Source organism: Neisseria benedictiae (genome assembly GCF_958267435.1).
In the GTDB taxonomy this organism is placed as follows: domain Bacteria; phylum Pseudomonadota; class Gammaproteobacteria; order Burkholderiales; family Neisseriaceae; genus Neisseria; species Neisseria bergeri.
On the sequence record NZ_CATQFV010000049.1, the window covers coordinates 57,672 to 115,342 of the forward strand.

Here is a 57,671-nt window from a genome sequence, read left to right on the forward strand (position 1 = left end):
GCAAAGGCAAAGACTTTGAACACCAATGCCTGCACGGTATGGGCGAAACCCTGTACGACCAAGTCGTCGGCCCGCAAAACTTAGGCCGCCGCGTGCGCGTGTACGCCCCGGTCGGCACACACGAAACCCTGCTCGCCTACTTGGTGCGCCGCCTGTTGGAAAACGGTGCGAACTCTTCTTTCGTCAACCAAATCGTCGATGAAAACATCAGCATCGACACGCTCATCCGCAGCCCGTTCGACACCATCGCCGAACAAGGCATCCACCTGCACAACGCCCTGCCGCTGCCGCGCGATTTGTACGGCAAATGCCGTCTGAACTCGCAAGGCGTGGACTTGAGCAACGAAAACGTATTGCAGCAGCTTCAAGAACAGATGAACAAAGCCGCCGCGCAAGACTTCCACGCCGCATCCATCGTCAACGGCAAAGCCCGCGATGTCGGCGAAGCGCAACCGATTAAAAACCCTGCCGACCACGGCGATGTTGTCGGCACAGTCAGCTTTGCCGATGCCGCGCTTGCCCAAGAAGCAGTTGGCGCAGCCGTTGCCGCGTTCCCCGAATGGAGTGCGACACCTGCCGCCGAGCGCGCCGCCTACCTGCGCCGTTTCGCCGACCTGCTCGAACAGCACACCCCCGCGCTGATGATGCTTGCCGTGCGCGAAGCAGGCAAAACGCTGAACAACGCCATTGCCGAAGTGCGCGAAGCCGTCGATTTCTGCCGCTACTACACAAACGAAGCCGAACACACCCTGCCCAAAGATGCCAAAGCCGTCGGCGCGATTGTCGCCATCAGCCCGTGGAACTTCCCGCTCGCCATCTTTACCGGCGAAGTCGTGTCCGCATTGGCGGCAGGCAACACCGTTATCGCCAAACCCGCCGAACAAACCAGCCTGATTGCCGGTTATGCCGTTTCCCTCATGCACGAAGCCGGCATCCCGACTTCCGCCCTGCAACTCGTCCTCGGCGCAGGCGACGTGGGTGCGGCATTGACCAACGATGCCCGCATCGGCGGCGTAATTTTCACCGGCTCGACCGAAGTGGCGCGCCTGATCAACAAAGCCCTTGCCAAACGCGGCGACAATCCCGTCCTGATTGCCGAAACCGGCGGACAAAACGCCATGATTGTCGATTCCACCGCACTTGCCGAACAAGTCTGCGCCGACGTATTGAACTCCGCCTTCGACAGCGCGGGACAACGCTGCTCCGCCCTGCGTATCTTGTGCGTCCAAGAAGACGTTGCCGACCGTATGCTCGACATGATCAAAGGCGCGATGGACGAACTCGTCGTCGGCAAACCGATTCAGCTCACCACCGATGTCGGCCCCGTCATCGATGCCGAAGCGCAGCAAAACCTGTTGAACCACATCAACAAAATGAAAGGCGTTGCCAAGTCTTACCACGAAGTCAAAACCGCTGCCGATGTCGATTCCGAAAAATCCACGTTCGTTCGCCCCATCCTGTTTGAATTGAACAACCTCAACGAACTGCAACGCGAAGTCTTCGGCCCCGTCCTGCACGTCGTCCGCTACCGCGCCGACGAACTCGACAGCGTCATCGACCAAATCAACAGCAAAGGCTACGCCCTGACCCACGGCGTACACAGCCGCATCGAAGGCACGGTACGCCACATCCGCAGCCGCATCGAAGCCGGCAACGTTTACGTCAACCGCAACATCGTCGGCGCAGTCGTCGGCGTACAGCCCTTCGGCGGACACGGTCTGTCCGGCACAGGTCCCAAAGCAGGCGGTTCGTTCTACCTGCAAAAACTGACCCGCGCCGACGAATGGGTTGCCCCGACCCTGAGCCAAATCGGACATGCGGACGAAGCCGCGCTCAAACGCCTCGAAGCACTGGTTCACAAACTGCCGTTCAATGCCGAAGAGAAAAAAGCCGCAGCGGCCGCTTTGGGACACGCCCGCATCCGCACCCTGCGCCGTGCCGAAACCGTCCTTACCGGCCCGACCGGCGAGCGCAACAGCATCTCATGGCACGCGCCAAAACGCGTTTGGATACACGGCGGCAGCACGGTTCAAGCCTTTGCCGCACTGACCGAACTTGCCGCCTCCGGCGTACAGGCAGTGGTCGAACCCGACAGCCCGCTGGCTTCCTACACCGCCGACTTGGAAGGTCTGCTGCTGGTCAACGGCAAACCCGAAACCACCGGCATCAGCCACGTTGCCGCCCTGTCGCCTTTGGACAGCGCGCGCAAACAGGAACTTGCCGCCCACGACGGCGCACTCATCCGCATCCTCCCTTCGGAAAACGGACTCGACATCCTGCAAGTGTTTGAAGAAATCTCTTGCAGCGTCAACACCACAGCCGCCGGCGGCAACGCCAGCCTGATGGCGGTTGCCGACTGATTTTGCCAATCGGAAATGCCGTCTGAAAACCTTTCAGACGGCATTTTTGATGCACTTACCGTTTACAGGCGCAGGGCGGGCGTAAGAAAATACCTGAACCGTCATTCCCGATAACACCGTCATCTTGAAACCCGTCATTCCCGCGCAGGCGGGAATCTAGGTCTGTCGGTGCGGAAACTTATCGGGTAAAACGGTTTCTTCAACCCTGCGTCCTGGATTCCCACTTTCGTGGGAATGACGGAATGCAGGTTCGTGGGAATGACGGGATCAGGTTTCCGTGCGGACAAATACCTGCGCGGGAATGACGGCATATTTTTGCATTTTATAAAAAAGACTAAAAATAGAAAAAAGCCTGTCTGACGACAGGCTTTTTGTTGATACCAATCTTTGCAGATTAGAATTTGTGGCGCAGACCGACGGTGCTGGCAGTCGATACGGTTTTGTTTGCGCCTTTGCCTTCTTGCAACCAGCCGGCAGAAACCAAGGCAGAAGTGCGTTTGGAGAAGTCGTATTCCGCACCGACGATAACTTGGTCGTAACGGTTGTCGCCGTCTGCTTTAGCAACAGTGCCTTTGAAGCCGTGGGCGTAAGAAACGCGGGGCGTTACGTTGCCGAAGCGGTATGCCACGGTAGCGGCAACTTCGGTTTGAGAGTTGTGCGAATTGTTGGAAGTATCAGCCAATTTCGCATCTTGTTGCTGTACGGCTACGGAAGCGTACAGGGCATCGTTGTCGTAACCGCCGACCAAACGGTGAACTTGCAGTTTTTCAACAGGCTCGCCGACTGTGGCTTTAGTGCCTTCGCCGTGTCTTTGGAACAAGCCGGCGTATTGTGCGAAGAAGCCGCTGTTTTGGTAGTTCAAACCGACGTGGTAAGATTCGCCGTTTGCACCTGAATTGTCTTTAGGCGCGTATTGGACGCTGCCGCTGAAGCCGGCAAATTCGGGAGAATCGTAACGTACGGATGCGTAGCGGTGTTCCGGAGCGGAGATTTTGCTGACTTGCAGTACATTTTCGGTGTTAGAACCGGAATCCCAAGCGTTGACGTTGTCGCCGGCGTCTTTCAGGACGCTGTTCAGGTGACCGGCTCGGACGGTACCGAAGCCGCCTTTCAAACCGATGAAGGATTGGCGGTTGCCCCAGCCGCTGTCAGTACCGGCGATGGAGGCTTTTTGTTCCAACTGCCAAATGGCTTTCAGTCCGTTGCCGAAATCTTCTTGACCTTTGAAGCCGATTTTTGAACCGAAGTCGGCGATTTCGCTGCCGGTTTTCACTTCAGTTACTTTGCCTTCTGCATGTTTTACAGTGCGGTAAGTTTCTACGCCGGCTTTGATGGTGCCGTACAGGGTAACATCAGCCATTGCTGCAACAGGCAGGGCAGCCAGTGTCAGGGCAATCAGGGATTTTTTCATTGCTGTATTCCTTTTCATAGTTAAGAAATTTAAGCAGACCAAACTTTCCAATCCGCTTAGGCTTTACTTCTACCGCCGATGTCGGCGATTCCATGTCTGAAACTATAAATGTTCCTGCCTGAAAAAACAAACTTCTGCCTGTTTTTGTGTGGAATCCGATGTGTATTTTGAAGGGCGGATAGCGATATTATGGGTATTTTTTGTTTTATAACATATAGTTATTTTAAATTTTTAAGATTTGCATTTTTACAACACTTGCTCGGGAGGGTATTGGAGGGCATTGCAAACCGGGGGTTATAAAAACAGCAAAAACCGCACACGCGGTTTCTTTCGGAACGAGCGGATGTGAAATCCGACCCTGCGGCAGGATAATGAACACAATCAATTCAGACTATTCAATCAGGCAAACATTTCCTGCAATACTGCAAACAGTTTTTCAGCCGTACTGTTGTCTAAATTTCCAAGATGCTTGACCAATCCGGCTTTATCCACAGCCCTAATCTGTTCGGGCAAAAGCAAACCGTCTTTATCCTGAAAGCGGACATTGACGCGGAACGGGGCAGGACGGCTTCCGCTCGCCATAGGAACAATCAGCACAGTCTTGAGATAGTTGTGTATTTCAGGAGGAGATACTACGACACAAGGACGTGTCTTTTTGATTTCGCTTCCTACGGTCGGGTCTAAGGAGACCAGATAGATTCCGCCGCGTACTACCATATCCATTCTTTATCCGCTTCGTTTTCAATTTCGGAAAAAAAATGCTCCTGCTCGGTTTCGACAAGCATTGCGGCAGCTTCTGCCCATCCCCTGCGAACGGTAGGACAGCTTAAAATAATATTGCCCTTTTCAACTGTAACAGCCAAGCTGTCCACTGCCCCTATTTGACCCAATAATGATTTGGACAGAATCACTCCTTGCGAGTTTCCCATTTTGCGTATGTTGAGAATCATATACGTACCATATTTACCAGTTTATGTAATAACAATGTCATTACTTTGATGAGGTAGTGTCAACATTGAAAAAGATTGCCTGACAGTTTGTCCGATTTCAAAATCTCCGTGACAAGAATGTTTTAAAGCCATTCGGGGATTTGGGGGCGGATGATGCCGTATGCCTCGGGATAATCGACGCCGGTCAGGTAGAGTCCGTCGGGCATGAAGGTCGGTGGGGCTTTGAGGCGGCTGCGTTCTTGAATCAGTGCGGCGAAGCCTTCGACGCTGAGTCTGCCGCTGCCGACATAAACGAGCGCGCCCATGATGTTGCGTACCATATGGTGCAAAAAGGCGTTGCCGTGCAAATCGAGGCGGACGAGTCCTGCGCTTTGGGTAAGGTCGGCGCGGTAGATGGTTTTGACGGGGGATTTTGCCTGACACTCGGCGGCGCGGAAACTGGAAAAGTCTTGTTCGCCGATCAATAAGGCGGCAGCCCGGCGCATCGGTTCGATATCAAGTTTGAGATGCGTCCAACCTACCCTGTGCTTCAACAGCGGCGAACGGACGGGGGAAGATTCAAGCAGATAGCGGTAGTGCCGTCCGTATGCGTCAAATCGTGCATGAAATTCGGGGTTGGTCTGTTGAGCGTGCAAAACGGCTATGCCTTCGGGCAGATGGGCATTTACGCCGCGCACCCATGCCTGTTGGGGACGGACGGCAGTTGTGTCAAAGTGGACGACTTGGGCGGTGGCGTGCACGCCGGTGTCGGTTCTGCCGGCAACGGTGGTGGCAACAGATTCTCCTGCGATTTGGGCGAGCGCGGTTTCCAATGCCGTCTGAACGGTCGGTACGCCGTCAGCCTGTTTCTGCCAGCCGTAAAAACGGCTGCCGTCGTAGGATAGTGTCAGTGCCCAGCGTTGTTTTTGTACGGTATCCATCGGGTTGGGGATTCGGATAAATGTTCAGACGGCATTGTATCGCAGATTTTGCAGGGAAACGGCAAATGCCCGGGGCGCGCGGCGTTGTTTGGGGAGATGTTCGGGTGGGAGGGATACAGGGTGTTGCGTAGCAACTGTATTTTTCACCCCGTCGGGCAAAAATACAGTTGCTACGGTTTACCGAATCATCAGAAATACCCGCATCGTCATTCCCGCGCAGGCGGGAATCTAGACCTGTCGGCGCAGAAACTTATCGGGTGCAACGGTTTCTTGAGATTTTACGTCCTAGATTCCCGCCTGCGCGGGAATGACGGCATATCGGCAGGCGCAGGGTGTTTTGCATTTGATAAAAATGCCGTCTGAAGGCTTCAGACGGCATTTCTGCGGCAACCGGATTATCTCCAGACCAAGAGCGCGTGGTTGCGTTTGCCGCGCCGAAGGATGGTGTATTTGCCGAAACGTTTGTGTTCTTCGGTCAGCAGGCAGGCATCGTCGGGGCGTTCGGCGGCGTGGTCGGGGTTGTTGGCTTCGGCCGGTTTGCCGTTGAGCAGAACCGCTTTGGCGTTGACAAAGCCGCGCGCTTCTTTGTTGGACGCTGCCAAACCGGTTTTGACCAAGGCTTCGACGGCATTGATGCCGTCTGAAACTTCAAAAGTCGGCAGGCCGTCGAGGGCGAGCTGCTCGAAGTCGCTTTCGGTGAGATGGCTTTGGTCTTCTGCAAACAGGCTTTCGGAAATGCGCTGCGCGGCTTGCAGGGCGGCTTCGCCGTGAATCAGGCGGGTCATTTCTTCGGCAAGGATGCGTTGCGCTTCGGGCTTGCTGCCGCTTGCCTTGTCTTTCGCTTCGATAGCATCGATTTCTTCAACCGACAGGAAGGTAAAGTATTTCAGGAATTTATACACATCGGCATCGGCGACTTTCAGCCAGAATTGGTAGAACTGGTACGGCGAGGTTTTTTTCGCGTTCAGCCATACCGCGCCGCCTTCGGTTTTGCCGAATTTGGTGCCGTCTGATTTGGTAACCAAAGGCAGGGTCAGACCGAACACTTGTTTTTGGTGCAGACGGCGGGTCAAGTCGATACCGGCAGTGATGTTGCCCCATTGGTCGGAGCCGCCGATTTCCAAAACCGCGCCGTGGCGTTTGTTCAGTTCGGCAAAGTCGTAGCCTTGCAGCAGGGAATAAGCGAACTCGGTGAAGGAAATGCCTGCGCCGTCGCGGTCGATGCGCTGTTTGACGGATTCTTTGTTCAGCATGGCGTTGACGGAGAAATGTTTGCCGATGTCGCGCAGGAAGTCGAGACAGTTCATGCTGCCGAACCAGTCGGCGTTGTTCGCCATAATGGCGGCGTTTTCGCCTTCAAAGCTCAAAAACGGTTTCAGTTGGTTGCGGATGCTTTCTACCCAACCGGCAACGGTTTCGGCGGAATTGAGGCTGCGTTCGGCGGCTTTGAAGCTGGGGTCGCCGATCATGCCGGTCGCGCCGCCCACCAGTGCAATCGGCGTATGCCCCGCCTGTTGGAAGCGGCGCAATGCCAATACGGGCAGCAGGTGTCCGATGTGCAGGCTGTCGGCGGTCGGGTCGAAGCCGCAATAAAGGGAAATTTTTTGTTCGTTCAGCAAAGCGTCTAAGGCTTCGATGTCGGTCGTTTGCGCGATAAGGCCGCGCGATTGCAGGTCTTGGATGACGCTCATCGGTCTCTTTCAAAAAAATTAGCGGTTTTGCAAACTGCCGATTGTAACAAATTTAAGCGAATCAATGGTTATGGCGCGTATCGAGAAACCGTTGTTTTTCGGAAAAACGCTTCGCCAGTTCCGTACCGCCGTAAGGGTTGATGTGGTCTGTGTCCGAGTAAACCGGCAATCCGCCGATTTGAAAATCTGCGGGGATATAGGCGGCGGCATCAATGATATAGACGTTGGGGTATTTGGCCGCCAATGCTTTGATGCGGGCATTGGCTTTCAGGGTGCTTTCGTCGTCCGGGTGCAGGGTCTGGCGGTAGCCCGGTATGCGTGAAGACAAGATATAGGCGCGCTGGACGTTGTAAGACGAGGCCAAGTTGTCCGCCATCAGGTAAACGGCTTGTTTTTCGGACGAGAGTTTGTGCAGCATACGGTCGAATTTTGTGAAGAAACCGGCATCGTAGGCAAGGGAGCGGCTGTTTTCGGGCATTTGGCTGCCCCAGCGCATCGCCAAAACCACTTTTGAATACCGGGGCAGGTGTTCTTCGGCATAGCGGTAAACGGCGCGGCAGGCCGCCCAGTTTTGAAACACCCGGGACGCGTAGCCTTCCACATAGGCGCAAGCGTCGGCGGAAACCATCGTGGCGGACCATTTTTCTTTTTTGCCCACGGCATCGAAGAATGTTTTGTAATGGTCGGCGTGGGAGTCGCCCAAAACCAGCAGTTCCGGCTGTTTTTCCGTATCCCCCCACAGGCATTGTCTGACGGTATTGTTGTGGCAGGAGGTGTTGGAACGCGTCAGCCCCAAGCGGTCGTATTGCGCCATAAACGGCAGCCTCATCGCGAAAAACGAGCCCGCGCCCAAAATGAGCACAGGCAGGGCATAAATCCATAAAACGGATTGCGCGAACGAACCCTGCCATTTTTTAAACGGTTTTTCTATGCAGTGATAAGAAATCAGGGAAAGCAGCAATATCAGGACAAACGCCGCCGCCGGCGAATAAGGCGGCAGGTTGTCCGGGCCGATATAGCGCATAAAGGCCAATATAGGCCAATGCCACAGATAAAGCGAGTAGGAAATCAAACCGGCGGCAACGGTGATTTTCGATTGGAACAATTTTTTCAGCGGGTGTTCGTAATGGTTGAAATAAATCAACGCCGCCGCAGCCAGGCAGGGAATCAGGGCGGCGGGTCCCGGGAAATAGGCGGTTTGTTCCGAATAGGAAAACAGGCAGCTTGCCAATATGCACACGGCAAACAATACGCCGGCGGCGGCACAGCGTCTGCCGACGGCAAGCTGCCGCTGTTGCAGGTACTGCATCCATACGGCGGTCAGCGATCCTATCAGTAATTCGCAGGCGCGCAGGTGGGGCAGGTAATATTTATCGAGAGCGGAAGGTATAAAGGAAGCGGCAAGGCTCAAGGCGCACAGTGCGGCGAGGAAGGAGAACCGGACGCGCGGGCTTTTGCGGACGACAAGCAGCAGCAATATCGGAAAGACAAAGTAAAATTGTTCTTCGACCGACAAAGACCAGATGTGCAGCAAGGGCTTTTCTTCCTGCGCGGGGGCGAAATAGTCTTTCCCCCTTGCAAAATACAGGTTGGATGCGAAACCCAAGGCGGTCAGCGCGGATTTCCATAAAAGAAAGAAATCATCTTTGGTGAATAAAAAGAAGCCGCCTATCAGCGTTGCCGCCAATACGGCGAAAAATGCGGGCAAAATCCGTTTGATGCGGCGGATATAAAATGCCTTCAGGGAAAACCTCCCCCCCCCCGACATTTCGCGGTGAAGAATCATCGTCATCAAAAAGCCTGAAATCACGAAAAATATATCGACACCGAGAAACCCGCCCGGCAGCCAATTTTTTTCGATATGGAACACGATGACGGACAAGACGGCGGCGGCGCGCAATGTGTCGATATCCGGGCGGTAGGGTAAGGCTTGGCTCATAATGTTTTTGCTTTCATCGCGGCGGCGCAAATGCCGTCTGAAAGGTCATTTTGTACGGGATATTCGGAATGCCGGACGGCTTTTTGCAACAGCGGGGCAGGCGGTTTGTTTTGCAGGAATCGGGGAGGGCAAATCGGAAATGCGGGCGGGATTTTATTTTGATGCGGCTGCATTCCGGCGGTATGGAAACGCCGAAAACCACCAAAACCGGCTTCAGACGGCATTTCCGGCAAAGCCGTCTGAAAACCTGCAGCATTTGGGTTACACATTAAACAAGAAGTGCATCACGTCGCCGTCCTGCACGACGTATTCTTTGCCTTCCACGCGCATTTTGCCGGCTTCTTTGGCTTTGGCTTCGCCGCCGAGCGAGACAAAGTCGTCGTAAGAAATGACTTGGGCGCGGATGAAGCCGCGTTCGAAGTCGGTGTGAATCACGCCGGCGGCTTGTGGGGCTGTGTCGCCTTTGTGGATGGTCCAGGCGCGGACTTCTTTCACGCCGGCGGTGAAGTAGGTTTGCAGACCCAAAAGGTCGTAGCCCGCGCGGATCAGGCGGTTCAAGCCGGGTTCCTCCAAGCCCATTTCGGCGAGGAACTCGGCTTTTTCGTCGTCTTCCAATTCGGTGATTTCGCTCTCCATCGCGGCGCACACGGCGACGACGGGGGCGTTTTCTTTTGCCGCCAATTCTTTCAGGCGGTCGAGGTGCGGATTGTTTTCAAAACCGTCTTCGGCGACGTTGCCCACATACATCGCCGGTTTGGCGGTCAGCAGGAACAGTGGTTTGAGCATCGCGCGTTCTTCCGCGTCCAACCCAAAGGAACGCACGGGTTTGCCTTCGTCCAGATGGGGCAGCAGTTTTTTGCACAAATCGACCAGCTTTTGCGCGTCTTTGTCGCCGGAACGGGCGCGTTTTTCTTCGCGGACGATGGCTTTTTCCACACTTGCCAAGTCGGCAAGGGCCAACTCCGTACCGATGGTTTCGATGTCGGCAATCGGATCGACTTTGCCGGAAACGTGGACGATGTTGTCGTCGTCAAAGCAGCGCACGACGTTGACGATGGCATCGGTTTCGCGGATGTTGGCGAGGAACTGGTTGCCCAGACCTTCGCCTTTGCTCGCACCCGCAACCAAGCCGGCAATATCGACAAACTCGACGATGGCGGGCTGCATTTTTTGCGGATTGACGATTTTCGCCAGCTCCGCCATACGCGGGTCGGGTACTTCAACGATACCGACGTTGGGTTCGATGGTACAGAAAGGATAGTTCGCCGCTTCGATACCTGATTGGGTCAGCGCATTAAAGAGGGTGGATTTACCGACGTTGGGCAAACCGACGATGCCGCATTTCAAGCTCATGTTTTTTCCTGAAAATAGAGAAATTTAACGGCGGATTATAGCATACCGCCGCCTTCCTTCCGAAAAAATGCCGTCTGAAACGGCTTCAGACGGCATCCGGTTTCAAAAACCGCTCAGAACAAGCCGTGAATCACGCCTTCTGCGTCCACATCGATTTTCTCGGCGGCCGGAACTTTCGGCAGGCCCGGCATCTTCATCATATTGCCGCACAGTGCGACGATAAAGCCCGCACCGGAAGAAACGGTAATGCCGCGCACGGTAATGCGGAAGCCTTCAGGGCAGCCCAAAAGTTTGGCGTTGTCGCTCAAAGAATATTGGGTTTTCGCCATACAGATCGGCATTTTGTCCAAGCCCAGTTTTTCCAGCGAAGCGATTTCGGCGGATGCTTCCGCGCTGAAATCGACGTCTTCCGCGCCGTACACTTTTTGGGCAATCGCACGGATTTTGTCTTTAATGCCCAACTCGACATCGTAGGCGAAGCCGAAGTTATTCGGTTGATTTTCGATGGCGTTGACGACTTTGCGCGCCAAATCCGCACCGCCCGCGCCGCCTTTGCCCCACACTTCGGTCAGGGAAACTTCAACGCCGTGTTCGGCACAGGCTTTTTCAATCATCGCCAACTCGGAATCGGAGTCGGACACGAAGCGGTTGAGCGCAACGACGACGGGCAGTCCGAATACGTTTTTCAGGTTGGAAATGTGTTTCAGCAGATTAGGCAGACCTTTTGCCAAAGCGTCGAGGTTTTCTTCGCCGAGGTTGGCACGCTCCACGCCGCCGTTGTATTTCAGGGCGCGGACAGTCGCCACGACGACCGCCGCATCAGGTTTCAAATCCGCCAGACGGCATTTGATGTCGCAGAATTTTTCCGCACCCAAATCCGCGCCGAAGCCTGCTTCGGTTACGGCGTAATCGGCAAGGTGTTTCGCCAGACGGGTTGCGGTTACGGAGTTGCAGCCGTGGGCGATGTTGGCGAACGGGCCGCCGTGTACAAAGGCCGGAGTACCTTCGATGGTTTGTACCAAGTTAGGCTTAATCGCATCTTTGAGCAATGCCGCCATCGCGCCATTTGCTTTCAAATCTTTGGCGTAAACGGGGCTGCCGTCTTTGGCATAAGCGACAAGGATATTGCCCAAACGCTCTTTCAAATCGCTGATGTCTTTGGCAAGACAGAATACCGCCATCACTTCGGAGGCAACGGTAATATCAAAACCGTCAGGACGCATCACGCCGTCAACGGGTTTACCCATGCCGTCGATGATGTTGCGCAACTGACGGTCGTTCATATCGACCACGCGACGCCACAGCACGCGTTTCGGATCGATGTTCAACTCATTGCCTTGGTAGATGTGGTTGTCGAGCATGGCGGCGAGCAAGTTATTCGCCGCGCCGATGGCGTGAAAGTCGCCGGTAAAGTGCAGGTTGATGTCTTCCATCGGCAAAACTTGGGCATAGCCGCCCCCTGCCGCGCCGCCTTTGACGCCGAACACCGGACCCAAAGAAGGCTCGCGCAAAGCAATCACAGAATCTTTGCCGATATGGCACAAAGCATCCGCCAAACCGATGGTTACGGTGGTTTTACCCTCACCCGCAGGAGTCGGATTAATGGCAGTAACCAAAATCAGACGGCCTTGTTTTTGCGGCAGTTTAAACGCTTCGGCAGGATTGATTTTGGCTTTGTAATGACCATAGGGCTCGATGTTGTCAACGTTCAAACCCAGCTTGGCGGCAATTTCACCAATCGGGCGCATGGTGGAGGATTGGGCGATTTCGGCATCGGTTTTGAAGCTCATGATTTTCCTTTAGAAATGAGGAGGGACATGCCGTCTGAAAGCATCAGGCGACAAACAGGTGGATTGAAAATAATATCAGGCATATTATAACGTTTTCCAAAGACAAACCGCAGTGAAAATTTCGATATTTCATCAACAAGCGGATTCATATTGTCAACAATTCAAAACAAAAGGAAAAAACATGAGCAGCAACGCATGGCTGTTTTGGGCATTGGCATCGGCAGGCTTCGCCTCATTGACCGCTATTTTCGCCAAAATGGGTTTACAGGGCATAGATTCAGATTTCGCCACCTTCATCCGCACCTTGGTCATTCTCGCCGCTTTGGTATTGTTTTTAACCTACACCGGCAAATGGCAGGGCGTGAACGGCTTTACCGGCCGCAACTGGACATTCCTCATCCTATCCGGCCTTGCTACTGGCGCATCCTGGCTCGCCTACTTCAAAGCCCTGCAACTGGGCAACGCCTCGCAAGTCGCCCCCGTCGACAAATTCAGCCTGGTCTTGGTCGCCCTGATGGCCGTCGTTTTCTTAGACGAACGCCCAAGCACGCAGGAGTGGATAGGCTTAGGTTTGGTAACCGCAGGTGTGTTGACTCTGGCTCTGAAACGGTAAACCCACAAGAAATAAATGAAATGCCGTCTGAAAAACTGTTTTCAGACGGCATTTCCGTTTCCGTCCATCCTCAGCACTCAACCACGCGCACGGATACGGGGATGGCTTTTTTCTGGAGTGTGGCGGCGAGTCCGGCGAGGGAGGTTTCTTTGTAGGTCGCCTTCATATCCCGGCCGGTCTGCAACATGGTTTGGATGACTTCGTCGAGCGAGACTTTCTTGTCCGTGCCGTCTTCCAATAATGCAAGGGTGGCAAGCTTAAGAGCTTTTTCGGCGGCTATGCCGTTGCGTTCGATGCAGGGGATTTGCACCAGTCCGCCGACGGGGTCGCAAGTTAACCCCAAATGGTGTTCCATCGCCATTTCGGCGGCGTTTTCCACTTGTTTGGGCGTACCGCCGATAACTTCGGCGTATGCGCCCGCCGCCATCGAACACGCTACGCCGACTTCGCCTTGGCAGCCGACATCCGCGCCGGAAATGGAGGCGTTAGTTTTGTAGAGGATGCCGATTGCGCCTGCGGTGAGCAGGAAGTTTTCGACGCGTTCCTGTGTGGCGTGGGGGTTGAACTTGCGGAAATAGTGCAATACGGCGGGAATGATGCCTGCCGCGCCGTTGGTCGGTGCGGTAACGACGCGTCCGCCGGCGGCGTTTTCTTCGTTGACCGCCATGGCGTACACCATCGGCCAGAGCTGGGTGTTGACGATTTCGGTTTCGCGCAGGACTTTAAGCTTGGCGGCAAGCTGCGGGGCGCGGCGGCGGACGTTCAAGCCGCCGGGCAGTTCGCCGTCTGCCGCCAGCCCGCGTTTGATGCAGCCTTCCATCACGTCGGCAACGGCAGCAACACGGCGGCGGATTTCGGCTTCGCTGCATCCGGCAAGCGCAGCCTCGTTTGCCAAAACGGCTTCGGAAATATCCAGCCGGTTCAGACGGCATTCGGCAAGCAGTTCGGCGCAACTGTTGTAAGGATAGGGAACGGCTTTTTCCGTTTCCGCCTGCCGCTCGAAGTCTTCTTCGGTAACGACAAACCCGCCGCCGACCGAATAATAAACCTGCTCCTTCAAGACTGCCCCGTCTGAAGCATAGGCGGTAAAATGCAGGCCGTTGGGGTGTTTGGGCAGCACTTGATTGCCGAGTATGTTCAGGTCGCGGTCGGGGATGAAGCAGATTTCTTGCCCGTTGAGCCGGAGGATGTGCTGCGTGCGGATGCGTCCGAGGCGTTCGGGAATGCCGGCAAGCGGGATGTCGTGCGGCAGGCTGCCTTCCAAACCGAGCATCAGCGCGTCGAACGTTCCGTGTCCGTATCCGGTCAGTGCAAGCGAGCCGTAAATGTCGATGGCGATGCGGGCGGTTTGCGCGCCCAAGCCTGCGGCAAAGGCGGCGGCCTTCATCGGGCCGACCGTATGCGAACTGGAAGGCCCGATACCGATTTTGAAAATGTCGAAAATGCTGATCATGGTTTTGCTCCGAAAGGCGGTTTCAGACAGCATGGCTTCCGTTTGACAAACCAAAAGGAGACGCGGCAAGCTGCCCGTCTCCTTTTTTAAAATGGCACTTATGCGTCGATATTTTGGGCAATCAGCGCGTTGTTTTCGATAAAGGCGCGGCGCGGTTCGACCTCGTCGCCCATCAGCGTAACGAACACTTCGTCGGCGGCGATGGCATCTTCGATGCGCACTTTCAACAGGCGGCGCACGGCGGGATCCATCGTGGTTTCCCAAAGCTGCTCGGGGTTCATCTCGCCCAAGCCTTTGTATCGTTGGATGGACATACCTTTTTGGGCAACGCTCATCAAGATGTCCAAAGCGGTTTCAAAGCTGTCCACGTCGTACTCGTTCTCGCCTTTGTAGAGCTTGGCACCCTCGCCGACCAGGCCTTTCAGCGCGGCGGCGGTTTGGGTAAGGGTTTGGTAGGCTTTGCTGTTGAGGAACTTGGGTTCGATGTAGCTGACCATGACGTTGCCGTGCAGCTTGCGGGTGATTTTAATGAAACGGTTGCCTTCGTGTCCTTCGATGCGTTCGAGGGCGACTTCTTTTTCGTCGAGCAAGCCGGAAAGTTCGGCAACGGCTTTATCGGCGTTTTCAGACGACGTCAAATCAATGGGCGACGCGTGCAGCATGGCGCGCAGGACGAGTTCGTCCACGAAGCGGCTTTCCTGTTCGATAACGGTTTTCGCCAACAGGAATTGTTTGGCGGTGTCGGCAAGTTCTGCGCCTTCGATGGTGCGGCCGTCTGAAACGATTTTGGCTTTTTCCAAGGCAAGGCCGAGCAGCCATTGGTCTTTTTCCAGTTCGTCTTTGAGGTAACGCTCCTGCTTGCCGTATTTGGCTTTGTAGAGCGGCGGCTGGGCGATGTAGATGTAGCCGCGCTCGACCAGCTCGGGCATTTGGCGGTAGAAGAAGGTCAGGAGCAGGGTGCGGATGTGCGCGCCGTCCACGTCGGCATCGGTCATGATGATGATGCGGTGGTAACGCAGTTTTTCGGGGTTGAACTCTTCTTTGCCGATGCCTGCGCCCAGCGCGGTAATCAGGGTGGCGACCTCTTGGCTGGCGAGCATTTTTTCAAAACGGGCTTTTTCGACGTTCAGGATTTTGCCTTTGAGCGGCAAAATGGCTTGGAATTTGCGGTCGCGGCCTTGTTTGGCAGAACCGCCTGCGGAATCGCCCTCGACCAGATAAAGTTCTGACAAGGCAGGGTCTTTTTCTTGGCAGTCGGCGAGTTTGCCGGGCAACCCCAAGCCGTCCATCACGCCTTTGCGGCGGGTGATTTCGCGGGCTTTGCGGGCGGCTTCGCGCGCGCGCGCGGCATCGACGATTTTGCCGGTGATGATTTTGGCTTCGTTCGGATTTTCTTCGAGGAAGTCGGTCAAGGCTTGGTTGATGACTTCGTTGACGACGGGGCCGATTTCGCCGGAAACCAGTTTGTCTTTGGTTTGAGACGAGAATTTGGGGTCGGGCAGTTTGACGGACAACACGCAGGTCAAACCTTCGCGCATATCGTCGCCGGCGGTTTCCACTTTGGCTTTTTTGGCGACTTCGTTGGCTTCGATGTAGCTGTTGATGGTGCGCGTCATCACTTGGCGCAGCGCGGTCAGGTGCGTACCGCCGTCGCGTTGCGGGATGTTGTTGGTGAAGCACTGCACGCTTTCCTGATAGCTGTCGTTCCACTGCATCGCGCATTCGACGCTCATGCCGTCTTTCTCGCCGAACGCGTAGAAGATTTTTTCGTGCAACGGCGTTTTTTTGCGGTTCATGTATTGCACGAAACCTGCCACGCCGCCGGAAAGGGCGAAGCTTTCGTGCTTGCCGTCGCGCTCGTCGGTCAATTCGATGTCCACGCCGTTGTTCAGGAAGGAAAGTTCGCGGATGCGTTTGGCAAGGATGTCGAAGCTGTATTCGACGTTGCCGAAGGTTTCGCTGCTGGCGAGGAAGCGTACGGTTGTACCTTTTTTGTCGGAATCGCCGACAACCTTCAACGGCTCTTCGGTTTCGCCGCGCACGAAGCGGACGAAGTGTTCTTTGCCGTCGCGGTAGATGGTCAGCGTTACCCAGTCGGACAGCGCGTTGACGACGGATACGCCCACGCCGTGCAGGCCGCCGGAGATTTTGTAGCTGTTGTTGTCGAACTTGCCACCCGCGTGCAACACGGTCATGATGACTTCGGCGGCGGAACGCCCTTCTTTCGGGTGGATGCCGGTGGGCATACCGCGCCCGTTGTCGGCGACGCTGACGGAATGGTCGGCGTGTATCGTTACCGTGATTTTGTCGCAATGTCCGGCGAGTGCTTCGTCGATGGCGTTATCCAATACTTCAAACACCATATGGTGCAGGCCGCTGCCGTCCTGCGTGTCGCCGATGTACATGCCGGGGCGTTTGCGTACCGCTTCCAAGCCTTCGAGCACCTGGATGCTGTCGGCGCCGTATTCTTCGTGTTTTTGTTCAGTCATATTTTTTGCCGGATTTTGAAAAGATTTTGCGATGCCGCCAAAACAGTCCGCGCCTTGTGGAAAAAGCGGGCGGGACGGCGTATATAATTGTGTATTATAGCCGATTTTGCCGCCTGATTCAGCGTTATCCGCATCCGGATGCCGTCTGAAAGGGCGGGCGGCGCATTGGCGGCCGGTATGGGCGCGTGATTTGCCGGCGAAGTGGCAAAAGCGTTTTTTTGCCACTAAAATCTACGCCCTAAACTTTTCGGACAGGGTGCAGAAATGGAAATATGGAATCTTCTGAACACTTGGCTCGATGCCGTCCCGATACGTGCGGAGGCGGCCGAATCCGTGGCGGCGGTTGCGGCTTTGCTGCTGGCGCGCGCCCTTCTGTTGAATATCCACTTCAGACGGCATCCGGATTTCGGCATCGAAAGCAAGCGGCGGTTTCTGGTGGCCAGCCGCAATATAACGCTGCTTTTGGTGCTGTTTTCGCTGGCATTTATCTGGTCGGCGCAAATTCAAACGCTGGCTTTGTCGATGTTTGCGGTGGCGGCGGCGGTCGTCGTGGCGACAAAAGAACTGATTATGTGCCTGTCGGGCAGTATTTTAAGGTCTGCCACCCAGCAATACTCGGTCGGCGACTATATCGAAATCAACGGCCTGCGCGGGCGTGTGGTCGATATCAACCTTTTGAACACGCTGATGATGCAGGTCGGCCCGAACCCCTTGGTCGGACAGCTTGCGGGAACCACCGTTTCTTTCCCCAACAGCCTGTTGTTGAGCCACCCCGTGCGCCGCGACAATATTTTGGGCGACTACGTCATCCATACGGTCGAAATCCCCGTTCCCATCCATTTGGATTCGGATGAAGCCGTATGCCGTCTGAAAGCCGTACTCGAGCCCTTGTGCGCGCCCTACATCCCCGCCATTCAGCGGCATTTGGAAAACGTGCAGGCGGAAAAACTGTTTATCACGCCCGCCGCCAAACCGCGCGTTACCCGCGTGCCGCACGATGACAAGGCATACCGCATCATCGTCCGCTTCGCCTCCCCCGTTTCAAAGCGGCTGGAAATCCAACAGGCGGTTATGGACGAATTTTTGCGCGTACAATACCGCCTGTTAAATCATCCCGCCGGCTCCGAAACACTTTAACTTTCCCCATCCGGCACCATTTCCGGCTTCAGACGGCATATTGCCGATATGCCGTCTGAAGCACAACACACAAAGGAAACCCATCTTATGACTGACAACGCACTGCTCCACTTGGGCAAAGAACCTCGTTTCGACCAAATCAAAACCGAAGACATCAAACCCGCCCTGCAAACCGCCATCGCCGAAGCACGCGAACAAATCGCCGCCATCAAAGCGCAAACGCACACCGACTGGGCAAACACCGTCGAACCCCTGACCGGCATCACCGAACGCGTCGGCAGGATTTGGGGCGTTGTGTCGCACCTCAACTCCGTCGCCGACACGCCCGAACTGCGCGCCGCCTACAATGAATTAATGCCCGAAATCACCGCCTTCTTTACCGAAATCGGACAAGATATTGCCTTATACAACCGTTTCAAAACCATCAAAAATTCCCCCGAATTTGCAACGCTTTCCCCCGCACAAAAAACCAAACTCAACCACGACCTGCGCGATTTCGTATTGAGCGGCGCGGAACTGCCGCCCGAACAGCAGGCAGATCTGGCGAAACTGCAAACCGAAGGCGCGCAACTTTCCGCCAAATTCTCGCAAAACGTCCTAGACGCAACCGACGCCTTCGCCCTCTACTTCGACGACGCCGTACCGCTTGCTGGCATTCCCGAAGACCCGCTCGTGATGTTCGCCGCCGCCGCGCAAAGCGAAGGCAAAACAGGCTACAAAATCGGTTTGCAGATTCCGCACTACCTTGCCGTTATCCAATACGCCGACAACCGCGAACTGCGCGAACAAATCTACCGCGCCTATGTTACCCGCGCCAGCGAACTTTCAGACGACGGCAAATTCGACAACACCGCCAACATCGACCGCACGCTCGAAAACGCCCTGAAAACCGCCAAACTGCTCGGCTTCAAAAACTACGCCGAGCTGTCGCTGGCAACCAAAATGGCGGACACACCCGAACAAGTTTTAAACTTCCTGCACGACCTCGCCCGCCGCGCCAAACCCTACGCCGAAAAAGACCTCGCCGAAGTCAAAGCCTTCGCCCGCGAAAGCCTGAACCTCGCCGACCCGCAGCCGTGGGATTTGAGCTACGCCGGCGAAAAACTGCGCGAAGCCAAATACGCGTTCAGCGAAACCGAAGTCAAAAAATACTTCCCCGTCAGCAAAGTATTAAACGGACTGTTCGCCCAAATCAAAAAACTCTACGGCATCGGATTTACCGAAAAAACCGTCCCCGTCTGGCACAAAGACGTGCGCTATTTCGAGTTGGAACAAAACGGCGAAACCATAGGCGGCGTTTATATGGATCTCTACGCCCGCGAAGGCAAACGCGGCGGCGCGTGGATGAACGACTACAAAGGCCGCCGCCGCTTCGCCAACGGCACGCTGCAACTGCCCACCGCCTACCTCGTCTGCAACTTCACCCCGCCCGTCGGCGGCAGGGAAGCGCGTTTGAGCCACGACGAAATCCTCACCCTCTTCCATGAAACCGGACACGGCCTGCACCACCTGCTCACCCAAGTGGACGAACTGGGCGTGTCCGGCATCAACGGCGTAGAATGGGACGCAGTCGAACTGCCCAGCCAGTTTATGGAAAATTTCGTTTGGGAATACAATGTCTTGGCGAAAATGTCCGCCCACGAAGAAACCGGCGTTCCCCTGCCGAAAGAACTCTTCGACAAAATGCTCGCCGCCAAAAACTTCCAACGCGGAATGTTCCTCGTCCGCCAGATGGAGTTCGCCCTTTTCGATATGATGATTTACAGCGAAGACGACGAATGCCGTCTGAAAAACTGGCAACAGGTTTTAGACCAAGTGCGTGAAGAAGTTGCCGTCGTCCGCCCGCCCGAATACAACCGCTTCGCCAACGGCTTCGGCCACATCTTCGCCGGCGGCTATTCCGCAGGCTATTACAGCTACGCGTGGGCGGAAGTATTGAGCGCGGACGCATACGCCGCCTTTGAAGAAAGCGACGACGTTGCCGCCACAGGCAAACGCTTTTGGCAGGAAATCCTCGCCGTCGGCGGATCGCGCAGTGCGGCAGAATCCTTCAAAGCCTTCCGGGGGCGCGAACCGCGCATAGACGCACTGCTGCGCCACAGCGGCTTCGACAACGCGGCTTGATCGATGTGAACAAAAAATGCCGTCTGAAACAATCAAACAGTGTTTCAGACGGCATCAGCATTTGCGCGGTTTCGCCATTTTCACAAAAACAGCAAGCCAAAATCCCGTCATTCCCCAAAAACAAAAAAATCAAAAACAGAAATCCCGTCATTCCCGCGCAGGCGGGAATCCAAAAACTCAAAGTTGCAAGAATTTATTAGAAATGGCTGAAACTCAACGAACCCGGATTCCCACTTTCGTGGGAATGACGGGGGAGGGGTTGCTGTTTTCCCGATAAATGCCCGCAACCTCAAATCCCGTCATTCCCCAAAAACAAAAAAAAATCAAAAACAGAAATCCCGTCATTCCCGCGCAGGCGGGAATCCGGACTGGTCGGTACGGAAACTTATCGGATAAAACGGTTTCTTTAGATTTTACGTTCTAGATTCCCGCTTTCGTGGGAATGACGCGGAAAAGTTGCTGTGATTTCGGATAAATTTCCGCAACGTTTAATTTCCGTTTTACCCGATAAATGCTCGCAATCTCAAATCCCGTCATTCCCCAAAAACAAAAAATCAAAAACAGAAATCCCGTCATTCCCGCGCAGGCGGGAATCCAGGTCTGTCGGTGCGGAAACTTATCGGATAAAACGGTTTCTTTAGATTTTACGTTCTGGATTCCCGCTTTCGCGGGAATGACGGAATATTTTTGCATTTTATTTTCCGACATCATTGAATCAAACCCAAATGCGACAAGAGCGTCCAAGTGCCGATGGCGATCAACACCAAACCTCCGGCAAACTCGGCGCGTTTGCCGAACAATCCGCCCAACGCCCTTCCCGCCGTCAACCCGAACGCCACCATCACCGTCGTCGCCATACCGATGACGGCGGCGGCAAAGGCGATGTTTACCTCCATAAACGCCAAGCCCACCCCGACGATCATAGAGTCGATGCTGGTGCCAAAAGCAGTCAGAACCGTCAACCACCAGCTTTCCCGTTTGTTTTCCCGCGCGTCCTCCGCCTCGTCCGACAACCCTTCGCGCATCATTTTCAGACCCAGCCCGCCCAGCAGGACGAAAGCCGCCCAATGGTCCCATTCGCTGATAAACGGCTTGGCATAAAAACCGCCTACCCAGCCTGCCAGCGGCGTGAGCGCTTCAACCGTGCCGAACACCAAAGCCGTTGCTGCAATTTTGCGCGGAGGCATTCTGACCGCCGCACCCTTTGCCAGCGCGACGGCAAACGCATCCATCGACATCCCCAGCGCAATCAAGAGCAAAGCGTAAAGACCCATAACGCACCCGTCCTTAAAAAGGGCGGATTATAGCAAAACAGCAAAGTGCGAAAAACGCCGCGCGAAAACCCGTATTCCGTCATTCCCACGAAAGTGGGAATCTAGTGGGCGTAGGGTAGATGTGTAGGGTGGATGTGTAGGGTGGATGTGTAGGGTGGATGTGTAGGGTGGGCTTCAGCCCACCAACTCCACCAACTCCGCCAATTCCAAACGGCATCAGTTTGTCGGTATTTGGTGGGAATGGTGGAATAGGGAATTTACGGGATTGGGAACGTTGGTGATACGTAGAGTAGATGTGTAGGGCAGGGCGTAGGGTGGATGTGTAGGGTGGGCTTCAGCCCACCACTCCCACCAATCCCACCCAACCCAAACCAACCATTCCGCCAATCCCCGCCAAAAACCGAAACCGCCGAATCCCGACGGTTCGCCAAAACCCTTGATGTGGTGGAGTTGGTGGAGTTGGTGGGAGTGGTGGGAATGGTTTGGTGGGAATGGTTTGGTGGGAATGGTTGGATTGGCGGAGTTGGTGGAGTTGGTGGGCTGAAGCCCACCCTACAGCCCAACCTACGCACCTACGCCTCACCCTACGTCCCGCCCGACGCATCTGCCCCGCGTCCGTCCTGCGGATTTTGGCGGCGGCGGGAGCTTTACCCTCCCCAATCCAAAGGGTAAATGCCTTTTTCAACGTCTTTGAAGAAGGAAGAATAACGCCATTCCTTCACACTCGCCGCATACCCGTGTTTCACGGGGTTGAAATAAATATAATCCCGGTGGTTGTTTAAATCTTGTTCGTCCCGGATCAGGTGTTCCCAAAACCTGCGCTGCCAAATGCCGGCTTCGCGTTTTTTTGTTTTACTCCCGTTGGGGGCGCGGCACTCTTTGGGGATGAGTTGGGAAAACCGGGTTTTCAAATATGCAATCCGTATCGGGTAATCGTGATCGCCTTCCGGCAGCCGCATAATGAAATGCAGGTGATCCGGCAAAATACAAATTGCCGCCGTTTCAAACGGATAACGTGTTTTCGTTTCACGATAGGCGAGGCGCAGCCTGTCGATATGCCGTATCAGGTAATCCTTCGTCCTGTCTTGTAAAGCCAATGTGAAAAAATAGTGCGCCCCGCGCGTGAAGTCCCTCCGGTAGTTTGACATATTTATCCCCTTTTTAACCCGACGGGCGGAAACCTGTATTATTCCTTGTTTTCAGGGCGTGTGGGAGGATTTTTAGGGGATTTGCAGGGAAATGTGTAGGGCGGATAAGTAGGGCGGGTGTGTAGGCTGTAGGGTGGGCGTAGGGTGTTTCGTAGGGTGGGCTTCAGCCCACCATTCCGCCAATCCAACCATTCCCACCAACCCAAACCAACCATTCCGCCAATCCCCGCCGAAACCCGCCGAATCCCAACGGTTCGCCAAAAATCCTTGATGTGGTGGAGTTGGTTGGGTTGGTGGAATGGTGGGCTGAAGCCCACCCTACAGCCCACCCTACGGCGGCAAAGGGGAATAGAAAATGCCGCCCGAGCGGTTCGGGCGGCATTTGTTTTCACGGCCAGGTCAAACCCGGTCATTGTCATTATTTGCGGCAGGAAGACGGCAGGAATTTGTTGTCCACAGTACCTGCTTTACAAGTCCACTCGAACGAACCGCTGTTTTGTTTACCCTCCAAAACCAAGGTTTTTCCTGAAATGTCTTTGTTCACACCGGAAGTGTTCATGGTGGAGGTAATTGTGGCACTGGTTGCGCTGCCAGAAACTTCTACCTTGTTCACATACTTACCTTTAATCGTAGAGGCAGTAGCAATACCTGCGGAAGTATTGTTGGCAGGGAACGTGCCGTTGTCGGAATAATACTCGACCACTGCGGCTTTTTGACCTTCTGCCAAAGTCAGGGCTTCGGACATTTGGGCGCGCGCGGTGTAGTCTTGGTATGCGGGCAGGGCGACGGCTGCCAAGATACCGACGATGGCGATGACGATCATCAGCTCGATCAGGGTGAAACCTTTTTGGATTGCTTTCATTTGGATGACTCCTGTTTGAAAATGTTTAAGTTTGATTGAAAATCTGCGGTATCTGCCGCAAACGTAAACCCGTAATGTATTTGACCGATGGTTTTTTTGGTTCGGCTTGCCTTCTTACAAGCAAGCGGCGTGCCAAAAACGGGTTCGGCTCGGCATTTTACAGAATATTTTTTTATTTGTCTGTTTGGTATGGGTATTTTTTTATATCAACGCGGCGCGGCTTGCGGCGGAATAATGCGGCGGGCTGACGTTTTTTGTCAGTTGTAACAATTTTTGTCAGTTTCGGGCTGACATTTTTTGTCAGATTGGGATTTTGGGAGGGGGATTGGCGGAGCCGGCGGAGTGACGGAAACCCGTATCCCGTCATTCCCGCAAAAGTGGGAATCTAGAAACTCAAAGTTGCAAGAATTTATTAGAAATGGCTGAAACTCAACGAACCTAGATTCCCGCCTGCGCGGGAATGACGCGGAAAAGTGGGTTGTAGGGCAGGTTGTAGGGTGGGCTTCAGCCCACCAATCCGACAAATCCGACAAATCCGACAATCTTACCTGTGCCGTTACGCGCCGCCTTGTACCGACAAACCGATGCCGTCTGAAAACGGCGGAAATGATGGGATTAGCGGATTGGCTTGTTTGGGTTGGGTTCGGTTGGTGGAATGGTGGGGTTGGTGGGCTGAAGCCCACCCTACGTCCACCCTATCGCCCGTCCTATGCATCTACCTTACACATCCGCCTTATGTGAATACCTAAACCGTCATTCCCGCGCAGGCGGGAATCCAGACCTGTCGGCACGGAAACTTATGGGGAAAAAGGTTTCCTTAGATTTTACGTTCTAGATTCCCACTTTCGTGGGAATGACGGGATTTTGGTTTCCGTGCGGATGGATTCGTCATTCCCGCGCAGGCGGGAATCCAGGTCTGTCGGCACGGAAACTTATCGGGGAAAAAGGTTTCTTTAGATTTTACGTTCTGGATTCCCACTTTCGTGGGAATGACGCGGAAAAGTGGGTTGGTGGGATTGGTGGAGTTGGTGGGAATGGTGGGCTGTAGGGTGGGCTTCAGCCCACCGCCTCCGCCGCCTCCGCCGCCTTCAGACGGCATCGGTTTGCCGGTACCGGTAAGATTGGCGGATTGATGGGGTTGGTGGGAGTGGTGGAGTTGGTGGGCTGAAGCCCACCCTACGCCCACCTTACAGCCCATTCTACAGTCCGATACGGCTTACTGAATCGTCAGAAATACCTAAACCGTCATTCCCGCGCAGGCGGGAATCCAGACCTGTCGGCACGGAAACTTATGGGGAAAAACGGTTTCTTTAGATTTGACGTTCTAGATTCCCACTTTCGTGGGAATGACGCGGAAAAGTTTTCGTGCCGGTTTGAACCGGTGGGGATGGCGCGGGAATGACGGGATATTTTGTGTTTAATAAAAAACGCCCGCCGAAGCGGCAAAGGCGGACGGGGAAATGCCGTCTGAAACGGTCAAACGACGTTTCAGACGGCATTTTTATGCCCGGTTATTTCCGGTAGCGGACGGCGCGGGACAGGATTTCTTCAATTTCCATCCACATAATGCCCCCTTACAGCAAACCGGCCTGACCCAGTGCGGGATCGGTCTCGCGGGCGGCTTGTGCGTCTTCGACAGTCAGTCCGAGGGCTTTTGCCACGCCTTCACCGTATGCCGGATCGCAACGGTAGCAGTTGCGGATATGGCGGTATTTGATGAAGTCGGGCGCATCGCCCATGGCGGCGGCGGTGTTGCCGAACAAAGCCTGTTTCTGCTCATCGTTCATCAGGTTGAACAAGGCACGCGGTTGGCTGAAGTAGTCGTCATCGTCTTGGCGGTAGTCCCAGTGTGCCGCGTCGCCGTTGATTTTCAAAGGCGGTTCGGCGAAGTCGGATTGTTGCTGCCATTGGCCGAAGCTGTTGGGTTCGTAGTGCGGCAGGCTGCCGTAGTTGCCGTCGGCGCGGCCTTGGCCGTCGCGCTGGTTGCTGTGAACAGGGCAACGCGGACGGTTGACGGGGATTTGGCGGAAGTTCACGCCCAAGCGGTAGCGTTGCGCGTCAGCGTAATTGAACAAACGCGCCTGCAGCATTTTGTCGGGGCTGGCACCGACACCGGGAACAAGGTTGCTCGGTGCGAAGGCGGATTGTTCCACATCGGCGAAGAAGTTTTCGGGATTGTGGTTCAACTCGAATTCGCCCACTTCAATCAGCGGATAGTCTTTTTTCGGCCAAACTTTGGTCAAGTCAAACGGATGATAAGGTACTTTTTCCGCATCGGCTTCAGGCATCACTTGGATGTACATCGTCCATTTCGGGAAGTCGCCGCGTTCGATGGCTTCGTACAGGTCGCGCTGGTGGCTTTCGCGGTCTTCGGCGATGATTTTGGCGGCTTCTTCGTTGGTCAGGTTTTTAATGCCTTGTTGGGTGCGGAAGTGGAATTTCACCCAGAAACGTTCGCCCGCTTCGTTCCAGAAGCTGTAAGTATGCGAACCGAAGCCGTGCATATGGCGGTAGCCGGCGGGGATGCCCCGGTCGCTCATGACGATGGTCACTTGGTGCAGGGCTTCGGGCAGCAGCGTCCAGAAGTCCCAGTTGTTTGTTGCGGAACGCATATTGGTGCGCGGGTCGCGTTTGACGGCCTTGTTCAGGTCAGGGAATTTACGCGGATCGCGTAGGAAGAACACGGGCGTGTTGTTGCCGACCACATCCCAGTTGCCTTCTTCGGTATAGAACTTCAGCGCAAAACCGCGGATGTCGCGTTCCGCATCGGCTGCGCCGCGCTCGCCTGCCACGGTGGTGAAACGGGCGAACATCTCGGTTTTTTTGCCGACTTCGCTGAAGATTTTGGCGCGAGTGTATTGGGTGATATCGTGTGTTACGGTAAACGTACCGAACGCGCCCGAACCTTTGGCGTGCATACGGCGTTCGGGGATGACTTCGCGCACGAAGTCGGCGAGTTTTTCATTCAGCCACAAATCCTGCGCCAGCAGGGGGCCGCGCGGGCCGGCGGTTAGGCTGTTTTGATTGTCGGCAACAGGCGCGCCGTTGTTCATGGTCAGATGGGTTACAGGGCATTTGGAGGTAGTCATCGCTCTTGTTCCTTTTCTCAGGTTGGTCAAATGGGGGTAAACGGCTTACAGTACGATTTGGCAGAAAGCGTATTCGTAACTGGTTTCTTGATTGCAATAAATTTCTTGAATCGACATTTTGTTTTCCTTTTATTTAAACTATGAAAGCAACTATACACCAAGATTTTCGCTATTAAAACTATGAAATCGATTTAATATTGTTATAAGCAATCGGTTTTTGATTTCCGTTTGTTTTTTGTTATCGAACGGAATCCGAACCCGCTCATTAAAACCATTTATAATGCAATGACGCTTTGCGGCATTTTTTGCGCCGACAGACTGAAAATAACAATTTCCCCCACATTATCATGACCTTACTCGGAATAAAGCTCAAACAGACCCAGCAGCTCAACCAGCGGCTGCAACAATCTTTGCGCGTATTGCAGATGTCGGGTATCGAACTTGAACGCGAGGTCGAAAACTGGCTGTCGGACAATCCCCTGCTCGAACGCAAAGACACGGATGAATTTTCCGATGCCGAGTTCAGCCATTACACTGCGCCTGCCCGTCAAATCGGCGGAGACGAAGGCGAAGATATGCTGTCCAACATTGCCGGCGAAGAAGATTTCAAGCAATACCTGCATGCGCAAGTATGCGAACACCCGCTTTCCGATCAAGAATCCGCCTGCGTCCACATCCTTATCGATTTCCTTGACGAGCAGGGCTACCTGACCGACAGCATCGAAGACATCCTCGACCATACGCCCTTGGAGTGGATGTTGGATGAAGCAATGCTGAAACAAGCCCTGACCGCATTGAAAAAATTCGACCCGGCAGGCGTGGCTGCCGCCGATTTGAACGAATCGCTGATACTGCAGATAGAAAGATTGGGCGAATGTGCTGCCAAACCCTCCGCCCTGCATATCGTCCGAAACGCCCTCGACAGCATTGACGGCAACCGCAGCCAAACCCTCGCACGAATAAAAAAACGCCTGCCCCAAACCGACAGCGGCACACTCGAAGCCGCACTCGACCTCATTGCTTCGCTCAATCCCTTTCCCGCCGCCGGTTTTGCCTCGTCCACGCCCACGCCGTATATCCGACCCGATGTCTGCGTGGAGGCGGATGGAAACGGCTGGAAGGTGCGCTTCAACGAAGATGCCCAACCCGTCTTGCAACTCAACCGCGAATATTGCGAACTGATGCCGTCTGAAGGCGTTTCCCCCGAATGGAAGGAAAAAATCAGCGAAGCCAGACAGCGTATCGATTCGCTCGAATTGAGGAAGGCAACCGTCGTCCTTCTTGCCGAATACATCGTTAAACATCAGGCAGACTTTTTCACTTTTGGCGAAATCGGACTCGTCCCCCTGCTGATGAAAGATGCCGCCGCCGAATTGGGCGTGGCAGAAAGTACCGTTTCACGAGCCGCCAACCAAAAATATTTGTCTTGCCCGCGCGGAGTGTTTGCGCTACGCTATTTCTTCACGCAGGCAGTTCAAATGGAAGAAGGCAAAGAAGCCGTCAGCCAACACGCCGTTAAAGCCGCACTCTCCCAGCTTGTCGGCAGCGAAGACAAACGCAAGCCCTATTCTGACGAGGCACTCGCCAACCTACTGGCTTTCCGCGGCATGGAGGTTTCCCGCCGCACCATTGCCAAATACAGAGAATCCCTTGAGATTCCGGCAGCACACAAACGCAAAACCGCAGAATAATTTTTCAACACAATGCTACAACCCGTTTTTCCGTTCCGTCGCCGACGGACAGAACCCACCGAAGGAGCTGTATCATGAATCTGAAAATCACCGGTCTGAATTTTGACGTTACCGAAGCCATCAAAAACCACGTTTCCAAGAAACTGGAGCGCATCAACCGCCACGCTTCGGACATCATTTCTATAACTGTAACGCTGTCTGTGGAAAAAGCCGGCCATAAGGCCGAGGCAGACGTACACCTTGCCGGTAAAGACCTGCACGTCGAGTCCGACGGTCAGGACATGTATGCCGCCATCGACACCCTGACAGACAAACTTGACCGCGCCGTATTGAAACACAAAGAAAAAAGCGGCGAAGTCCGCAACTGACCGAATCGGCAAAATGCCGTCTGAAACAGATTTCCGTTTCAGACGGCATTGTTTATCCTGCATAACCAAATATGAAGCAAATCCACCTTATCTTGAACCGGTTTTGATACTCAACTCCATGAACTTTTTAACGATAGCTTAAGGTTATCGTTAAAAGGTATTACCCCGACAAACTGGGATTTATCTTTTTTATTCATCCAAAGCGTTGTAAAGCTTGTCCATAATTACAGAAAGGGCTTCTGGAATTCCTTCATCCCAGTCTGGACTTCCAAGAATTTCACCATCTAACGCCTTAAACATTACTTCTGGTATTTTTGATTTTGCTTTACTATCGTCATATCCTTTTGTCCAATCATGTCCTCCAGAATATAAATCGTTAGTCGGATTAAATGCATAAATTTGATCATTATAAAAATCAGAAAGATAGTTTGTTTCAATGGTATCTAAAATATCATAATCTTCTAAGCCCCATGAATATTTTTCTTCGCATTCTTTTCTGTCCACACAGTTCTCTTTATAAAAATCAGGTGCCATGTACCAGTACAAATAAAGGATTGTGCCTCTGTCAGTATCCGGCTGATCAACTATCCACTGGATTACTTTTTTAGAATTATCAAAGTTCCAACTTATTGCCAATAGCTGTCTTTCTTTCGGAGTATTTTTCTTAAGAAAATCAATAATAAGCTCTGTGCTTAATTTCTCAAATCCATCGTCATCAATTTTGACTTCGTCCCATTCAAAATCGTCATTGAGAATATCACTTATCGTTAACATACTGTACCTCCTAAAATTTCGATTTGTAACTATCTTTTTTTGAACAAATATCTGTCATTTACTATCAGAACCCGTGGAATTATATCGTAATTATTTTAATACACTATTCAATTACCAGCTCTACATAATCCCCATCTTCCTTATTGTATACATGCTTATTTACGATATATACCTCCGCACAACCTGTTCCGAAAACCTTTAAAGATGCAATGCATCAGTTAAGACGGCTGCAATAAGAAAACGGGACGCACATCCGCGTCCCGTTTCCGTTTTACTTCCAAGTCGCTGCAACGGCTTGAGCCTCCTTCAGACGGCATACCGTGCCGACATCCAGCCACAAGCCCGTATGCTTCTGTCCGCTCACGCGGTTTTGCCGCATTTCGTTCCGCAATACGGGCGCGAGTTTTGCCACACTGCCCGCTTCGATTCCGTCAAACATTTCAGGACGGTAAATACCCACACCGCTGAATGTCAATCCGTTGCCGCCGGATACTTCCGACTGTACGCTTCCGTCCGGCAGCAGGGAAAAATCACCGTCGGGATGGTGCGGGGGATTTTCCACCAGCCACAAATGTGCGGAAATATGCTCGGGCAGGGACGATGCCTTCCGGTGCACCGCTGCAAAATCAATATCGGTCAGCACATCGCCATTGACAACCAAAAACGGGGCATCGCCCAACAGCGGCAATGCCCGTGCGATACCGCCTGCCGTTTCCAAACCACCTGCGGGTTCGGGCGAATAGGCGATGTTCACGCCATAAGCCGAGCCGTCGCCCAAAGCATCTTCTATCTGCCGACCCAGCCAAGCGTGGTTGATGACGATTTCGGTAAACCCTGCCTGCTTCAGACGGCATAAGTGCCAACCGATTAGGGGCTTACCCGCCACATCGAGCAGCGGCTTCGGAGTGGTATCGGTCAAAGGGCGCATACGCTCGCCGCGTCCTGCCGCCAGTATCATCGCTTTCATATATATATCTGTCCGAATATCAGTCTAAAGATCTAAACTGCCGTCTGAAATAAAGCAGCGCCGGACGTTTGCCCACGCAATTTTTAATTTCGTCGAGCCTGACGTAAAACACAAAATGCGTGCCGATTTCATGTTGGCCGACAATATGCCCGTGCAGGTGCGCCAACGCGCCCTCTATTTCAAGTTGTCCCGTTTTGCCGCGATGCCAAATATGGTAGGCAAACCGCTCTTCGGGCGACAGGTCGGTCAGCCCGGCAAAATGTTCGGCAACATCCTGATGTTCGTCCGCCAGCGTATTGATGCAGAGGCTGCCGTTTTCCGATAGTATCGGGATGATACGGGCTTTACGGTTGATACACAGCATCACGGTCGGAGGCTCGTCCGTAACCGGTGTAACCGCAGTCATCGTGATGCCGTAACGTCCTGCCGATCCCTCTGTCGTAATGACATGAACACCTGCCGCGCAAGATGCCATCGCATCACGGAACGAAGTTTGAAAAGTTTTCTGCAAATCCGTCATTTTTCCCCTTAAACTGTCCCCTATATAAGAATGCTGCACACAAGGCATCCCCTATGTGCAGCAATCCTGATTCGGAATCCCGCCGTGCGGACGTTTCCGCGCGTTACGGCGTATTACGAGTTCAACGCATCCTCGATTTTGGCAAGCTCTGCCAACAAATCTTTAAGCAGCAGCATTTTCTCGCGGGACAACACTTCTTCGATAGCATCGTAGCGTTCGTCCACTTCTTCGCCGATTTCCTCATACAGCTTCTCGCCCTCGGCAGTCAGCTTCAGATAAACGCGCCGTTGGTCGTTGGAAGGTTTCAGGCGGACGACCAACCCCGCTTTTTCAAGACGGGTCAGGATACCGGTCAGGCTGGGGCGCAAAATGCACGCCTGATTCGCCAAATCTTGAAAGTCCAGCGTGCCGTTTTCCGCCAAAAGACGGATAATCCGCCATTGCTGATCAGTGATATTCGCCTGGTTCAGAATAGGCCTGAATTGGGTCATCAGGGCTTCCCTTGCCTGTATCAGACCGATATTGATAGACGCATGTTTTGATTGGGTAGGCATTGTTTAAGTCTCCAAGTTATCGAAAATCAAACTTTCAAACCGTCAGGAAAGCCTGTGGGCGTAATTTTTGATGCAACCGTTATATAACAAAACGAACATATAGCAACAATACTCTATAAACCGCATCGGACGACTGGGTATAAAAGACTTTAATTCCGATAATCCTATCTAAAAATATTTTAATAGTTATATCTTAATCTATTTTTCCCACAATCACAACAAGGGATTACATCGGCAGGCACACCGGCTCTTTCCCAAAAAACAAAAGCCGCCGCATCCGCCGCGCAAAGCATATGCCGTTTGATTTTCTACACAGCGGAAAGTTTAACAGGAACAAAGGTTAACCGAAAACATCCGCCTGAAAGATTCGTGCACGTAAACCCCAATAGCTGCTGACTCCCGTCGTATAGTGGATCATTTTCCCATTTTTGACCAAAACGACGGCAGGCGTTGCGACAATCCGCCAAGACCTTGCCAAACCCCCGTCCTCATCGTTGACAGTCGGAAAGCCCAAGCCCCGTTTTGCCATATATGCCGCCACTTCGGACGCGCTGCCCGAACGTACCGCCACACCGACGACCGGCACGCCATCGGCCGCCAAATCATCGATTATCGGCGACTGATAACGGCACACGCCACACCAGCTTCCCCAAAAATACACCAGCACCGCCCTATCCCGGCTAAACTGTCCCAAAGTCAGCCGCTGCCCCGACAGCAGGGTCAAAGGCCGCCCTGCCGCCCCGGCAGGTTCGTCGGGCTTGCGTACCCAATCCAAAAACAGCGACACCAGCAAAAACACCAATGCCGTCTGAACAGCAAATTTGATGCCCGAAAGCAGTTTCTTTTTCATACGCCCCCGCAAACTGTACGCCCCCGCAAACTGTACGCCCGCGCAACCTGCAGGCAAACAAAAAAGCCAAGTCCTAAAACTTGGCTTCCGGTTATCTGGTGGGTCGTGAGCGATTCGAACGCTCGACCAACGGATTAAAAGTCCGCTGCTCTACCGACTGAGCTAACGACCCGATAAGGCGTGCATTATACAGCACCATCTTGCCTCGTCAAGCAAATTTTACAGGCTTAATTGCAGACCACTGTTTGCACGGGATATTTTGACAACGGATTTTCACAATCCGCCGCATACCGTGTAAAAGTTCGCACAAGGAAAGGCAAACCGCCCGAAATCAATGTACACTTTCCGCCCGTTTCCCAAACTGCACACAGAAACACACATTATGAACATACAAAACATCCGCACCCTCCTCGACACCGTCGCCGTTCCGAATACGGCACGCACACTCGGCAGCGAAAAGGCCGTCCGCTCGGTCGAACAGCGTTCAGACGGCATCCATATCGCCCTGCATTTCGGCTTCCCTGTCGCGCACATCGCCGCCGCCATCGCCGATTCCGTACAAGAAACCCTGATGCCCGAAACAGGCGACACACACATCCATCTGTCCATGGACACGGAAATCGGCACACATAAAGTCCAACCCGGCGTTACCACCATCAAAGGTGTGAAAAACATCATTGCCGTCGCCTCCGGCAAAGGCGGCGTGGGCAAATCAACAACCACCGCCAACCTTGCCGCCGCAATGGCGCGGATGGGCGCGCGCGTCGGCGTACTCGATGCCGACCTTTACGGTCCGAGCCAGCCCACGATGCTGGGTGTGGACGACCGCAAACCCGATCAGAAAAACCAAAAACTCATTCCCGTCGAATCTTCAGACGGCATACAGGTTATGTCCATCGGCTTTCTCGTCGATACCGACCAAGCCGTCGTCTGGCGCGGCCCGATGGTCAGCCAAGCCTTGCAGCAGCTGATGTTCCAAAGCGAGTGGGACGAAGTGGACTACCTGTTTATCGACCTGCCCCCGGGTACGGGCGACATCCAGCTCACGCTGTCCCAACGCATCCCCGTAACCGGATCGGTCATCGTAACCACGCCGCAGGATATCGCCCTGATAGACGCGCGCAAAGCCGTGGATATGTTCCGAAAAGTCAACATTCCGATTTTGGGCGTATTGGAAAATATGTCCGTCCACATCTGCACCAACTGCGGACACAGCGAAGCCCTGTTCGGCACGGACGGCGGCAAAGATTTAGCCGCACGCCTCAACGTCCCCCTGCTCGGACAGCTTCCCTTAAGCCTGCCCGTGCGCGAAGCAATGGACGGAGGGGCGGCGGCACAACTGTTCGACGAACACCCCTCCATCGCCAAAATCTACACCGATGCCGCATTCCAAATCGCCCTGAGCATTGCCGACAAAGGCAAAGACTTCAGCAGCCGCTTCCCCAAAATCGTCGTCGAATAAAGCCCCGCCCCCGAAACCGCAATGCCGTCTGAAACCCCGCACCGCCACAACGGCGGCACACAGGCGGACGCGCAGGATAGGCGCAGGGTATTTCGCAGGTCAGGCGCAGCGTAGGTGCAGGATGGGCACAGGGTGCGCCGTAGTATGGGCTGTAGGGCGGACTGTAGGGTGGGCGTAGGGTGGGCTTCAGCCCACCAAATCCACCAACCCCCGCCGCCGTCATTCCCGCGCAGGCGGGAATCCAGGTCTGTCGGCGCAGAAACTTATCGGATAAAACGGTTTCTTGAGATTCCGCATCCTAGATTCCCACTTTCGTGGGAATGACGGGATGTAGGTTCGTGGGAATGACGTGGTGCAGGTTTCCGTACGGATGGATTCGTCATTCCCTCGCAGGCGGGAATCCAGGTCTGTCGGCGCGGAAACTTATCGGATAAAACGGTTTCTTGAGATTTTACGTTCTAGATTCCCACTTTCGTAGGAATGACGGAATGTAGGGTCGTAGGAATGACGGTTTAGGTATTTTTATAGCAAGCCGTAGGGTGGGATGCCGCCGGAGGGCATCATATTCTTGGAATAGCGCATTAAAAAGAGTATGATAATGGAAACACAAAAGATTCCGGCAATGCCCGTGCGCCGTTCCCGTCCGTCATTACGGACGCGCGAGGCGGATGCGTAAGGTGGGTTGTAAGGTAGGATGTAGGGTGGGCTGTAGGGTGGGCTTCAGCCCACCACATCCACCAGTCCCACCGATTCCACCGCATCAAAGGTTTTCGGCGGAATCGGCGGGTGTCGGCAAACCGGCGGACGTGGTTGGAATTGACGGAATAGGCGGGATTAATGGATTTGGTAACATTGGTGGATTTTGTGGGATTGGTGGAGTTGGTGGGCTGAAGCCCACCCTACAGCCCACCATACAACCACCTCCGTCATTCCCGCGCAGGCGGGAATCTAGGTCTGTCGGCGCAGAAACTTATCGGGTAAAACGGTTTCTTGAGATTTTGCGTTCCGGATTCCCACTTTCGTGGGAATGACGGAATGTAGGTTTGTGGGAATGACGGCGGCGGAATCGGCGGGATTAATGGATTTGGTTGGATTGGTGGGCTGAAGCCCGCCCTGCAAAACACACTGCGCCCGCCCTGCAAAACCCACGAAACACCCTGCGAAACATATGTTTCGGCACGCAGGGCGGCACATAAAGCGTCGCCCTATGTGCCGCCCCGATTCGGAAGGGGGTGCGCCCCTCCCAAACAAAGTCTGATTCTGCCGCCGCGAAGGACGGATGTCCAAGTGGCGGGGTTTCACCCAAAAAGGAAAACGGAAAAGGAAAACGATATGAAAAAAACACCCAAACGGCACTTGCTCCTCCATACCGCAATTTATACCGCGATGCTCTTGGCGGTATCGTCCCAACAGGCGTTCGGCGCGGGCGATAGTGAAACTTTCAACTTTATCGTCAAAGACGACGGCAGCGTAGAAGGCGGTAAGATACCCGGCGGTCAGGGCGTACGCAACGGTCGGAAATTGTCTATTCCGAAAGGTCAACCCGATTCGGTAAGCACAAAACAAGCGTGTACTGATCTAGGAATCACACCCGGAACTCCAGAATGTAATTTTATCGTGTCGCTGACTGACGAATTTACCTACGCAAACACCGACACGCTGCTTGCGGGCAAGGTCGGCAAGCTGAACCTCGGCGGCGGTCCCGCCCCGCTGTGGGGCAAGGTTTCCGGGCTTGATGCCGACAATATGGCGGGGCGCAAAACCGACAGTTGGCTGACGACCGTCCATAAAGGGAAGATGGGTTATGATTTTACCGGCATCAGCTGCTTCCTCAAGGGCGTGGGCGTATCGACGGGTCAAAGCCGCCAGTGTCCCAACCTGCCTTTCAAATTTTATTTCAACTTTAAGGACAGCGCACTCGATCCCACCTCGGCGGGAACCAGTCCGGACGGCCTGCCGATATACAAGCTGAAAGACCATCCGTGGCTGGGCGTTTCCTTCCAATTGACTAAATCGAGCGGCACTGCGCCGCAATGGATAACCATTAATAATGACCATACGCTGCTAAACGAAATGATTACCCAGCCGACAGGGGAAAGAAGCAGCGGCAGAGCCTTCGCCCTGCGCGCCAAGCTGCACCTGTTGGGTACTCCGGGCAGCCTCAACGCCCAAGAAATCAAACTGGGCGAGATTAATATGCCCGACTTCAACTTTATGCCGTATAACGCAAACGGCAGGGGTCGGACGGGTACTCTGTATAAGATACATGAACAAGGCCATATCGACGTAAAACTCCAGCTTCCCAGCATAGGCGCGGGTGGCTGTACGCGGGCGCAATATACCGCCGCCGGACCGGACGGCAGCCAATACGCCATCGTCGCCCCCGCCCCTTTGGGCTCGGGTTTCCCGAACAAGGCGGCGGCGGTCGTTACCGATCCCAAGTCGGCAAGCAGCCGCATCCTCTTTTACACCTTGGATAAAAACAATAAGAAAAACGGCGGCGCGGATTATCTGCCAAGCAAAGGTTTTACCGAACCCGTCTTTGCCGGACGCAAGGCGGCAATCCGCCTGGCAAACGGCGTATCCTTGAGCGACAGCAATATTAACGGCATTACGAATGGCACGTTCGGTATCGGCAGCTTGGGAAACAATCAAGACGAATGGAAAACCGTGCTGCTGCGCTGGACCGACCGGCGCGATGGAAACGACAATCAGTTTAACTATTTTAACAATGCGATAGATGCCTCAACACGCGGCAAACTGTATAGCCAGCAATACCGCATCCGCGACAACGGCAAACGCGATTTGGGCGACATCGTCAACAGCCCGGTAACGGCGGTCGGCGACTATTTGGCAACCGCCGCCAACGACGGGATGGTGCATATCTTCAAAAAAAGCGGCGGCGGCTACAATCTGAAGCTCAGCTACATCCCCGCTGAAATGCCGCGCAAAGATTTGGATAACGCGGATTCCACTTTGGCAAAAGACCTGCACAACTTTGCCAACGAAAACTACACGGGCGGTTTGTACGGCGTGGACGGCGGCTTTGTCTTGCGCCAATACAAAGATCGCGTGTTTATGTTCGGCGCGATGGGTCAGGGCGGCAAAGGCGCGTATGCCTTGGATTTGACCAAGGCCGACAGCAACCAAACCGGCGTTTCCCTGTTTGACGTAACAAACAACGGCTTGGGCTACACCGTCGGCACGCCGCAAATCGGCAAAACCCACAACGGCAAATATGCCGCCTTCCTCGCTTCCGGCTATGCGACTAAAGATATTAACAGCGGCGATAATACAACCGCGCTGTATGTATATGATTTGGAAAGCAGCGGTACTCTGATTGCAAAAATTACCGTACCCGGCGGCAAGGGCGGGCTTTCGTCCCCCACGCTTGTCGATACGGACTTGGACGGCACGGTCGATATCGCCTATGCCGGCGACCGGGGCGGCAAGATGTACCGATTTGATTTGGGCGGCAACGACCCGACCAGATGGTCTGCACGCGCCATTTTCAACGGCACAAAACCGATTACTTCCGCGCCCGCTATTTCCCAACTGAAAGACAAACGCGTCGTCATCTTCGGCACGGGCAGCGATTTGACTGAGGATGATGTGGCAAGCCAAGACATCCAACACGTTTACGGTATTTTCGATAACGATACGGAATCTTTGCCGGCAGAAGACGGATTGGGCAAAGGGCTGCTTGAGCAAGTGCTGACAAAAGACGGCAATATGCTGTTCTTGAGCGACTACAAAAGGTCTGACGGCTCGGGCGACAAGGGCTGGGTAGTGAAATTGCAGCCCGGACAGCGCGTTACCGTCAAACCGACCGTGGTATTGCGTACCGCCTTTGTAACCATCCGCAACTACAATGCCAACGGCTGCGGCGCGGAAACCGCATTTTTGGGCATCAATACCGCCGACGGCGGCAGGCTGACGAAGAAAAGCGCGCGCCCCGTCGTGCCGGATAACCGCGTGGCAAAAAAAGTCGGCGAGAAAAAAGACGCAAAAGGCAACAATATCCCCGTGGGCTGTATGGAAAAAGGCAGTGAAACCGTCTGCCCGAGCGGATATGTTTATCCGAAACTGCTGACCGCAAGCTATCTGGACAGCCAAAAAACAAGCGATCACCCGACAACGGCAGACGGCGACGCGGGCGGCAGCGGCAATGACAACACCCCCTTCCAAAAATCCGGCAACCGCTGCTTCTTCAGCAAAGGCGTGCACACGCTGCTGATGAACGATATGTCCGACTTGGATGTTGCCGGCCCGATCTGCAATATGAAACGGGTAAGCTGGCGCGAAGTCTTCTTCTAACCCGCCCGCGCAGCCGATTCCCCCGCAAATGCCGTCTGAAAGGTCTTCAGACGGCATTTTTTTGCGTTTTTCGGGAGGGGGCAAATGAAACGCCGACAAACCGATGCCGTCATTCCCGCGCAGGCGGGAATCTAGGATGCAGGATTAAGGAAACCTACATCCCGTCATTCCCACGAAAGTGGGAATCTAGGACTCAGGACTGGAGAAACCTTCAGTTTTATCCGATAAGTTTCTGCACCGACAGGTCTGGATTCCCGCCTGCGCGGGAATGACGGTTCAGTTGCGTAGGACTGGATTGTGAAAAGGGGCGGATTCGGTGTATTCGATGAAAACGGTGGAAATGTGGGATTGATGGAATCGGTGGGCTGAAGCCTACCCTACAAGAGCGTTCAGACGGCATTGTTTGCGTTTTTCGGGATGGGGGGTAAATGAAACGCCGACAAACCGATGCCGTCTGAAAATGGCGGGATACGGCGGAGGTGTTGGAATTGGCGGAATCGGAGGGCTGAAACCTACCCTACGCAACACCCTGCGGCGTACTCAAATCAACACGGAAACTTATGTGCCGTCATTCCCGCGCAGGCGGGAATCTAGAATGCGGGATTAAGGAAACCTACATCCCGTCATTCCCACGAAAGTGGGAATCTAGAACTCAGGATTGAAGAAACCGTTGTACCCGATAAGTTTCTGCGCCGACGGGTCTGGATTCCCGCCTGCGCGGGAATGACGATTCGGGTATTCCTGACGATTCGGGTATTCCTGACGATTCGGGTATTTCTGACGGTTCGGGTATTTCCATAGTTTCGCCGGGCGGACGTGGGGAAATGCGTAACGGGCATAGTGGGCGCGGAGCGGGCGGTTTTATGCCCCGGATTTCCGTTTTCGCGCGAACATATCAGCCCGCCTGCCGCGTTTGCGCTTGAAATCGGGTAGGTTTCGTCTTAAAATATGCTGCTTTCAGGGTATAGGCACTTGCCCGAAAAGCACGTTACGCGTCTATCTTGCGCGGCGTGTTTTTTTTTGACCGGATTTTTCCGACCGGATGCCCCCTGCCGAAGTCCCTTCAGACGGCATTGTCAAGAATTTTATTAAAAACAGGATTCCCATCATGAGCACCCCCGCCCTCCTCGTCCTCGCTGACGGCAGCGTATTTCACGGCACATCAATCGGTTACGAAGGTTCGACTTCCGGCGAAGTCGTGTTCAACACTTCGATAACCGGCTATCAGGAAATCCTGACCGACCCCTCCTACTGCAAACAAATCGTTACCCTCACCTACCCACACATCGGCAACACCGGTACCAACGCCGAAGATGAAGAAAGCCGCAGCGTTTATGCCGCCGGCCTGATTATCCGCGACCTGCCGCTCTTGCACAGCAACTTCCGCGCCTCAGAAAGCCTGCACGACTATCTGGTACGCAACAAAACCGTCGCCATCGCCGACATCGACACCCGCCAACTGACCACGCTGCTGCGCGAAAAAGGTGCGCAAGGCGGCGCGATTCTGACAGGTGCGGACGCCACAATCGAAAAAGCGCAAGAACTCATCGCCGCGTTCGGCAGTATGGTCGGCAAAGATTTGGCAAAAGAAGTTTCCTGCACGGAAACTTACGAATGGACGGAAGGCGAATGGGAATTGGGCAAGGGTTTCGTTACCCCTGACGAACAGCCTTACCACGTCGTCGCCTACGATTTCGGCGTGAAAACCAACATCCTGCGTATGCTCGCCTCGCGCGGCTGCCGCCTGACCGTCGTCCCCGCCCAAACGAGCGCGGAAGACGTGTTGGCACTCAATCCCGACGGCGTGTTCCTGTCCAACGGCCCCGGCGACCCCGAGCCTTGCGACTACGCCATCAAAGCCGTACAAAAACTGATGGAAAGCGGCAAACCGATTTTCGGCATCTGCTTGGGACACCAGCTCATCAGCCTCGCCATCGGCGCGAAAACCCTGAAAATGCGCTTCAGCCACCACGGCGCGAACCACCCTGTGCAAGATTTGGACAGCGGCAAAGTCGTCATCACCAGCCAAAACCACGGTTTCGCCGTCGATGCCGACACCCTGCCAACCAACGCACGCATTACCCACAAATCCTTGTTTGACAACACATTGCAAGGTATCGAACTGACCGACAAACCTGTGTTCTGCTTCCAAGGCCACCCCGAAGCCAGCCCCGGTCCGCAAGATGTCGGCTATTTGTTTGATAAATTCATTGGCAATATGAAGGCGGCAAAACAATAAACCGGCTGTTCGGACGGCATCCCGACACCGTTTCCCGCCCCCAAAATCAGAAAGGAATATTTTGACCGAAAAACAAACACGCATCCTTTCCGCCGCTGCAACCCTGACCGCCATAGGTATGTACGTTTCCTATATCCCGCAAATCCAAAACAACCTCGCGGGCAACCACGGATCGCCGCTGCAACCCTTTGTCGCCGCCATCAACTGCACATTATGGACTGCCTACGGCTTTTTGAAAGAAAAACGCGACTACCCTGTCATATTGGCAAACATCCCCGGCATCTTTTTGGGCCTGATTACGTTTATCACCAGCTTTTAAGGAAGTTTTCAGACGGCCTGTGCAAAATAAAAAACAGCCTGCACAAGCTGTTTAGTTTACAGAACCCTTAATTCCAACAGCCGCACCGTCCTCTCTCCCCGTGGGAGAGAGTTAAAGAGAGGGCAGTAAGCCGACAACAAAATGAGTACGCACGAGAAACTCTTGACCGCCGACAACCCCGTCCTGCGCCAACGCGCCAAAGCCATGCGTCAAGAAATGAGCGAGGCGGAAGCAAAATTGTGGCAGCACCTGCGGGCAGGCCGTCTGAACGGCTACAAATTCCGCCGCCAGCAGCCGATGGGGAATTATATTGTTGATTTTATGTGCGTAACGCCCAAGTTGATTGTCGAAGCAGACGGCGGACAGCACACAGAACAAGCCGCATACGACCACGCGCGGACGGCATATCTCAACAGCTTGAGCTTTACCGTACTGCGTTTTTGGGACCACGAAATTTTGCAGCAGACAAACGATGTGCTCGCGGAAATCCTGCGCGTATTGCAGGAATTGGAAAAGCAAGCTGCACAAGCTGATTAGTTTACAGAAACCTTAACCCCAACAGCCGCCTCATCCTCTCTCCCGTGGGAGAGAGTTAGAGAGAGGGCAACAAGCCGCAAGGCTTGTGTTTGGGCGGTGAAGGTGTTGGGAAAGATTGCCGAAATTCAGAGGTACCCTCTCCCCAGCCCTCCCCCACGGGGGAGGGGGCAGGTTGCAGCAGGTTTGGCAGTTGCAGGCGGTTTGAGAAAGAATGCCCGAGATATCAACAGCAGGAATTTTTCAGGTAGCCTTTATCGCAAGGAAGATGGAACAAATGCCGCGAGCGTTTTTTCAGACGACCTTTGAACCCGTCGGTAGGGTGTGTGCCGCAAGGCACGCACGCGGTGGTTGGGGTTGCAGGGAAAATGGAGAACGCGTGCGTGCGTACCGCGCACGCCCTACATGCGGGCTACGGCTTGCTTACTAAGTACATTTATTTAGGAATATGAAATGGCGCTCAACAATTTAAGAGATTTACTGGATGATATGAAGAGTAAAAACAGAACGATTGAAGCATTTCCTTTTAATTATAATCAAGGGCAATATGCTGTTATTTTGACCAGATATAAACCTGATGAATCCAAACCGCATCAATCTGCACAAGCAAAATTAGAGTTTTTTAATTTGAATAGTGGTAATTCAATATTTGCATACGCTAATTTTTCTCAAGTTAATTTCAAAAATGCTAATGATTTTATTAATTTTTTTAAAATTAATGTTCAAGCTGGTACTGCGACAATCAGAGAAATTTTTCAGAGTTTTAGTAATTTTTTTGCAGATTTCATTCCAACACAAACTAAAAAAGATTTAGACATAATTTATAAAAGGATTGTAGCTACTCGTTTAGAACCTAACTCTCCTAACACTATTTATTGTTATGATGTCCGTAGAAACGGGAAAGATAAGGCTGGTAAGCCTAATCGCAGGAGCGTGGAAAATAGTGAAAAAGCAAAAATTTTGCGCCCAGAGTTATACGAAAAATTTAAAGCCGATAGTAATTACAGTTTTTTCTTTTCAGATAATCCAAGTGATGAAAAAACAGATGCAGAAATAATTAGAGAAGTTACCAATCGTCAATAATTCAAATTATTCAAAAGAAAGACCAACCCCATGCCCAAACGTACCGACCTAAAATCCATCCTTATCATCGGCGCCGGCCCTATCGTTATCGGTCAGGCCTGCGAATTTGACTATTCGGGCGCACAGGCCTGCAAGGCTTTGCGTGAAGAAGGCTATAAAGTCATTTTGGTGAATTCCAACCCCGCCACGATTATGACCGACCCTGAAATGGCGGATGTTACCTACATCGAGCCGATTATGTGGCAGACGGTAGAGAAGATTATCGCCAAGGAGCGGCCCGATGCGATTCTGCCCACGATGGGCGGCCAGACCGCGCTGAACTGTGCGCTGGATTTGGCGCGCAACGGCGTGCTGGCGAAATACAATGTCGAACTGATCGGCGCGACGGAAGACGCGATCGACAAGGCGGAAGACCGCGGCCGCTTTAAAGAAGCGATGGAGAAAATCGGCCTCTCCTGCCCGAAATCCTTTGTCTGCCACACGATGAACGAAGCCTTGGCGGCGCAGGAGCAGGTCGGCTTCCCGACGCTGATTCGCCCGTCTTTCACGATGGGCGGTTCGGGCGGCGGCATTGCCTACAATAAAGACGAGTTTTTGGCGATTTGCGAACGCGGTTTCGATGCGTCGCCCACGCACGAACTGCTGATTGAGCAGTCCGTCCTCGGCTGGAAAGAGTACGAGATGGAGGTGGTGCGCGATAAGAACGACAACTGCATCATCATCTGCTCGATTGAAAACTTCGACCCGATGGGCGTACATACGGGCGACTCGATTACGGTTGCGCCGGCGCAAACGCTGACGGACAAGGAATACCAAATCATGCGCAACGCAAGCTTAGCGGTATTGCGCGAAATCGGCGTGGACACGGGCGGTTCGAACGTGCAGTTTGCGGTAAACCCTGAAAACGGCGAGATGATTGTGATTGAGATGAACCCGCGCGTGAGCCGTTCATCCGCGTTGGCATCCAAAGCAACGGGCTTCCCGATTGCGAAAGTGGCGGCAAAACTGGCGGTCGGCTTTACGCTGGACGAGTTGCGCAACGACATCACCGGCGGCAAAACCCCCGCGTCGTTCGAGCCGTCCATCGACTATGTCGTAACCAAAATCCCGCGTTTCGCGTTTGAAAAATTCCCCGCCGCAGACGACCGCCTGACCACGCAGATGAAGTCGGTGGGCGAAGTGATGGCGATGGGCCGCACGATTCAGGAAAGCTTCCAAAAAGCCCTGCGCGGCTTGGAAACCGGCTTGTGCGGCTTCAATCCGAGAAGCTCCGACAAAGCGGAAATCCGCCGCGAACTGGCCAACCCCGGCCCTGAGCGTATGCTGTTTGTAGCCGATGCGTTCCGTGCAGGCTTCACCCTGGAAGAAATCCACGAAATCTGCGCCATCGACCCCTGGTTCTTGGCGCAAATCGAAGACTTGGTAAAAGAAGAAAAATCGGTTTCAGACGGCATTTTGAGTGATTTGGATTTCGCCGCCCTACGCCGTCTGAAACGCAAAGGCTTCTCCGACAAACGTTTGGCACAATTGTTGAACGTAAGCGAAAAAGAAGTGCGCGAACACCGCTACGCGCTGAACCTGCATCCGGTTTACAAACGCGTCGATACCTGCGCCGCCGAGTTCGCCACCGAAACCGCCTACCTCTACTCCACTTACGAAGAAGAATGCGAAGCGCGTCCTTCCGACCGCAAAAAAGTGATGATTCTCGGCGGCGGCCCGAACCGCATCGGTCAGGGCATCGAGTTTGACTACTGCTGCGTTCACGCCGCGCTCGCCCTGCGCGAATCGGGCTTTGAAACGATTATGGTGAACTGCAACCCCGAAACCGTGTCCACCGACTTCGACACCAGCGACCGCCTGTATTTCGAGCCGCTGACTTTGGAAGACGTGTTGGAAATCGTCCGCACCGAAAACCCGTGGGGCGTGATTGTGCATTACGGCGGTCAAACCCCGCTCAAACTCGCCAACGCATTGGTTGAAAACGGCGTGAACATCATCGGCACGTCCGCCGACAGCATCGATGCCGCCGAAGACCGCGAACGCTTCCAAAAAGTGTTGAACGACTTAGGCCTGCGCCAACCGCCCAACCGCATCGCACACAACGAAGAAGAAGCCCTCGTCAAAGCCGAAGAAATCGGTTATCCGCTGGTCGTGCGCCCGTCTTATGTTTTGGGCGGACGCGCGATGCAGATTGTCCACTCCGCCGAGCAGTTGCAAAAATACATGCGCGAAGCCGTGCAGGTTTCCGAAGACAGCCCCGTGCTGCTCGACTTCTTCTTGAACAACGCAATCGAGGTCGATGTGGACTGCGTTTCAGACGGCAAAGACGTGGTTATCGGCGGCATTATGCAGCACGTCGAACAGGCGGGCATCCACTCCGGCGACTCCGGCTGCTCGCTGCCGCCCTACTCCTTAAGCGAAGAAATCCAAGACGAAATCCGCCGCCAAACCAAAGCGATGGCGTACGCGCTGGGCGTGGTCGGACTGATGAACGTACAGTTTGCCGTACAAGACGGCGTGGTGTTCGTATTGGAAGTGAACCCGCGCGCCAGCCGCACCGTCCCCTTCGTCTCCAAAGCCACCGGCGTGCCGCTCGCCAAAGTCGGCGCACGCTGTATGGCAGGCATTTCCCTGAAAGAACAAGGCGTGGAAAAAGAAGTCGTCCCCGATTTCTATGCCGTTAAAGAAGCCGTGTTCCCCTTCATCAAATTCCCGGGCGTGGATACGATTTTGGGACCGGAAATGCGCTCTACCGGCGAAGTGATGGGCGTGGGCGCAAGCTTCGGCGAAGCCTACTACAAAGCCCAACTCGGCGCAGGCGAACGCCTGAATCCGACCGGCAAAATCTTCCTCTCCGTACGCGAAGAAGACAAAGAACGCGTCATCAAAACCGCTAAAAACTTCCAAGTTTTAGGCTACGGCATCTGCGCCACGCGCGGCACGGCGCAATACCTGACCGAACACGGGCTGATTGTGCAGACCATCAACAAAGTACCCGAAGGCCGCCCGCACATCGGCGACGCGCTGAAAAACGGCGAAATCGCACTGGTCGTGAACACCGTTTCCAGCGATCCGCAATCCGTGTCCGACAGCCACATCATCCGCCAAAGCGCATTGCAGCAACGCGTGCCGCAATACACCACCACCGCCGGCGGCGAAGCGATGAGCGAAGGCGCGAAAAGCCGCGACCATCTGGGCGTGTACAGCGTTCAAGAGTTGCACGGGCGTTTGAAAAACCGCAACTGATGCCTGAATCAGGTTGAACAATGCCGTCTGAAGCCGTTTTGCGGTTTCAGACGGCATTTTGTTGCACATAGCCTTCACTTTCTTTTTATAGTGGATTAACAAAAATCAGGACAAGGCGACGAAGCCGCAGACAGTACAAATAGTACGGAACCGATTCACTTGGTGCTTGAGCACCTTAGAGAATCGTTCTCTTTGAGCTAAGGCGAGGCAACGCCGTACCGGTTTTTGTTAATCCACTATACTTTTAAGCCCCCCGATTTGGGGCGGTGGATTATCCAACTGCCGGACATCCGAAAAAATACCGCCCGAACCACGGTTCAGACGGCATCTGTTTGTCAACGGACGGCGGCGGTTTAAATCCCGCCCCCTTCGTTCCGCCCCAAAACCATCGCATCGCCGTAGCTGAAGAAACGGTATTCGCGTTCAACCGCATGACGATATACGGCGCGGATATGCCCCATACCCGAAAACGCGCTGACGAGCATCAGCAGCGTCGATTTCGGCAGATGGAAATTGGTAACCAGCCTGTCGGCAACATTAAAACGGTAGCCCGGCGTGATGAAAATATCGGTATCGCCCTGCCCCGCTTTCAGACGGTCTGTCTCGCGCGCGGCAGACTCGAGGGCGCGCATGGAAGTCGTGCCGACCGCCCAGACTTTGTTCCCCCGTGCTTTTGCCGCCTCAACGGCGGCGGCGGTTTCAGACGGCACTTCAAACCATTCGCTGTGCATTTTGTGTTCTTCAATTTTTTCCACACGCACGGGTTGGAATGTCCCCGCACCGACGTGCAAGGTTACTTCTGCGGTTACCGCGCCTTTGTCTTTCAGGCGGCGCAAAAGTTCTTCCGTAAAATGCAGGCCCGCCGTCGGCGCGGCGACCGCGCCCTGATATTTGGCATAAACAGTCTGGTAGCGGCTGTCGTCGTCCGCATCGGCGGCACGTTCGATATAAGGCGGCAGGGGCAGGTGTCCGTTCTGTTCCAAAAGTTCGTAAACGGTCTCTCCGCCTTCAAAACGCAGGCAGAACAGTTCGCCCTCACGCCCGACCATCACGGCGCGGATGCCGCCTTCAAACACCAGCCCCATACCGGGCTTGGGGGACTTGGACGAACGGATATGCGCCAGTGCGGTATGGTTGTCCAACACGCGCTCAATCAGGGCTTCGATCCTGCCGCCGCTGTCTTTCTGCCCAAACAGCCGCGCCTTCATGACTTTGGTGTTGTTGAACACCAAAACGTCGCCCGCCTCGACATAATCGGGCAAATCGCCGAACACCCTGTCTTGCAGCGGCATATCCGGCAGCGCGACCAAAAGGCGGCTGCTGCCGCGCACCTCGGGCGGATGCTGGGCAATCAGGTGTTCGGGCAGGGTAAAGTCAAAATCTGAAATATCCATTTTTACACTCTCGTTCGGGCAAGCCGCCATTATACGCACTTTAGCCTTTTTTCAGACGGCATCTTTGCCCGAAAAACCAACAGATTAGAATAAACACTCTTAACCCTGGGCATCTTGTGCGCAAAATCAAACTTCCTGCACATTTCCCCCAAAAACCGCCGTTTTTTGATATTTTACTGGACATTTGCCGACAACTTCGGGAAAATGGACACATTCTCACGGTCGTTTTCCACCACAGGAAAACCGTATCCGAACACCATTCCGCCCGGTTTGCGCCGTTGCCGCAAGTCGGCTGTTTTCTGAAAAACCAACGCAACAACCCGCCGGAAAACCGGCAGCCTTTAAAGGAACAGAAATGGATTTGCGCAAATTAAAAAAACTGATTGATTTGGTTGAAGAATCGGGCATCGCCGAAATCGAAGTAACCGAAGGCGAGGAAAAAGTCCGCATTACCCGTACCATTGCAGCTGCGGCAGCTCCCGTTTACGCCGCGCCCGTACCTGCCGCCGCGCCGGCCGTAACGCCTGCCGCCGCACCCGTTGCGGCATCCGCGCCCGCCGCCGCACCGGCCGCCCGCGATTTGTCCGACGCGCAAAAATCGCCTATGGTCGGCACGTTCTACCGCGCGCCCGGCCCGAATGCCGCCGCATTTGTCGAAGTCGGTCAACAGGTTAAAGCCGGCGACACGCTGTGCATCATCGAAGCGATGAAGCTGATGAACGAAATCGAAGCCGAAAAATCCGGCACGGTCAAAGAAATTTTGGTCGAAAACGGTACGCCCGTCGAATTCGGCGAACCGCTCTTCATTATCGGATAATCCTGTTTTCAGACGGCATAAACTTCCTATGCCGTCTGAAATGCTTTCCCCCTTCAGCGTTCCCGCACCCTTTTTTACGGACGGGTTGCCCGAACCACAGGAACAGTCATTATGCTGAAAAAAGTCCTTATCGCAAACCGGGGCGAAATCGCCTTGCGCGTGCTGCGCGCCTGCCGCGAAATGGGTATCGCCACCGTCGCCGTGCATTCCGAGGCCGACAAAGACAGTCTCCACGTCAAACTCGCCGACGAATCCGTGTGCATCGGCCCTGCCGCCTCCGCGCAAAGCTACCTCAACGTCCCCGCCCTTATCGCCGCCGCCGAAGTAAGCTGCGCGGACGCTGTCCACCCGGGCTACGGCTTCCTTGCCGAAAACGCCGATTTTGCCGAACAGGTTGAGCAGTCCGGCTTTACCTTTATCGGCCCGAAACCCGACACCATCCGCCTGATGGGCGACAAAGTTTCCGCCAAACACGCGATGATAGCGGCAGGCGTGCCCTGCGTTCCCGGCTCTGACGGCGCACTGCCCGACAATGATGCCGAAATCCTCAAAATCGCCGACAAAGTCGGTTATCCCGTCATTATCAAAGCCTCTGGCGGCGGCGGCGGGCGCGGTATGCGCGTCGTCGAGAAAAAAGAAGACCTCCTCCAATCTGTCGAAATGACCAAGGCAGAAGCAGGCGCGGCGTTCGGCAACCCGATGGTTTATATGGAACGCTACCTGCAACGTCCGCGCCACGTCGAAATCCAAGTGATTGCCGACGAACACGGCAACGCCGTCTACCTCGCCGAGCGCGACTGTTCAATGCAGCGCCGCCACCAGAAAGTCATCGAGGAAGCACCTGCCCCGTTCATCGATGAAGAGGCACGCAAAAAAATCGGCAAAGCCTGTGCCGACGCGTGCAAACGCATCGGCTATCGCGGCGCGGGTACGTTTGAATTCCTGTACGAAGACGGCGAATTCTTCTTTATCGAGATGAACACGCGCGTTCAGGTCGAGCATCCGGTTACCGAACTCATCACCGGCGTGGACATCGTACAAGAACAATTGCGTATCGCATCCGGCCTGCCGCTGCAATACAAACAGAAAGACATCAAAATCGAAGGCCACGCCTTCGAGTGCCGTATCAACGCCGAAGACCCGTACAACTTCATCCCCAGCCCGGGCCCGATTGAAAGCTGCCACCTGCCCGGCGGCTTCGGCATCCGCGTTGACAGCCACATCTACCAAGGCTACCGCATCCCTCCTTACTACGACAGCCTGATTGGCAAAATCTGCGTACACGGCAAAACGCGCGAACAGGCAATGGCAAAAATGCGCGTCGCCCTCGCCGAGCTGGCGATTACCGGCATCAAAACGAATACGCCGCTGCACCGCGACCTGTTCGCCGATGCGGGTTTCCAAGAAGGAGGCGTGAGCATTCATTATTTGGAACACTGGCTGGAAGAACGCAAAGCCAAACAGGACAAATAAACCGCCGCCGATATGCCGTCTGAAACCGCCCTTCCGCGTTCAGACGGCATTTCCCTTGCTCCGCCGTCTGAAACCGATTTCGATATTTCCAAGAAAGCCCTCTATGCCTTACCAACAAATCACCATCAACGTCAACGATGCCGTCGCCGAACGCCTCGCCGACACCCTGATGGAACACGGTGCACTCTCCGCCGCTATCGAAGATGCCTATGCAGGCACCGAAAACGAACAAGCCATCTTTGGCGAACCCGGTATGCCGACCGAACAAATCTGGCAGCAGAGCAAAGTCATCGCCCTGTTCGGCGAACACGACGAAGCCGCCTCCATCATCCAAACCGCCGCACAAGAATGCGGATTAAAAGACTTGGCATACACCGGTGAAACCCTCGAAGACCAAGACTGGGTACGCCTGACCCAAGCACAATTCGACCCCATCCAAATTTCCGAACGCCTGTGGATTACCCCCTCTTGGCACGAAGCCCCCGAAGACACTGCCGTCAACCTACGCCTCGATCCCGGCCTCGCCTTCGGAACCGGCAGCCACCCGACCACACGCCTCTGCCTCAAATGGTTGGATACACAACTCAAAAACGGCGAAAGCGTCCTCGACTACGGCTGCGGTTCAGGTATCCTGACCATCGCCGCCCTCAAACTCGGCGCAGGTTCTGCCGTCGGCGTCGATATTGACGAACAGGCCATCCGTGCCAGCAAGAACAACGCCGAACAAAACAACGTCGATGCACAATTCTTCCTGCCCGACGGCCTGCCTCAAGGGCAATTCGACGTAGTTGTCGCCAACATCCTCGCCAACCCTTTACGTATGCTCGGCGAAATGCTTGCCGCCCGCACCAAACAAGGCGGCCGCATCGTGTTATCCGGTTTGTTGGACGAACAAATCGAAGAACTCAGCGGCATTTACAGCCAATGGTTCGATCTCGATCCTGCGGAAACCGAAGAAGGATGGGCGCGATTGAGCGGGACAAAACGCTGACAAGCAAAGGAAACATCATGCAGGATAAAAACAACCTATGCTGGCTCGATATGGAAATGACGGGGCTGAATCCCGAAACCGACCGCATTATCGAAGTCGCGATGATTATTACCGACTCGGATTTGAATGTATTGGCGCAATCCGAAGTTTACGCCATCCACCAAAGTGACGAGCTGCTCGACAATATGGACGAGTGGAACACCGCCACACACGGCAGGACGGGGCTGACACAGCGCGTACGCGAATCGTCGCATACCGAAGCCGAAGTCGAACAGAAACTGCTGGACTTTATGTCGGAATGGGTACCCGAACGCGCCACGCCGATGTGCGGCAACTCCATCCACCAAGACCGGCGTTTTATGGTCAAATATATGCCGAAACTGGAAAACTACTTCCACTACCGCAACCTTGACGTTTCCACGCTCAAAGAGCTTGCCAAACGCTGGAATCCGCCCGTTGCCAAAAGCGTGGTCAAACGCGGTTCGCACAAGGCATTGGACGACATTTTGGAGAGCATCGAAGAAATGCGCCACTACCGCGAACACTTTCTAATTTCCGCCCCGAAAGCCGAAGCGCAATAAGAAACAAACAATGCCGTCTGAAACGCTGTTTGCATTTCAGACGGCATTTTTACAGCAGATTGAAATCAAAAATATACACGCCCGTCATTCCCGCGCAGGCGGGAATCCGGAAGGTCGGGCTTGCCGTTATTTTCAATCATTACAGAAACTGAAAGGTCTGGATTCCCGCCTGCGCGGGAATGACGGGCGTGTGCATTCTTACTTCAATCTGCCAAACAAATCGAACAAAAAAACCCTGTCCGTCAAAACATCATTCAGCCATCGCCTTGAACACTTCAACCGCAACCGCAACCGTTTCGTCAATCAGCTCGGGCGTATGCGCGGCGGAAACGAAACCTGCTTCATAAGCGGACGGGCCGAAGGCAATGCCGCGGTCGAGCATGCCGTGGAAGAAGCGTTTGAAAGCGTCGATATTGGAGCGCGCCATGTCGCCGTAGTTTTGCGGCGTATGGCTGGCAAAATACAGGCCGAACATACCGCCCACGCTGTCGGCGGTGAACTCGATACCGTGCGCTTTGGCGGCGGCGGCAATACCGTTGGCAAGGCGTTGTGTCAAAACGGTCAGGTTTTCATAGAAGCCTTCGCGCTGGATGATTTCCAGTGTTTTCAAGCCTGCGGCGACGGCAATCGGGTTGCCCGACAAGGTGCCTGCCTGATACACGCCGCCCAGCGGGGAAATACATTCCATGATGTCTTTACGGCCGCCGAACGCGGCAAGCGGCATACCGCCGCCGATGACTTTGCCCATCGTGGTCAGGTCGGGCGTGATGCCGTGCAAAGATTGCGCGCCGCCGAGCGCGACGCGGAAACCGGTCATCACTTCGTCGTAAATCAACACCGCGCCGTGTTTTTCGGTCAATCCGCGCAGGGCTTTGACAAAGGCTTCGGTCGGGCGGACAAGGTTCATATTTCCGACGAAAGGCTCCAAAATCACACAGGCAATGTCATTGCCGCTTTGAGCAAAGGCTTCTTCCAGTTGGGCGATATTGTTGTATTCGAGTACCAAAGTATGTTTGGTAAAGTCGGCAGGCACACCGGCGGAAGAAGGATTGCCAAACGTCAACAGACCGCTGCCTGCTTTCACCAACAGGCTGTCGGAATGGCCGTGGTAGCAGCCTTCAAATTTGATGATTTTGTCGCGGCCGGTAAAACCGCGTGCCAGACGGATGGCGGTCATGGTGGCTTCGGTACCGGAGCTGACAAGGCGCAGCCGTTCGACGGACGGCATGATTTTGGCGATTTCTTCAGCGATGACGATTTCGCCTTCGGTAGGCGCGCCGAACGATAAACCGCCTAACGCGGCTTCGCGCACGGCTTCGATGACTTCGGGGTGCGCGTGTCCGACAATCGCGGGCCCCCACGAACCGACATAGTCGGTGTAGCGCGTGCCGTTTTCGTCCCAAACATACGCGCCTTCGGCTTTTTTGATAAAGCGCGGCACGCCGCCGACGCTGCCGAATGCGCGGACGGGGGAATTCACGCCGCCGGGGATGATGGCTTTGGCGCGGTCGAATAAAATTTCGTTACGGTTCATATTTATCCTCAAATGCCGTCTGAACGGCAGGTTTCGGGCTTGGAAGCAGAAAGCCCCATTTTATCATTTTTCAGGTTGCGACAAGGATTTGCCCGCTTCTTTGCGGATGACGTCAACCGTATCCCGGATGACGGAACGCTCGTCTTTTTCCACTTTATGTGTAAAGCGGTAGTCCCGGACAACTCCCTCCCCGTCGTAATCCACACACCACTCCCAATGCCGGCGTTCTGATTTCATATAAATGAAATTGGTCGGCAAAAAATTATAAATCGGCAGGCTGACTTCATGATAGGCATAACAGCCGAAAGGATTGCGCTTCCCGAAACGTGCCTCTACCTCCGCCCGGGTCGTTTTGCCCTTAACAACCGTTTGTGCGATTCCCTCTTCCGTCTGATAACGCAGGAACTGATGTTCCCTGTCGCCGAAATTGCTGGTACACGCACACAGCAGCAATGCCGCCCATACAACTGGTCTCATATACATCTCCGTCAAATCAAACCTTCATTATACAGCCATCAAAACCGTATAAATTCATATTAAAAACAATATTCTGTTTACAAAACCCACATCGTGCTATAATCCGCACCGATTTTCAGACGGCACCGTCATGCCGTCTGAAATTTTTTCATTCCAACAACAATCAGCCCCGCAATTACGGCTGCCTGAGAAAGACACAAACCATGAAAAAAGTATTTATCCGTACCTTCGGTTGCCAAATGAACGAGTACGACAGCGAAAAAATGCTGTCCGTCCTTGCCGAAGAACACGGCGGCATCGAGCAGGTTACCCAGCCCGACGACGCCGACATCATCTTGTTCAACACCTGTTCCGTGCGTGAAAAAGCGCAAGAAAAAGTTTTCTCCGATTTGGGGCGTGTCCGTCCGCTCAAAGAAAAAAATCCCGACCTCATCATCGGCGTTGCCGGCTGCGTCGCCTCGCAAGAAGGCGAAAACATCGTCAAACGCGCGCCGTATGTGGACGTGGTTTTCGGCCCGCAAACGCTGCACCGCCTGCCCAAACTCATCGTCGATAAAGAAACCACCGGTCTCTCGCAAATCGATATTTCCTTCCCCGAAATCGAAAAATTCGACCACCTGCCGCCTGCGCGCGTAGAAGGCGGTTCGGCATTCATTTCCATTATGGAAGGCTGTTCCAAATACTGCTCTTACTGCGTCGTCCCTTACACCCGCGGCGAAGAATTCTCCCGCCCGCTCAACGACGTATTGACCGAGATTGCCGGTCTAGCGCAACAAGGCGTTAAAGAAATCAACCTCTTAGGCCAAAACGTCAACGCCTATCGCGGCGAAATGGAAAACGGCGAAATCTGCGACTTTGCCACCCTGCTGCGTATCGTCCACGAAATCCCCGGCATCGAACGCCTGCGCTTTACCACCAGCCATCCGCGCGAATTTACCGACGCGATTATCGAGTGCTACCGCGACCTGCCGAAGCTGGTTTCCCACCTGCACCTGCCGATTCAAAGCGGTTCCGACCGCGTATTGAGCGCGATGAAACGCGGCTACACCGCTTTGGAATACAAATCCATCATCCGCAAACTGCGTGCCATCCGCCCTGATTTATGCCTGAGCTCCGACTTTATCGTCGGCTTCCCCGGCGAGACCGAGCGCGAGTTCGAGCAAACCTTGAAACTGGTCAAAGATATTGCCTTCGACTTGAGCTTCGTCTTTATTTACAGTCCGCGCCCTGGCACGCCTGCCGCCAACCTGCACGACGACACGCCGCATGAAGAAAAAGTGCGCCGCCTCGAAGCTTTGAACGAAGTCATCGAAGCCGAAACCGCGCGCATCAACCAAACCATGGTCGGCACGGTACAACGCTGCCTGGTCGAAGGTATCTCCAAAAAAGACCCTGACCAACTGCAAGCCCGCACCGCCAACAACCGCGTGGTCAACTTTACCGGCACACCCGACATGATTAACCAAATGATCGATTTGGAAATCACCGAGGCCTACACCTTCTCCCTGCGCGGCAAAATTGTCGAAGCCTAAACCCTCACGCCGAAAAAATGCCGTCTGAAACGTTTCAGACGGCATTTTTCAGTCTTGCAGCGTACCGGTTCAATTGACAGCAGATTGAAATATAGTGGATTAACTTTAAACCAGTACGGCGTTGCCTCGCCTTGTCCTGATTTTTGTTAATCCACTATAGAACACGCCAAACATCAGAACGTTTTGTTAAACTCGACAAACACCCGATTTTTCTCGTATTCGTTAAACACATCGTTGCTCCACGTTTCGCGGTGCGACAGCGTCAGGCGCGGCGTGATGCCTTTGAAATGCAATGCCCGGTGCCAAAGGCTCAAAGATGTGTCCAATTCTTTATCCCTGCGCCTTTCCCCTTTAAAACCGCTGAAAAAGCCGGGTTTTTCATAATGCCGTTTCGCCGCGCCGAGGCGCAACAGCGAAGACAGGCCGCTGCCGCCCCATTCCTGCCCCCAGGCAAAGCGCAGGCCGTAACGGTTGAAATTGTCGCCACGGTCGGCGGGGTTGCGCTCGCGGTAAAAATCCAAACCGCCCGTCCAATATTGGCGCGCATTCCGGTAAAACACCAGCGAATTGGAAATTTGCAAATGGGTATTGTCGGAACGCGCCCGGCGCGTATTCTTCAAACGCCCCCACTCCGCCGAAGACAGCGTTTGCCATTTCGGGGTTTGCCAACGGTTGAAATAAAGGCGTGCGCCGTTGGCGTAAGAATAAGCGTCGTTGCCGTAGGTGCGGCGTTCGTGGAACACTGCCAGCCCGACATCTTTACGCCGATCGGCAAAACCGATGCCGCCGGAAACACCTGCCGTCATATCGTTGAATTTCTTATTCCCCGGATAAACCCTGCCGGACACGTCGCCGCCCGCCGTCGTGTACCAGCCGTTTTTCAGCGACCATTTTTTCTCCGCGCCGAGCCGGTAATTGACCGCCGTGCCGTCCACCTGTTTCGGGAAAGTCCAGTTGCCGTACTGCTGCTGTTTCGGAGCTTGGTTGATATTGTGTTCGCGGGTAACGCTGAAACCGCCGTTTACCTTCCACGCATCGCGTTCGCGCAATGCCTTGCGGTACAGCTCGACCTGCTCCATAAGCTGCGGCGGCAGGTTTTCTGCCTTCAGGCGGTCGAACTGGTCTGCCGCCGCCTCGTTCTGCCTGTCTTCAAACAATGCCGCCGCCAAACGCATACGGACGGCGGGCGCGTCGGGTTGGGCGGCAATCAATTCCCGGTAATGGGAAATCGCTTCTTTCACCCTACCGTCTGCCTGCGCCAAAATCCCTTGTGCATAAAGTGCCAGCATCTTATCCTGCTGCGCCTGTTGTAGGTAAATCGGCAAAATAACGCGGATACCGGCAATATTGTTTGAAACTACTGCGGAATACATCGCGCGGGACAGCAATTCGGGATTTTTCAGCAGGGTTTCTCCGTCAATCTGCAAAACTTTTCCTTTTTCCCGCACCTGCCCCGGTACCTTCTCCCTGTCGATCGGTTTGGCCTCCGCTTCATGAAGCCTGAACTCGGGACGGCTTCTCAAATCCGGTTCGCGCGGTGTTTCTTCGGCATATGCCGCGCTTGCCAATAAAGGCAGCAGCAGCATCCATCTGTTTCGTGCAGGCATAAATGTCTTCCCACAAAAATAAAAATAAAAAATAACCATTATCAACCAGCGGATTGTATCAGTTTTTTATGCCGCTGTTCCAAACCCTGCCGCCCGATACCGCGACAATGCCGTCTGAAGCCAGAATCGGGTTTCAGACGGCAGCAAAAAACCGGCGGTTTTCCGCCGGTTTCATCATTATGCGCTGCCCTTCGGGTCGGCAGGGTTCGGATTGGTGTGCCGCCTGTGCGTCAAAACATTTCCCGACGCATCAAAACAGCCATTTGAGCGACAATGCGGCTTCTTTGTCGCCGTCCGTCCTTTTGCCGTATCCGATGCGTGCGGACATATGGCCTTTCCAACCGGCTTCAATGCCGAACCGCCCTTCGAGTGCCGTCCTGCCTGCCAGCGTCTGTTTTTCGCCGTCCATTTCCACGCCGAAAGATTTTGACCTGTGCAAAACATTAAAAGCGGCAAAAGGCTGAAGATTGACACCATTACGCAAAGCAAAACGGGTTTTTGCCCGAATGCCGGCGCGGCTTTGCCACTGACCGCTGCCGAGCAGTCCGACCGCCGTCCCCTCGCTGTCGGTAAAGCCGCCGTTTACGCCCAAGTAGGTAAACTGCGCCTGCGGTTGCAGGTAAAACCGCACATTATTGCCTTTTCCGACAACGCCTTCCGCCACAAGCGCGTTGTAGCCGCCTTCGACAGAAGCCGTCCAACCTTTGGTTTTGTAGCGTTCCGCACGGTTTTCATCATTGATGCGATGTTTGAAACGTTGGTATTGCAACCAGCCGTCCAAATACGCACCCGTTTGTTTATCGCGCAACTGATGCCACGCAGCATAAACACCCCCGCCATAACCATGCAAATAACTGCCTGCCGCACCGCCTTTGCCGTTGACTGATGCGTGCTGGCCGACCCTGCCGCCCATCACGCCGATTGCCAGCCGACTGCCTTCATTTTGCCGTACAAACACCTCGCCGCCGATTTGCACGCCTTTGCGCCGCCCGTCCGCAGCCGCGCCGCCCCGTATATTTTGATTCGACCGGCCGCCGATGAAGCGCAGCCACAATTTTTGACGGGACGGATCGGCGGCATACACGTCGTCGCCCCTGTCGGCGGCACGCAGCCCAAACAAAGTATTTGCCGCATAAGCCTGTTGGGCATATAAAACCGCTTCCGCCTCGGGGATAGCCAAACGCTGCACACCCAAGCAAAATCCGCCTTCGCATTGCTTGAGCAATAATTCGTACAGTCCCAGCCGGTAATTTTGTTTAAACGCAAACGAATTAGGGTCTGCCTTTTCCGCCGCAATCAGTTTGCGCCCGTCGAGCGTTTTCAGATTTTCCGGCCGGCGTTCCAAAACCACGCCGGATTGTCCGCTGACTTTGTCTTCAAAGGTCAGGGCGGGTTTGTCCGACTCCCGCACGTCGTAGCCGAACAGGAAATCCGCGCCGCCCTGATACGCTTTATGGACGGTCAGTTTTTCATCTTTCGTGTTCAGGCGGATGCGGGCATTATCGGAAGTTTCCAGCATATGGATGTCGGAATGGCGGCGCGGTTCCCAAAGGGAATCTTTCAGCGTCATCTTGGTCAGTTCCAACACCTGTCCGGCGACGTGGGATTTGTTTTCGATTTTGACGTGCAGTGTTTTATTGAAGATGTTGTTGAGACTAGTCTGTGATGTATTACTATGAGGAGTGAGTACGGAATCTTCTACCAATTTATTAATTAAATCGGGCATCGTCTGTTTGAG

Annotated in this window: 49 protein-coding genes, 1 tRNA gene and 1 pseudogene (2 of these 51 cut by a window edge); 22 read left to right on the top strand and 29 right to left on the bottom strand. The window is 54.1% G+C overall.

Annotation, left to right across the window (positions count from 1 at the left end):
* Window positions 1–2,360 carry the 3' portion of a bifunctional proline dehydrogenase/L-glutamate gamma-semialdehyde dehydrogenase PutA gene (gene putA, locus Q3O12_RS04745; RefSeq protein WP_301669617.1) on the top strand. Its footprint begins 1,246 nt before the window's first position, so the window shows 2,360 of its 3,606 coding nt (coding positions 1,247–3,606); its start codon lies off the left edge, out of view; it ends in the stop codon at window positions 2,358–2,360.
* Between the two features lie 394 nt (window positions 2,361–2,754).
* On the opposite strand, the gene porB is transcribed toward putA, so the two are convergent.
* From porB to Q3O12_RS04790, 9 genes are all read right to left on the bottom strand, one after another.
* Window positions 2,755–3,771, bottom strand: coding sequence for a trimeric porin PorB (gene porB, locus Q3O12_RS04750; protein WP_301669575.1), 1,017 nt, complete (start codon window positions 3,769–3,771; stop codon window positions 2,755–2,757).
* A 399-nt stretch (window positions 3,772–4,170) separates the two neighbouring features.
* Complete coding sequence (locus Q3O12_RS04755) at window positions 4,171–4,494, bottom strand: type II toxin-antitoxin system PemK/MazF family toxin (protein WP_301669576.1); 324 nt, start codon at window positions 4,492–4,494, stop codon at window positions 4,171–4,173.
* On the bottom strand, window positions 4,482–4,721 hold the full coding sequence (locus Q3O12_RS04760) for an AbrB/MazE/SpoVT family DNA-binding domain-containing protein (protein WP_301669577.1): 240 nt from the start codon (window positions 4,719–4,721) through the stop codon (window positions 4,482–4,484). The genes Q3O12_RS04755 and Q3O12_RS04760 overlap by 13 nt, the downstream gene beginning before the upstream one ends.
* 122 nt (window positions 4,722–4,843) lie before the next feature.
* Complete coding sequence (gene truA, locus Q3O12_RS04765; protein WP_301669578.1) at window positions 4,844–5,641, bottom strand: tRNA pseudouridine(38-40) synthase TruA; 798 nt, start codon at window positions 5,639–5,641, stop codon at window positions 4,844–4,846.
* A gap of 395 nt (window positions 5,642–6,036) precedes the next feature.
* Window positions 6,037–7,332 (bottom strand): tyrosine--tRNA ligase, encoded by a 1,296-nt coding sequence (gene tyrS / locus Q3O12_RS04770; protein ID WP_301669579.1) that lies wholly within the window; start codon window positions 7,330–7,332, stop codon window positions 6,037–6,039.
* 61 nt (window positions 7,333–7,393) lie between these two features.
* On the bottom strand, window positions 7,394–9,271 hold the full coding sequence (locus Q3O12_RS04775) for an acyltransferase family protein (RefSeq protein WP_301669580.1): 1,878 nt from the start codon (window positions 9,269–9,271) through the stop codon (window positions 7,394–7,396).
* Window positions 9,268–9,495: a hypothetical protein gene (locus Q3O12_RS04780; protein ID WP_228372562.1), complete on the bottom strand. Its 228-nt coding sequence runs from the start codon at window positions 9,493–9,495 to the stop codon at window positions 9,268–9,270. Before Q3O12_RS04780 ends, Q3O12_RS04775 begins: the two co-directional genes overlap by 4 nt.
* A 37-nt stretch (window positions 9,496–9,532) precedes the next feature.
* Window positions 9,533–10,624, bottom strand: a complete 1,092-nt coding sequence (gene ychF, locus Q3O12_RS04785; protein ID WP_301669581.1) for a redox-regulated ATPase YchF — start codon at window positions 10,622–10,624, stop codon at window positions 9,533–9,535.
* Window positions 10,625–10,737: 113 nt separating this feature from the next.
* Window positions 10,738–12,414, bottom strand: coding sequence for a formate--tetrahydrofolate ligase (locus Q3O12_RS04790; RefSeq protein WP_301669582.1), 1,677 nt, complete (start codon window positions 12,412–12,414; stop codon window positions 10,738–10,740).
* A 181-nt stretch (window positions 12,415–12,595) separates the two neighbouring features.
* On the opposite strand from Q3O12_RS04790, the gene Q3O12_RS04795 reads away from it, so the two are divergent.
* Window positions 12,596–13,027, top strand: coding sequence for an EamA family transporter (locus Q3O12_RS04795; RefSeq protein WP_003680126.1), 432 nt, complete (start codon window positions 12,596–12,598; stop codon window positions 13,025–13,027).
* A 70-nt stretch (window positions 13,028–13,097) separates the two neighbouring features.
* On the opposite strand, the gene Q3O12_RS04800 is transcribed toward Q3O12_RS04795, so the two are convergent.
* Window positions 13,098–14,480, bottom strand: coding sequence for an L-serine ammonia-lyase (locus tag Q3O12_RS04800; RefSeq protein ID WP_301669618.1), 1,383 nt, complete (start codon window positions 14,478–14,480; stop codon window positions 13,098–13,100).
* Between the two features lie 98 nt (window positions 14,481–14,578).
* Window positions 14,579–16,969, bottom strand: coding sequence for a DNA topoisomerase (ATP-hydrolyzing) subunit B (gene gyrB, locus Q3O12_RS04805; protein WP_301669583.1), 2,391 nt, complete (start codon window positions 16,967–16,969; stop codon window positions 14,579–14,581).
* Window positions 16,970–17,233: 264 nt separating this feature from the next.
* Here gyrB and Q3O12_RS04810 point away from each other — a divergent pair, with 264 nt between their 5' ends.
* The 3 genes from Q3O12_RS04810 (at window position 17,234) to Q3O12_RS04820 (ending at window position 20,507) form a co-directional block, all read left to right on the top strand.
* On the top strand, window positions 17,234–18,106 hold the full coding sequence (locus tag Q3O12_RS04810; RefSeq protein ID WP_301669584.1) for a mechanosensitive ion channel family protein: 873 nt from the start codon (window positions 17,234–17,236) through the stop codon (window positions 18,104–18,106).
* Window positions 18,107–18,193: 87 nt separating this feature from the next.
* Window positions 18,194–20,230, top strand: coding sequence for a M3 family metallopeptidase (locus Q3O12_RS04815; RefSeq protein WP_301669585.1), 2,037 nt, complete (start codon window positions 18,194–18,196; stop codon window positions 20,228–20,230).
* A gap of 16 nt (window positions 20,231–20,246) precedes the next feature.
* Window positions 20,247–20,507, top strand: a complete 261-nt coding sequence (locus Q3O12_RS04820; RefSeq protein ID WP_301669586.1) for a hypothetical protein — start codon at window positions 20,247–20,249, stop codon at window positions 20,505–20,507.
* A 143-nt stretch (window positions 20,508–20,650) separates the two neighbouring features.
* Here the strand turns inward: Q3O12_RS04820 and Q3O12_RS04825 are convergent, their stop codons facing one another.
* Both Q3O12_RS04825 and Q3O12_RS04830 read right to left on the bottom strand, forming a co-directional pair.
* Entirely contained in the window at window positions 20,651–20,923 is a 273-nt protein-coding gene (locus Q3O12_RS04825; RefSeq protein ID WP_301669587.1) for a hypothetical protein, read from the bottom strand.
* Window positions 20,924–20,937: 14 nt separating this feature from the next.
* Window positions 20,938–21,504 (bottom strand): manganese efflux pump MntP, encoded by a 567-nt coding sequence (locus tag Q3O12_RS04830; RefSeq protein WP_301669588.1) that lies wholly within the window; start codon window positions 21,502–21,504, stop codon window positions 20,938–20,940.
* A 318-nt stretch (window positions 21,505–21,822) separates the two neighbouring features.
* On the opposite strand from Q3O12_RS04830, the gene Q3O12_RS04835 reads away from it, so the two are divergent.
* Window positions 21,823–22,176, top strand: coding sequence for a hypothetical protein (locus tag Q3O12_RS04835; protein ID WP_301669589.1), 354 nt, complete (start codon window positions 21,823–21,825; stop codon window positions 22,174–22,176).
* On the opposite strand, the gene Q3O12_RS04840 is transcribed toward Q3O12_RS04835, so the two are convergent.
* Both Q3O12_RS04840 and Q3O12_RS04845 read right to left on the bottom strand, forming a co-directional pair.
* Window positions 22,152–22,652: an REP-associated tyrosine transposase gene (locus Q3O12_RS04840; protein WP_002220237.1), complete on the bottom strand. Its 501-nt coding sequence runs from the start codon at window positions 22,650–22,652 to the stop codon at window positions 22,152–22,154. The genes Q3O12_RS04835 and Q3O12_RS04840 overlap by 25 nt on opposite strands.
* 418 nt (window positions 22,653–23,070) lie before the next feature.
* The gene (locus Q3O12_RS04845) at window positions 23,071–23,514 is read right to left on the bottom strand and encodes a pilin (protein ID WP_301669590.1); all 444 of its coding nucleotides are present in this window, start codon (window positions 23,512–23,514) and stop codon (window positions 23,071–23,073) included.
* Between the two features lie 584 nt (window positions 23,515–24,098).
* Between Q3O12_RS04845 and Q3O12_RS04850 the strand changes: the two genes are divergently transcribed.
* Entirely contained in the window at window positions 24,099–24,263 is a 165-nt protein-coding gene (locus Q3O12_RS04850) for a hypothetical protein (protein WP_301669591.1), read from the top strand.
* Between the two features lie 68 nt (window positions 24,264–24,331).
* Here the strand turns inward: Q3O12_RS04850 and Q3O12_RS04855 are convergent, their stop codons facing one another.
* From Q3O12_RS04855 to katA, 3 genes are all read right to left on the bottom strand, one after another.
* The gene (locus Q3O12_RS04855; protein WP_301669592.1) at window positions 24,332–24,613 is read right to left on the bottom strand and encodes a hypothetical protein; all 282 of its coding nucleotides are present in this window, start codon (window positions 24,611–24,613) and stop codon (window positions 24,332–24,334) included.
* Window positions 24,614–24,824: 211 nt separating this feature from the next.
* On the bottom strand, window positions 24,825–25,013 hold the full coding sequence (locus Q3O12_RS04860) for a hypothetical protein (protein ID WP_301669593.1): 189 nt from the start codon (window positions 25,011–25,013) through the stop codon (window positions 24,825–24,827).
* Between the two features lie 75 nt (window positions 25,014–25,088).
* The gene (katA, locus tag Q3O12_RS04865) at window positions 25,089–26,603 is read right to left on the bottom strand and encodes a catalase KatA (RefSeq protein WP_301669594.1); all 1,515 of its coding nucleotides are present in this window, start codon (window positions 26,601–26,603) and stop codon (window positions 25,089–25,091) included.
* Window positions 26,604–26,950: 347 nt separating this feature from the next.
* On the opposite strand from katA, the gene rpoN reads away from it, so the two are divergent.
* Both rpoN and hpf read left to right on the top strand, forming a co-directional pair.
* Window positions 26,951–28,294, top strand: a complete 1,344-nt coding sequence (gene rpoN / locus Q3O12_RS04870; RefSeq protein WP_301669595.1) for an RNA polymerase factor sigma-54 — start codon at window positions 26,951–26,953, stop codon at window positions 28,292–28,294.
* A gap of 74 nt (window positions 28,295–28,368) precedes the next feature.
* Window positions 28,369–28,662, top strand: a complete 294-nt coding sequence (hpf, locus tag Q3O12_RS04875; protein ID WP_301669596.1) for a ribosome hibernation-promoting factor, HPF/YfiA family — start codon at window positions 28,369–28,371, stop codon at window positions 28,660–28,662.
* 189 nt (window positions 28,663–28,851) lie between these two features.
* On the opposite strand, the gene Q3O12_RS04880 is transcribed toward hpf, so the two are convergent.
* The 6 genes from Q3O12_RS04880 to Q3O12_RS04905 all read right to left on the bottom strand — a co-directional run bounded on the left by Q3O12_RS04880 (window position 28,852) and on the right by Q3O12_RS04905 (window position 32,499).
* A complete protein-coding gene (locus Q3O12_RS04880; protein ID WP_301669597.1) occupies window positions 28,852–29,436 on the bottom strand; it encodes a DUF4274 domain-containing protein in 585 nt (194 codons plus the stop codon).
* Window positions 29,437–29,707: 271 nt separating this feature from the next.
* Window positions 29,708–30,403 carry an N-acetylmuramate alpha-1-phosphate uridylyltransferase MurU gene (gene murU, locus Q3O12_RS04885; protein WP_301669598.1) on the bottom strand — a complete coding sequence of 232 codons (696 nt, stop codon included), beginning with the start codon at window positions 30,401–30,403 and terminating at the stop codon, window positions 29,708–29,710.
* Between the two features lie 19 nt (window positions 30,404–30,422).
* On the bottom strand, window positions 30,423–30,923 hold the full coding sequence (gene hpaC / locus Q3O12_RS04890; RefSeq protein ID WP_301669599.1) for a 4-hydroxyphenylacetate 3-monooxygenase, reductase component: 501 nt from the start codon (window positions 30,921–30,923) through the stop codon (window positions 30,423–30,425).
* Window positions 30,924–31,036: 113 nt separating this feature from the next.
* Entirely contained in the window at window positions 31,037–31,477 is a 441-nt protein-coding gene (nadR, locus tag Q3O12_RS04895) for a MarR family adhesin repressor NadR (RefSeq protein ID WP_061702827.1), read from the bottom strand.
* A 340-nt stretch (window positions 31,478–31,817) separates the two neighbouring features.
* A complete protein-coding gene (locus Q3O12_RS04900; protein WP_301669600.1) occupies window positions 31,818–32,327 on the bottom strand; it encodes a protein disulfide oxidoreductase in 510 nt (169 codons plus the stop codon).
* Window positions 32,328–32,423: 96 nt separating this feature from the next.
* Window positions 32,424–32,499: transfer RNA gene (locus Q3O12_RS04905), tRNA-Lys, on the bottom strand.
* 210 nt (window positions 32,500–32,709) lie between these two features.
* Here Q3O12_RS04905 and apbC point away from each other — a divergent pair.
* The 7 genes from apbC (at window position 32,710) to carB (ending at window position 45,527) form a co-directional block, all read left to right on the top strand.
* A complete protein-coding gene (gene apbC / locus Q3O12_RS04910) occupies window positions 32,710–33,789 on the top strand; it encodes an iron-sulfur cluster carrier protein ApbC (RefSeq protein ID WP_301669601.1) in 1,080 nt (359 codons plus the stop codon).
* A gap of 1,332 nt (window positions 33,790–35,121) precedes the next feature.
* A complete protein-coding gene (pilC, locus tag Q3O12_RS04915) occupies window positions 35,122–38,106 on the top strand; it encodes a PilC family type IV pilus tip adhesin (protein WP_301669602.1) in 2,985 nt (994 codons plus the stop codon).
* 1,108 nt (window positions 38,107–39,214) lie between these two features.
* Window positions 39,215–40,345, top strand: a complete 1,131-nt coding sequence (carA, locus tag Q3O12_RS04920) for a glutamine-hydrolyzing carbamoyl-phosphate synthase small subunit (protein ID WP_301669603.1) — start codon at window positions 39,215–39,217, stop codon at window positions 40,343–40,345.
* 61 nt (window positions 40,346–40,406) lie between these two features.
* Window positions 40,407–40,664, top strand: coding sequence for a SemiSWEET family transporter (locus Q3O12_RS04925; RefSeq protein WP_003711592.1), 258 nt, complete (start codon window positions 40,407–40,409; stop codon window positions 40,662–40,664).
* Window positions 40,665–40,805: 141 nt separating this feature from the next.
* Window positions 40,806–41,201 (top strand): endonuclease domain-containing protein, encoded by a 396-nt coding sequence (locus Q3O12_RS04930; protein ID WP_118777996.1) that lies wholly within the window; start codon window positions 40,806–40,808, stop codon window positions 41,199–41,201.
* Between the two features lie 450 nt (window positions 41,202–41,651).
* On the top strand, window positions 41,652–42,281 hold the full coding sequence (locus Q3O12_RS04935) for a DUF6037 family protein (protein ID WP_301669604.1): 630 nt from the start codon (window positions 41,652–41,654) through the stop codon (window positions 42,279–42,281).
* Between the two features lie 30 nt (window positions 42,282–42,311).
* Entirely contained in the window at window positions 42,312–45,527 is a 3,216-nt protein-coding gene (carB, locus tag Q3O12_RS04940) for a carbamoyl-phosphate synthase large subunit (RefSeq protein ID WP_301669605.1), read from the top strand.
* 353 nt (window positions 45,528–45,880) lie between these two features.
* On the opposite strand, the gene queA is transcribed toward carB, so the two are convergent.
* On the bottom strand, window positions 45,881–46,921 hold the full coding sequence (gene queA, locus Q3O12_RS04945; RefSeq protein WP_301669606.1) for a tRNA preQ1(34) S-adenosylmethionine ribosyltransferase-isomerase QueA: 1,041 nt from the start codon (window positions 46,919–46,921) through the stop codon (window positions 45,881–45,883).
* A 116-nt stretch (window positions 46,922–47,037) separates the two neighbouring features.
* Here queA and Q3O12_RS04950 point away from each other — a divergent pair, with 116 nt between their 5' ends.
* From Q3O12_RS04950 to orn, 5 genes are all read left to right on the top strand, one after another.
* Entirely contained in the window at window positions 47,038–47,295 is a 258-nt protein-coding gene (locus Q3O12_RS04950; protein ID WP_301669607.1) for an acetyl-CoA carboxylase, read from the top strand.
* Window positions 47,277–47,738, top strand: a complete 462-nt coding sequence (accB, locus tag Q3O12_RS04955; RefSeq protein ID WP_003687267.1) for an acetyl-CoA carboxylase biotin carboxyl carrier protein — start codon at window positions 47,277–47,279, stop codon at window positions 47,736–47,738. Before Q3O12_RS04950 ends, accB begins: the two co-directional genes overlap by 19 nt.
* Window positions 47,739–47,849: 111 nt before the next feature.
* The gene (accC, locus tag Q3O12_RS04960; protein WP_301669608.1) at window positions 47,850–49,211 is read left to right on the top strand and encodes an acetyl-CoA carboxylase biotin carboxylase subunit; all 1,362 of its coding nucleotides are present in this window, start codon (window positions 47,850–47,852) and stop codon (window positions 49,209–49,211) included.
* A gap of 103 nt (window positions 49,212–49,314) precedes the next feature.
* A complete protein-coding gene (gene prmA, locus Q3O12_RS04965; RefSeq protein ID WP_301669609.1) occupies window positions 49,315–50,202 on the top strand; it encodes a 50S ribosomal protein L11 methyltransferase in 888 nt (295 codons plus the stop codon).
* 17 nt (window positions 50,203–50,219) lie between these two features.
* A complete protein-coding gene (orn, locus tag Q3O12_RS04970; RefSeq protein WP_118792868.1) occupies window positions 50,220–50,783 on the top strand; it encodes an oligoribonuclease in 564 nt (187 codons plus the stop codon).
* A gap of 250 nt (window positions 50,784–51,033) precedes the next feature.
* Here orn and hemL read toward each other — a convergent pair whose 3' ends face one another.
* Both hemL and Q3O12_RS04980 read right to left on the bottom strand, forming a co-directional pair.
* The gene (gene hemL, locus Q3O12_RS04975; RefSeq protein WP_301669610.1) at window positions 51,034–52,317 is read right to left on the bottom strand and encodes a glutamate-1-semialdehyde 2,1-aminomutase; all 1,284 of its coding nucleotides are present in this window, start codon (window positions 52,315–52,317) and stop codon (window positions 51,034–51,036) included.
* A 63-nt stretch (window positions 52,318–52,380) separates the two neighbouring features.
* Window positions 52,381–52,794 (bottom strand): glucosamine-fructose-6-phosphate aminotransferase, encoded by a 414-nt coding sequence (locus tag Q3O12_RS04980; RefSeq protein WP_301669611.1) that lies wholly within the window; start codon window positions 52,792–52,794, stop codon window positions 52,381–52,383.
* A gap of 203 nt (window positions 52,795–52,997) precedes the next feature.
* On the opposite strand from Q3O12_RS04980, the gene miaB reads away from it, so the two are divergent.
* The gene (miaB, locus tag Q3O12_RS04985; RefSeq protein WP_107863833.1) at window positions 52,998–54,326 is read left to right on the top strand and encodes a tRNA (N6-isopentenyl adenosine(37)-C2)-methylthiotransferase MiaB; all 1,329 of its coding nucleotides are present in this window, start codon (window positions 52,998–53,000) and stop codon (window positions 54,324–54,326) included.
* 173 nt (window positions 54,327–54,499) lie between these two features.
* Here miaB and Q3O12_RS04990 read toward each other — a convergent pair whose 3' ends face one another.
* Together Q3O12_RS04990 and Q3O12_RS04995 are read right to left on the bottom strand one after the other, a co-directional pair.
* Window positions 54,500–55,966 (bottom strand): surface lipoprotein assembly modifier, encoded by a 1,467-nt coding sequence (locus tag Q3O12_RS04990; protein WP_439794264.1) that lies wholly within the window; start codon window positions 55,964–55,966, stop codon window positions 54,500–54,502.
* A gap of 217 nt (window positions 55,967–56,183) precedes the next feature.
* Window positions 56,184–57,671 (bottom strand): annotated as a pseudogene (locus Q3O12_RS04995) (autotransporter outer membrane beta-barrel domain-containing protein) (its annotated part continues 594 nt past the right edge of the window); the annotation flags it as partial.

Bases quoted from the DNA above. Each gene is read 5' to 3' on its own strand.
- Q3O12_RS04930 (WP_118777996.1), top strand. From the start codon at position 40,806: ATGAGTACGCACGAGAAACTCTTGACCGCCGACAACCCCGTCCTGCGC.
- accC (WP_301669608.1), top strand. From the start codon at position 47,850: ATGCTGAAAAAAGTCCTTATCGCAAACCGGGGCGAAATCGCCTTGCGC.
- orn (WP_118792868.1), top strand. From the start codon at position 50,220: ATGCAGGATAAAAACAACCTATGCTGGCTCGATATGGAAATGACGGGG.
- Q3O12_RS04760 (WP_301669577.1), bottom strand. From the start codon at position 4,721: ATGATTCTCAACATACGCAAAATGGGAAACTCGCAAGGAGTGATTCTG.
- tyrS (WP_301669579.1), bottom strand. From the start codon at position 7,332: ATGAGCGTCATCCAAGACCTGCAATCGCGCGGCCTTATCGCGCAAACG.
- prmA (WP_301669609.1), top strand. From the start codon at position 49,315: ATGCCTTACCAACAAATCACCATCAACGTCAACGATGCCGTCGCCGAA.
- carA (WP_301669603.1), top strand. From the start codon at position 39,215: ATGAGCACCCCCGCCCTCCTCGTCCTCGCTGACGGCAGCGTATTTCAC.
- Q3O12_RS04825 (WP_301669587.1), bottom strand. From the start codon at position 20,923: ATGCAAAAATATTCCGTCATTCCCGCGAAAGCGGGAATCCAGAACGTA.
- Q3O12_RS04980 (WP_301669611.1), bottom strand. From the start codon at position 52,794: ATGAGACCAGTTGTATGGGCGGCATTGCTGCTGTGTGCGTGTACCAGC.
- Q3O12_RS04835 (WP_301669589.1), top strand. From the start codon at position 21,823: ATGTGTAGGGTGGGCTTCAGCCCACCACTCCCACCAATCCCACCCAAC.
- Q3O12_RS04840 (WP_002220237.1), bottom strand. From the start codon at position 22,652: ATGTCAAACTACCGGAGGGACTTCACGCGCGGGGCGCACTATTTTTTC.
- nadR (WP_061702827.1), bottom strand. From the start codon at position 31,477: ATGCCTACCCAATCAAAACATGCGTCTATCAATATCGGTCTGATACAG.
- Q3O12_RS04900 (WP_301669600.1), bottom strand. From the start codon at position 32,327: ATGAAAAAGAAACTGCTTTCGGGCATCAAATTTGCTGTTCAGACGGCA.
- hpf (WP_301669596.1), top strand. From the start codon at position 28,369: ATGAATCTGAAAATCACCGGTCTGAATTTTGACGTTACCGAAGCCATC.
- Q3O12_RS04820 (WP_301669586.1), top strand. From the start codon at position 20,247: ATGCCGTCTGAAACAATCAAACAGTGTTTCAGACGGCATCAGCATTTG.
- hemL (WP_301669610.1), bottom strand. From the start codon at position 52,317: ATGAACCGTAACGAAATTTTATTCGACCGCGCCAAAGCCATCATCCCC.
- hpaC (WP_301669599.1), bottom strand. From the start codon at position 30,923: ATGACGGATTTGCAGAAAACTTTTCAAACTTCGTTCCGTGATGCGATG.
- porB (WP_301669575.1), bottom strand. From the start codon at position 3,771: ATGAAAAAATCCCTGATTGCCCTGACACTGGCTGCCCTGCCTGTTGCA.
- Q3O12_RS04800 (WP_301669618.1), bottom strand. From the start codon at position 14,480: ATGATCAGCATTTTCGACATTTTCAAAATCGGTATCGGGCCTTCCAGT.
- apbC (WP_301669601.1), top strand. From the start codon at position 32,710: ATGAACATACAAAACATCCGCACCCTCCTCGACACCGTCGCCGTTCCG.
- rpoN (WP_301669595.1), top strand. From the start codon at position 26,951: ATGACCTTACTCGGAATAAAGCTCAAACAGACCCAGCAGCTCAACCAG.
- Q3O12_RS04845 (WP_301669590.1), bottom strand. From the start codon at position 23,514: ATGAAAGCAATCCAAAAAGGTTTCACCCTGATCGAGCTGATGATCGTC.
- Q3O12_RS04810 (WP_301669584.1), top strand. From the start codon at position 17,234: ATGGAAATATGGAATCTTCTGAACACTTGGCTCGATGCCGTCCCGATA.
- ychF (WP_301669581.1), bottom strand. From the start codon at position 10,624: ATGAGCTTGAAATGCGGCATCGTCGGTTTGCCCAACGTCGGTAAATCC.
- Q3O12_RS04755 (WP_301669576.1), bottom strand. From the start codon at position 4,494: ATGGATATGGTAGTACGCGGCGGAATCTATCTGGTCTCCTTAGACCCG.
- murU (WP_301669598.1), bottom strand. From the start codon at position 30,403: ATGAAAGCGATGATACTGGCGGCAGGACGCGGCGAGCGTATGCGCCCT.
- Q3O12_RS04795 (WP_003680126.1), top strand. From the start codon at position 12,596: ATGAGCAGCAACGCATGGCTGTTTTGGGCATTGGCATCGGCAGGCTTC.
- truA (WP_301669578.1), bottom strand. From the start codon at position 5,641: ATGGATACCGTACAAAAACAACGCTGGGCACTGACACTATCCTACGAC.
- queA (WP_301669606.1), bottom strand. From the start codon at position 46,921: ATGGATATTTCAGATTTTGACTTTACCCTGCCCGAACACCTGATTGCC.
- miaB (WP_107863833.1), top strand. From the start codon at position 52,998: ATGAAAAAAGTATTTATCCGTACCTTCGGTTGCCAAATGAACGAGTAC.
- accB (WP_003687267.1), top strand. From the start codon at position 47,277: ATGGATTTGCGCAAATTAAAAAAACTGATTGATTTGGTTGAAGAATCG.
- katA (WP_301669594.1), bottom strand. From the start codon at position 26,603: ATGACTACCTCCAAATGCCCTGTAACCCATCTGACCATGAACAACGGC.
- Q3O12_RS04855 (WP_301669592.1), bottom strand. From the start codon at position 24,613: ATGCCGTCTGAAGGCGGCGGAGGCGGCGGAGGCGGTGGGCTGAAGCCC.
- Q3O12_RS04830 (WP_301669588.1), bottom strand. From the start codon at position 21,504: ATGGGTCTTTACGCTTTGCTCTTGATTGCGCTGGGGATGTCGATGGAT.
- Q3O12_RS04780 (WP_228372562.1), bottom strand. From the start codon at position 9,495: ATGCCGTCTGAAGCCGGTTTTGGTGGTTTTCGGCGTTTCCATACCGCC.
- pilC (WP_301669602.1), top strand. From the start codon at position 35,122: ATGAAAAAAACACCCAAACGGCACTTGCTCCTCCATACCGCAATTTAT.
- carB (WP_301669605.1), top strand. From the start codon at position 42,312: ATGCCCAAACGTACCGACCTAAAATCCATCCTTATCATCGGCGCCGGC.
- Q3O12_RS04935 (WP_301669604.1), top strand. From the start codon at position 41,652: ATGGCGCTCAACAATTTAAGAGATTTACTGGATGATATGAAGAGTAAA.
- Q3O12_RS04880 (WP_301669597.1), bottom strand. From the start codon at position 29,436: ATGTTAACGATAAGTGATATTCTCAATGACGATTTTGAATGGGACGAA.
- Q3O12_RS04775 (WP_301669580.1), bottom strand. From the start codon at position 9,271: ATGAGCCAAGCCTTACCCTACCGCCCGGATATCGACACATTGCGCGCC.
- Q3O12_RS04790 (WP_301669582.1), bottom strand. From the start codon at position 12,414: ATGAGCTTCAAAACCGATGCCGAAATCGCCCAATCCTCCACCATGCGC.
- Q3O12_RS04860 (WP_301669593.1), bottom strand. From the start codon at position 25,013: ATGCCGTCTGAAACGTCGTTTGACCGTTTCAGACGGCATTTCCCCGTC.
- Q3O12_RS04850 (WP_301669591.1), top strand. From the start codon at position 24,099: ATGCCGTCTGAAAACGGCGGAAATGATGGGATTAGCGGATTGGCTTGT.
- gyrB (WP_301669583.1), bottom strand. From the start codon at position 16,969: ATGACTGAACAAAAACACGAAGAATACGGCGCCGACAGCATCCAGGTG.
- Q3O12_RS04815 (WP_301669585.1), top strand. From the start codon at position 18,194: ATGACTGACAACGCACTGCTCCACTTGGGCAAAGAACCTCGTTTCGAC.